This is a genomic window from Pseudomonas sp. NBRC 111132 (assembly GCF_001320565.1).
Taxonomy (GTDB): Bacteria; Pseudomonadota; Gammaproteobacteria; order Pseudomonadales; family Pseudomonadaceae; genus Aquipseudomonas; species Aquipseudomonas putida_P.
In genome coordinates this window covers 1-56,706 of record NZ_BCBI01000033.1, presented here as the reverse complement: position 1 = coordinate 56,706, position 56,706 = coordinate 1, and the positions used below count along the sequence as shown (strand labels likewise).

The 56,706-nt window shown below is 63.2% G+C and carries 50 protein-coding genes and 1 pseudogene (1 of these 51 only partly in view); 25 read left to right on the top strand and 26 right to left on the bottom strand.

What is annotated here, in order from left to right; genetic code table 11:
• The 4 genes from APH35_RS16815 to APH35_RS16800 form a co-directional block, all read right to left on the bottom strand.
• Positions 1-107 carry the start of a RidA family protein gene (locus APH35_RS16815; RefSeq protein WP_012274833.1) on the bottom strand. Its footprint begins 274 nt before the window's first position, so 107 of the gene's 381 nt are visible here — the first part of the coding sequence; the start codon lies at positions 105-107; the stop codon falls past the left edge of the window.
• Positions 108-130: 23 nt separating this feature from the next.
• Positions 131-2,239, bottom strand: coding sequence for a bifunctional GTP diphosphokinase/guanosine-3',5'-bis pyrophosphate 3'-pyrophosphohydrolase (spoT, locus tag APH35_RS16810; RefSeq protein WP_012274832.1), 2,109 nt, complete (start codon positions 2,237-2,239; stop codon positions 131-133).
• 59 nt (positions 2,240-2,298) lie between these two features.
• The gene (gene rpoZ, locus APH35_RS16805) at positions 2,299-2,562 is read right to left on the bottom strand and encodes a DNA-directed RNA polymerase subunit omega (RefSeq protein ID WP_003253383.1); all 264 of its coding nucleotides are present in this window, start codon (positions 2,560-2,562) and stop codon (positions 2,299-2,301) included.
• Between the two features lie 240 nt (positions 2,563-2,802).
• Entirely contained in the window at positions 2,803-3,675 is an 873-nt protein-coding gene (locus APH35_RS16800; protein WP_012274831.1) for a LysR family transcriptional regulator, read from the bottom strand.
• A gap of 205 nt (positions 3,676-3,880) precedes the next feature.
• Between APH35_RS16800 and APH35_RS16795 the strand changes: the two genes are divergently transcribed.
• From APH35_RS16795 to APH35_RS16785, 3 genes are all read left to right on the top strand, one after another.
• Complete coding sequence (locus APH35_RS16795; protein WP_012274830.1) at positions 3,881-5,263, top strand: glutamine synthetase family protein; 1,383 nt, start codon at positions 3,881-3,883, stop codon at positions 5,261-5,263.
• Between the two features lie 4 nt (positions 5,264-5,267).
• Entirely contained in the window at positions 5,268-6,035 is a 768-nt protein-coding gene (locus APH35_RS16790) for a gamma-glutamyl-gamma-aminobutyrate hydrolase family protein (protein WP_012274829.1), read from the top strand.
• A gap of 119 nt (positions 6,036-6,154) precedes the next feature.
• Complete coding sequence (locus APH35_RS16785) at positions 6,155-7,696, top strand: APC family permease (protein WP_060515127.1); 1,542 nt, start codon at positions 6,155-6,157, stop codon at positions 7,694-7,696.
• A 115-nt stretch (positions 7,697-7,811) separates the two neighbouring features.
• Here the strand turns inward: APH35_RS16785 and gmk are convergent, their stop codons facing one another.
• Positions 7,812-8,432 carry a guanylate kinase gene (gene gmk / locus APH35_RS16780; RefSeq protein ID WP_012274827.1) on the bottom strand — a complete coding sequence of 207 codons (621 nt, stop codon included), beginning with the start codon at positions 8,430-8,432 and terminating at the stop codon, positions 7,812-7,814.
• A gap of 13 nt (positions 8,433-8,445) precedes the next feature.
• Positions 8,446-9,309, bottom strand: a complete 864-nt coding sequence (locus APH35_RS16775) for a YicC/YloC family endoribonuclease (RefSeq protein WP_012274826.1) — start codon at positions 9,307-9,309, stop codon at positions 8,446-8,448.
• Positions 9,310-9,537: 228 nt separating this feature from the next.
• Between APH35_RS16775 and rph the strand changes: the two genes are divergently transcribed.
• A complete protein-coding gene (gene rph, locus APH35_RS16770) occupies positions 9,538-10,260 on the top strand; it encodes a ribonuclease PH (RefSeq protein ID WP_012274825.1) in 723 nt (240 codons plus the stop codon).
• A gap of 61 nt (positions 10,261-10,321) precedes the next feature.
• Here rph and APH35_RS16765 read toward each other — a convergent pair whose 3' ends face one another.
• Entirely contained in the window at positions 10,322-11,101 is a 780-nt protein-coding gene (locus tag APH35_RS16765) for an exodeoxyribonuclease III (RefSeq protein WP_003253401.1), read from the bottom strand.
• A gap of 80 nt (positions 11,102-11,181) precedes the next feature.
• Between APH35_RS16765 and pyrE the strand changes: the two genes are divergently transcribed.
• The gene (gene pyrE, locus APH35_RS16760) at positions 11,182-11,823 is read left to right on the top strand and encodes an orotate phosphoribosyltransferase (RefSeq protein ID WP_003253405.1); all 642 of its coding nucleotides are present in this window, start codon (positions 11,182-11,184) and stop codon (positions 11,821-11,823) included.
• Positions 11,824-11,902: 79 nt separating this feature from the next.
• Here pyrE and argB read toward each other — a convergent pair whose 3' ends face one another.
• From argB to coaBC, 4 genes and pseudogenes are all read right to left on the bottom strand, one after another.
• Positions 11,903-12,808, bottom strand: coding sequence for an acetylglutamate kinase (argB, locus tag APH35_RS16755; protein WP_004575216.1), 906 nt, complete (start codon positions 12,806-12,808; stop codon positions 11,903-11,905).
• 30 nt (positions 12,809-12,838) lie between these two features.
• A pseudogene (locus tag APH35_RS16750) lies at positions 12,839-14,206 on the bottom strand (phosphomannomutase/phosphoglucomutase); the annotation flags it as partial.
• Between the two features lie 144 nt (positions 14,207-14,350).
• Positions 14,351-14,806, bottom strand: coding sequence for a dUTP diphosphatase (dut, locus tag APH35_RS16745; protein ID WP_016712700.1), 456 nt, complete (start codon positions 14,804-14,806; stop codon positions 14,351-14,353).
• A gap of 5 nt (positions 14,807-14,811) precedes the next feature.
• The gene (gene coaBC / locus APH35_RS16740; protein WP_060515126.1) at positions 14,812-16,023 is read right to left on the bottom strand and encodes a bifunctional phosphopantothenoylcysteine decarboxylase/phosphopantothenate--cysteine ligase CoaBC; all 1,212 of its coding nucleotides are present in this window, start codon (positions 16,021-16,023) and stop codon (positions 14,812-14,814) included.
• Between the two features lie 128 nt (positions 16,024-16,151).
• Here coaBC and radC point away from each other — a divergent pair, with 128 nt between their 5' ends.
• A complete protein-coding gene (radC, locus tag APH35_RS16735; RefSeq protein WP_060494037.1) occupies positions 16,152-16,832 on the top strand; it encodes a RadC family protein in 681 nt (226 codons plus the stop codon).
• Between the two features lie 61 nt (positions 16,833-16,893).
• On the opposite strand, the gene APH35_RS16730 is transcribed toward radC, so the two are convergent.
• A complete protein-coding gene (locus APH35_RS16730) occupies positions 16,894-18,501 on the bottom strand; it encodes an ABC transporter substrate-binding protein (protein WP_060515125.1) in 1,608 nt (535 codons plus the stop codon).
• A 361-nt stretch (positions 18,502-18,862) separates the two neighbouring features.
• Between APH35_RS16730 and rpmB the strand changes: the two genes are divergently transcribed.
• Both rpmB and rpmG read left to right on the top strand, forming a co-directional pair.
• The gene (gene rpmB, locus APH35_RS16725; RefSeq protein ID WP_003253504.1) at positions 18,863-19,099 is read left to right on the top strand and encodes a 50S ribosomal protein L28; all 237 of its coding nucleotides are present in this window, start codon (positions 18,863-18,865) and stop codon (positions 19,097-19,099) included.
• 11 nt (positions 19,100-19,110) lie between these two features.
• Positions 19,111-19,266: a 50S ribosomal protein L33 gene (gene rpmG, locus APH35_RS16720; protein ID WP_003253507.1), complete on the top strand. Its 156-nt coding sequence runs from the start codon at positions 19,111-19,113 to the stop codon at positions 19,264-19,266.
• Positions 19,267-19,336: 70 nt separating this feature from the next.
• On the opposite strand, the gene APH35_RS16715 is transcribed toward rpmG, so the two are convergent.
• On the bottom strand, positions 19,337-19,696 hold the full coding sequence (locus APH35_RS16715) for a cupin domain-containing protein (protein ID WP_060494039.1): 360 nt from the start codon (positions 19,694-19,696) through the stop codon (positions 19,337-19,339).
• A 196-nt stretch (positions 19,697-19,892) separates the two neighbouring features.
• On the opposite strand from APH35_RS16715, the gene APH35_RS16710 reads away from it, so the two are divergent.
• Together APH35_RS16710 and APH35_RS16705 are read left to right on the top strand one after the other, a co-directional pair.
• Complete coding sequence (locus tag APH35_RS16710) at positions 19,893-21,386, top strand: aldehyde dehydrogenase (RefSeq protein ID WP_012274817.1); 1,494 nt, start codon at positions 19,893-19,895, stop codon at positions 21,384-21,386.
• A gap of 104 nt (positions 21,387-21,490) precedes the next feature.
• Positions 21,491-22,630: an MFS transporter gene (locus APH35_RS16705; RefSeq protein ID WP_012274816.1), complete on the top strand. Its 1,140-nt coding sequence runs from the start codon at positions 21,491-21,493 to the stop codon at positions 22,628-22,630.
• Between the two features lie 39 nt (positions 22,631-22,669).
• Here APH35_RS16705 and APH35_RS16700 read toward each other — a convergent pair whose 3' ends face one another.
• Positions 22,670-24,223: a phospholipase D family protein gene (locus tag APH35_RS16700; RefSeq protein ID WP_060515124.1), complete on the bottom strand. Its 1,554-nt coding sequence runs from the start codon at positions 24,221-24,223 to the stop codon at positions 22,670-22,672.
• A 60-nt stretch (positions 24,224-24,283) separates the two neighbouring features.
• A complete protein-coding gene (locus APH35_RS16695) occupies positions 24,284-25,714 on the bottom strand; it encodes an aminotransferase-like domain-containing protein (protein ID WP_171577243.1) in 1,431 nt (476 codons plus the stop codon).
• 178 nt (positions 25,715-25,892) lie between these two features.
• On the opposite strand from APH35_RS16695, the gene APH35_RS16690 reads away from it, so the two are divergent.
• Positions 25,893-26,123, top strand: coding sequence for a DUF1127 domain-containing protein (locus APH35_RS16690; RefSeq protein WP_060515123.1), 231 nt, complete (start codon positions 25,893-25,895; stop codon positions 26,121-26,123).
• A gap of 156 nt (positions 26,124-26,279) precedes the next feature.
• On the opposite strand, the gene APH35_RS16685 is transcribed toward APH35_RS16690, so the two are convergent.
• A complete protein-coding gene (locus APH35_RS16685) occupies positions 26,280-27,572 on the bottom strand; it encodes an NAD(P)/FAD-dependent oxidoreductase (protein ID WP_060515122.1) in 1,293 nt (430 codons plus the stop codon).
• Positions 27,573-27,702: 130 nt separating this feature from the next.
• On the opposite strand from APH35_RS16685, the gene APH35_RS16680 reads away from it, so the two are divergent.
• The gene (locus APH35_RS16680; RefSeq protein WP_060494042.1) at positions 27,703-28,056 is read left to right on the top strand and encodes a YkgJ family cysteine cluster protein; all 354 of its coding nucleotides are present in this window, start codon (positions 27,703-27,705) and stop codon (positions 28,054-28,056) included.
• 2 nt (positions 28,057-28,058) lie between these two features.
• Here the strand turns inward: APH35_RS16680 and dadR are convergent, their stop codons facing one another.
• The gene (dadR, locus tag APH35_RS16675; protein WP_003258963.1) at positions 28,059-28,547 is read right to left on the bottom strand and encodes a transcriptional regulator DadR; all 489 of its coding nucleotides are present in this window, start codon (positions 28,545-28,547) and stop codon (positions 28,059-28,061) included.
• Between the two features lie 156 nt (positions 28,548-28,703).
• Here dadR and dadA point away from each other — a divergent pair, with 156 nt between their 5' ends.
• The 5 genes from dadA to APH35_RS16650 all read left to right on the top strand — a co-directional run bounded on the left by dadA (position 28,704) and on the right by APH35_RS16650 (position 34,467).
• A complete protein-coding gene (dadA, locus tag APH35_RS16670) occupies positions 28,704-30,008 on the top strand; it encodes a D-amino acid dehydrogenase (RefSeq protein WP_012274810.1) in 1,305 nt (434 codons plus the stop codon).
• 146 nt (positions 30,009-30,154) lie between these two features.
• Complete coding sequence (gene alr / locus APH35_RS16665; protein WP_060515121.1) at positions 30,155-31,228, top strand: alanine racemase; 1,074 nt, start codon at positions 30,155-30,157, stop codon at positions 31,226-31,228.
• A gap of 109 nt (positions 31,229-31,337) precedes the next feature.
• On the top strand, positions 31,338-31,886 hold the full coding sequence (locus tag APH35_RS16660; RefSeq protein ID WP_012274808.1) for a cupin domain-containing protein: 549 nt from the start codon (positions 31,338-31,340) through the stop codon (positions 31,884-31,886).
• 154 nt (positions 31,887-32,040) lie between these two features.
• Entirely contained in the window at positions 32,041-32,445 is a 405-nt protein-coding gene (locus APH35_RS16655) for a c-type cytochrome (RefSeq protein ID WP_033693936.1), read from the top strand.
• A 165-nt stretch (positions 32,446-32,610) separates the two neighbouring features.
• Positions 32,611-34,467 (top strand): acetyl-CoA hydrolase/transferase C-terminal domain-containing protein, encoded by a 1,857-nt coding sequence (locus tag APH35_RS16650; protein ID WP_012274806.1) that lies wholly within the window; start codon positions 32,611-32,613, stop codon positions 34,465-34,467.
• Between the two features lie 122 nt (positions 34,468-34,589).
• Here APH35_RS16650 and APH35_RS16645 read toward each other — a convergent pair whose 3' ends face one another.
• Together APH35_RS16645 and rep are read right to left on the bottom strand one after the other, a co-directional pair.
• Positions 34,590-35,162: a xanthine phosphoribosyltransferase gene (locus APH35_RS16645; RefSeq protein ID WP_003253535.1), complete on the bottom strand. Its 573-nt coding sequence runs from the start codon at positions 35,160-35,162 to the stop codon at positions 34,590-34,592.
• Positions 35,163-35,226: 64 nt separating this feature from the next.
• Positions 35,227-37,236, bottom strand: coding sequence for a DNA helicase Rep (gene rep, locus APH35_RS16640; protein WP_012274805.1), 2,010 nt, complete (start codon positions 37,234-37,236; stop codon positions 35,227-35,229).
• A gap of 293 nt (positions 37,237-37,529) precedes the next feature.
• On the opposite strand from rep, the gene APH35_RS16635 reads away from it, so the two are divergent.
• Positions 37,530-39,194, top strand: a complete 1,665-nt coding sequence (locus APH35_RS16635; RefSeq protein WP_012274804.1) for a putative bifunctional diguanylate cyclase/phosphodiesterase — start codon at positions 37,530-37,532, stop codon at positions 39,192-39,194.
• A gap of 71 nt (positions 39,195-39,265) precedes the next feature.
• On the opposite strand, the gene APH35_RS16630 is transcribed toward APH35_RS16635, so the two are convergent.
• The gene (locus APH35_RS16630; protein WP_012274803.1) at positions 39,266-40,654 is read right to left on the bottom strand and encodes a NorM family multidrug efflux MATE transporter; all 1,389 of its coding nucleotides are present in this window, start codon (positions 40,652-40,654) and stop codon (positions 39,266-39,268) included.
• Positions 40,655-40,811: 157 nt separating this feature from the next.
• On the opposite strand from APH35_RS16630, the gene APH35_RS16625 reads away from it, so the two are divergent.
• Entirely contained in the window at positions 40,812-41,738 is a 927-nt protein-coding gene (locus tag APH35_RS16625; protein ID WP_012274802.1) for a LysR substrate-binding domain-containing protein, read from the top strand.
• Positions 41,739-41,789: 51 nt separating this feature from the next.
• Here APH35_RS16625 and hglS read toward each other — a convergent pair whose 3' ends face one another.
• Together hglS and APH35_RS16615 are read right to left on the bottom strand one after the other, a co-directional pair.
• Positions 41,790-43,184 carry a 2-oxoadipate dioxygenase/decarboxylase HglS gene (gene hglS / locus APH35_RS16620; RefSeq protein ID WP_060515120.1) on the bottom strand — a complete coding sequence of 465 codons (1,395 nt, stop codon included), beginning with the start codon at positions 43,182-43,184 and terminating at the stop codon, positions 41,790-41,792.
• Positions 43,185-43,324: 140 nt separating this feature from the next.
• Positions 43,325-44,215 carry a LysR family transcriptional regulator gene (locus tag APH35_RS16615; RefSeq protein ID WP_060515119.1) on the bottom strand — a complete coding sequence of 297 codons (891 nt, stop codon included), beginning with the start codon at positions 44,213-44,215 and terminating at the stop codon, positions 43,325-43,327.
• 136 nt (positions 44,216-44,351) lie between these two features.
• Between APH35_RS16615 and amaB the strand changes: the two genes are divergently transcribed.
• Both amaB and amaA read left to right on the top strand, forming a co-directional pair.
• Positions 44,352-45,842 carry an L-piperidine-6-carboxylate dehydrogenase gene (gene amaB, locus APH35_RS16610; protein ID WP_012274799.1) on the top strand — a complete coding sequence of 497 codons (1,491 nt, stop codon included), beginning with the start codon at positions 44,352-44,354 and terminating at the stop codon, positions 45,840-45,842.
• 187 nt (positions 45,843-46,029) lie between these two features.
• Complete coding sequence (gene amaA, locus APH35_RS16605) at positions 46,030-47,316, top strand: L-pipecolate oxidase (protein ID WP_060515118.1); 1,287 nt, start codon at positions 46,030-46,032, stop codon at positions 47,314-47,316.
• 46 nt (positions 47,317-47,362) lie between these two features.
• On the opposite strand, the gene APH35_RS16600 is transcribed toward amaA, so the two are convergent.
• Positions 47,363-48,790 (bottom strand): mechanosensitive ion channel family protein, encoded by a 1,428-nt coding sequence (locus tag APH35_RS16600; protein ID WP_041166807.1) that lies wholly within the window; start codon positions 48,788-48,790, stop codon positions 47,363-47,365.
• 232 nt (positions 48,791-49,022) lie between these two features.
• On the opposite strand from APH35_RS16600, the gene ycaC (APH35_RS16595) reads away from it, so the two are divergent.
• The 3 genes from ycaC (APH35_RS16595) (at position 49,023) to APH35_RS16585 (ending at position 52,226) form a co-directional block, all read left to right on the top strand.
• A complete protein-coding gene (ycaC, locus tag APH35_RS16595; protein WP_060515117.1) occupies positions 49,023-49,652 on the top strand; it encodes an isochorismate family cysteine hydrolase YcaC in 630 nt (209 codons plus the stop codon).
• Between the two features lie 116 nt (positions 49,653-49,768).
• Entirely contained in the window at positions 49,769-50,077 is a 309-nt protein-coding gene (locus tag APH35_RS16590) for a hypothetical protein (protein WP_012274795.1), read from the top strand.
• A gap of 166 nt (positions 50,078-50,243) precedes the next feature.
• Positions 50,244-52,226 (top strand): amidohydrolase, encoded by a 1,983-nt coding sequence (locus tag APH35_RS16585; protein ID WP_012274794.1) that lies wholly within the window; start codon positions 50,244-50,246, stop codon positions 52,224-52,226.
• Positions 52,227-52,302: 76 nt separating this feature from the next.
• Here APH35_RS16585 and APH35_RS16580 read toward each other — a convergent pair whose 3' ends face one another.
• Positions 52,303-53,214, bottom strand: coding sequence for a LysR substrate-binding domain-containing protein (locus APH35_RS16580; protein WP_012274793.1), 912 nt, complete (start codon positions 53,212-53,214; stop codon positions 52,303-52,305).
• A gap of 135 nt (positions 53,215-53,349) precedes the next feature.
• On the opposite strand from APH35_RS16580, the gene ycaC (APH35_RS16575) reads away from it, so the two are divergent.
• Positions 53,350-53,979, top strand: a complete 630-nt coding sequence (gene ycaC, locus APH35_RS16575) for an isochorismate family cysteine hydrolase YcaC (protein ID WP_012274792.1) — start codon at positions 53,350-53,352, stop codon at positions 53,977-53,979.
• 176 nt (positions 53,980-54,155) lie between these two features.
• On the opposite strand, the gene APH35_RS16570 is transcribed toward ycaC (APH35_RS16575), so the two are convergent.
• Both APH35_RS16570 and APH35_RS16565 read right to left on the bottom strand, forming a co-directional pair.
• Positions 54,156-54,449, bottom strand: a complete 294-nt coding sequence (locus tag APH35_RS16570) for a hypothetical protein (protein WP_012274791.1) — start codon at positions 54,447-54,449, stop codon at positions 54,156-54,158.
• Between the two features lie 391 nt (positions 54,450-54,840).
• Positions 54,841-56,628, bottom strand: coding sequence for a monovalent cation:proton antiporter-2 (CPA2) family protein (locus APH35_RS16565; protein WP_012274790.1), 1,788 nt, complete (start codon positions 56,626-56,628; stop codon positions 54,841-54,843).
• Between the last annotated feature and the right edge of the window lie 78 nt (positions 56,629-56,706).

The window sequence follows — 56,706 nt, the reverse complement described above, 5'->3', positions numbered from 1 at the left end:
AGCGGGATCTGGCCCGACATGTACACGGTGTTGCCGGCCTTGATCGCTTGCGAGTAGGTACCGATGGCGGCTGGGGCCTTGTCGCTGGTGATGACGGTCTTGCTCATGATGACTCCTTGCGGTTGGCGGACTACGTACGCATGCGGGTGATGCGGACCACACCGGTCAGGGTACGCAGCTTCTTGATCACACGCGCCAGGTGCACGCGGTCGTGCACGCTGACCACCAGTTGGACCACGCTGATACGGCCGTCGCGTTCGTCCATGCTGATTTTCTCGATGTTGCCGTCGGCGGCGTTGACACTGCTGGCCAGCAGGGCGATCAGGCCGCGCTGGTGTTCCAGTTCGACACGCAGTTCGACATTGAACTCGCCGGTGATGTCCTTGGCCCAGGAGAGCTGTACGCACTTTTCCGGGTTATGGCGGATTTCACTGATGTTGCGGCAGTTTTCCAGGTGCACGACCATGCCCTTGCCTGCCGACAGGTGGCCGACGATCGGGTCACCTGGGATCGGTGTGCAGCACTTGGCGTAGCTCAGCACCAGGCCTTCGGTACCGCGGATCGCCAGCGGGCCTTCCGGCGCCGGCAGCTGTTCGCCTTCGGCCGACAGCAGGCGACGGGCGACCACGTAGGCCATGCGGTTGCCCAGGCCGATGTCCTCGAGCAGGTCTTCGATCAGCTCCAGGCGGTACTCGGCCAGAATCGCTTGAATGCGCTCCGGGGGGATTTTTTCCAGGCTGCTGTCGAAGCCGGTGAGGACCTTGTTCAGCAGGCGCTCGCCCAGGCTGATGGACTCGGAGCGGCGCTGCTGCTTGAGCGCGTGGCGGATGTGCGTGCGCGCCTTGCCGGTGACCACGAAGTTGAGCCAGGCCGGGTTCGGTCGGGCGCCCGGGGCACTGACGATTTCCACTGTCGAGCCGCTTTGCAGCGGTTCGGACAGCGGCGCCAGGCGACGGTTGATGCGGCAGGCGATGCAGCTGTTGCCGACGTCGGTGTGCACCGCGTAGGCGAAGTCGACGGCCGTGGAGCCTTTGGGCAGCTCCATGATGCGGCCCTTGGGCGTGAACACGTAGACCTCGTCCGGGAACAGGTCGATCTTCACGCTCTCGATGAATTCCAGCGAGTTGCCGGCACGTTGCTGCAGCTCGAGGATGCCTTTGACCCACTGACGCGCGCGGGCGTGGCTGCCCTTGGGCTGTTCGTCGTCGTTGGACTTGTATAGCCAGTGCGCGGCGATGCCGTTGTTGGCCATCTCTTCCATCTCGCGGGTGCGGATCTGGATTTCGATGGGCACGCCGTGCATGCCGAACAGCGTGGTGTGCAACGACTGGTAGCCGTTGGCCTTGGGGATCGCGATGTAATCCTTGAAGCGACCGGGCAGCGGCTTGTACAAGTTGTGCACGGCGCCAAGCACGCGGTAGCAGGTATCGACCTTGTCGACGATGATGCGGAAGGCATACACGTCCATGATCTCGTTGAAGGCACGGCGCTTGCCGCGCATCTTCTTGTAGATGCCATAGAGGTGTTTCTGCCGGCCGCTGACCTCGCCCTCGATACCATCGGCGGCCAGGCAGTTGGCCAGCGAGTGCTCGATCTTGGCGACGATCTCTTTACGGTTGCCGCGTGCGCTTTTCACCGCTCGGTGAATCAGCGACGAGCGCATCGGGTGCATGGCCTTGAAACCGAGGTCTTCGAACTCCACGCGCACGGTGTGCATCCCCAGGCGATTGGCGATGGGGGCGTAGATTTCGAGGGTTTCCTTGGCGATGCGCCGGCGCTTTTCGCCGGACAGCACTTCCAGGGTGCGCATGTTATGCAGGCGGTCGGCCAGCTTGACCAGGATCACGCGGATATCGCGAGCCATGGCCATGGCCATCTTCTGGAAGTTCTCGGCCTGCGCCTCGGCCTTGGTCTCGAAGTTCATCTGGGTCAGCTTGCTGACCCCATCGACCAGCTCGGCCACGGTCTCGCCAAACTGCTGGCTGAGGGCTTCCTTGGCGATGCCGGTGTCTTCGATCACATCGTGCAGCATGGCTGCCATCAGGCTCTGATGGTCCATGTGCATGTCGGCGAGAATGCTGGCCACGGCCAGCGGGTGCGTCACGTAGGGCTCGCCACTGCGGCGGCGCTGCCCATCGTGGGCCTGTTCGGCATAGAAATAGGCGCGCCGGACCAGGTTGACCTGTTCGGGGCCAAGATAGGTCGACAGCCGTTCGGCCAAGGCTTCTATACCCGGCATGGGTTCACCTCCTGCCGAGGAAGAGGGCCTTGCGCCGTGCGACGTCGACCTGGCATCAATCAGACAGCCTCGTTGTTCTCGTCCTCGAACGCGGCGAACACCGGATCCTCGGTGACGATCTCTTCAGCGGCGATGAATTCGTTGGTGACGATGCCTTCGGCGATTTCGCGCAGGGCAACAACGGTCGGCTTGTCGTTTTCCCACGCAACGCGTGGCTCTTTGCCGCCGGTCGCCAGCTGGCGAGCGCGCTTGGTCGAGAGCATGACCAGCTCGAAGCGGTTATCCACGTGTTCCAGGCAGTCTTCAACAGTTACGCGGGCCATGGTCTTCCTCAGTAGCAATTGCGGTGGGCGTGCAGCCCAATAATGGGCAGGCGGACTCGATAGTATAAAAATTCACCAGCCAATAGGGAAGCGCTGTTTTGCCGGGCGGTCACCTAGAAGCCCTGTGTTTGCTTCTTTGTGGCCAACCCGCTCGCTCAGGCATCGCCTGCCCCGTGGAAGTGGGTTGGCCCGCGAAAGAGCCGGAACAGACAGCCGCGATACTTGAGCCTGACGATAACCTCAGAGCATCGCGTCACGCAACCGCGGGGTCAGTTCCTCGAACAGGGTCTGAACCGAGCGCAATGCACGGCAATCCGGCCGGGTCAGCAGCCACAGCTGGGTGTCGCAGCCGGGCAGCGGGCCGCTCAGTGCATCCACCCCAGGCAGCGCGTGCACCATGTAGTCCGGCAATGCTGCCACGCCCAGGCCTGCGGTGACCAACTGGGCGATGGTCGACATGCTGCTGCACTGGTAGCGTGGGCTCAGCCCTGGGTGCTGCTGGTTGCGCCAGACCACCGTGGGGTGGTCCTGCATCGAGTCGTCAGGGGCGATCCACGGCACGCTGCCGGGCGACTCGGTCAGGCGTTCGCGCCACTGCGGCTGGCCGCAGACGACATAAGAAGTAGAGCCCAGGTTGCGGCCCACCAGGTGCTCTGGTGGCGTGTTGGTCAGGCGCAAGGCGATGTCGGCGTCGCGCCGGCTGAGGTTGGCGAAGGTGTTGGAGGTGCCCATCTCCAGCGACAAGGCCGGGTAGTTGGGCATGAACTCGGCCAGTGCCGGCAGCAGCAGGCTGTGCATCACCGCCTCGGTACAGGTCACGCGCACCGTGCCGCTGACCACTTGCTCGCCACTGGTCATGGCAATGCGCGCCGCCTCCAGCGCCTGCTCGGCGCGCTCGGCCTGCTCGGCCAGGGCCTGGGCGGTGTCGGTCGGCAAGTAGCCCTTGCGGCTCTTGACGAACAAGGCTGTGCCCAGCGCCGACTCCAGCCGGCGGATCGAGCGGAACACCGTCGAAACGTCGACTTTGAGTAGCTCGGCGGCTTTGGCCAGCGAGCGGCCACGTTCCAGTGCCAGGACCAGAGAGAGGTCGGCGTGGGTAATCTGATATTGCATTGGTGCACGCTCTGCTTGCCGAATTGCCAATGTCTGTTGCGTCGGAGCCATTTTATAGTGAAACGGCCCCCCGGAATCAATGCGCCCGGTCGGGTAACCAATCCCCACGATGGGAAAGTGAAAAGAACAACAGCTGCAACCATCGTCGCCCGTGAGGCGCCAGCCGTATCCCCACATCGCCGCAGCACATCAAAGGATGTACACCATGACGTCGGTAACCCCGTGCGCCAGTTCTTCCAGCGAGATGAATGACTTCCTCCAGGCCCATCCGGACACGCAGTATGTAGACCTGCTGATCTCCGACATGAATGGCGTGGTACGTGGCAAGCGCATCGAGCGGGCCAGCCTGCACAAGGTGTACGAGAAGGGCATCAACCTGCCGGCTTCGCTGTTCGCCCTGGACATCAACGGCTCCACGGTCGAGAGCACCGGCCTTGGCCTGGACATCGGCGATGCCGACCGCATCTGCTTCCCGATCCCCGGCACGCTGTCGGACGAACCCTGGCAGAAGCGCCCCACCGCGCAGCTGCTGATGACCATGCACGAACTGGATGGCCAGCCGTTCTTCGCCGACCCGCGTGAAGTGCTGCGCCAGGTGGTGAGCAAGTTCGACGACCTGGGCCTGGATATCTGCGCGGCGTTCGAGCTGGAGTTCTACCTGATCGACCAGGACAACCTCAACGGTCGCCCACAGCCGCCGCGCTCACCGATTTCCGGCAAGCGCCCGCAGTCAACCCAGGTGTACCTGATCGACGACCTCGACGAATACGCCGACTGCCTGCAGGACATGCTCGAAGCAGCCAAGGAACAAGGCCTGCCCGCCGACGCCATCGTCAAGGAAAGCGCCCCGGCGCAGTTCGAGGTCAACCTGCACCATGTGGCTGATCCGCTGAAGGCGTGCGACTACGCGATTCTGCTCAAGCGCCTGATCAAGAACGTGGCCTACGACCATGAAATGGACACCACCTTCATGGCCAAGCCCTACCCAGGTCAGGCAGGCAATGGTCTGCACGTGCACATTTCGCTGCTGGACAAGAAAACCGGCAAGAACATCTTCGCCAGTGACGACCCGCTGCAAAGCGACACGCTGCGCCACGCCATTGGCGGCGTGCTGGAAACCATGCCGGCGTCGATGGCCTTCCTGTGCCCGAACATCAACTCCTACCGCCGCTTCGGTGCGCAGTTCTACGTGCCCAATGCGCCGAGCTGGGGCCTGGACAACCGCACCGTGGCAGTACGCGTGCCCACCGACAGCAGCGACAACGTGCGCCTGGAGCACCGTGTGGCTGGCGCCGACGCCAACCCGTACCTGATGCTCGCCGCGATCCTTGCCGGTGTTCACCACGGCCTGACCAACAAGGTCGAGCCCCAGGCGCCGATCGAAGGCAACTCCTACGAACAGCTGGAGCAAAGCCTGCCGAACAACCTGCGCGACGCTCTGCGCGCGCTGGATGACAGCGAAGTTCTCAACCAATACATCAGCCCGGACTACATCGATATCTTCGTGGCCTGCAAGGAAAGCGAACTGGCCGAGTTCGAAGTGTCGATTTCCGACCTCGAGTACAATTGGTACCTGCACACGGTGTAAGCCCATGAGCGCAACTGCGGTCCCCTTGATCGGTGTCAGCGCCTGCCGTCAGCAGGTGGGGAAGAACTCGTCGCACACGGTGGGCGACAAGTATGTCGAGGCGGCCGGCTTTGCCGGCTTACCGCTGATCTTGCCGGCCCGTGATGGCGGCAGCGACACGCATGCGCTGCTGGCTCGCCTGCACGGCATTGTTTTTACCGGCTCGCCTTCAAATATCGAACCGCATCATTACAATGGCGCCCCCAGTGTGGCAGGTACCCGGCATGACCTGGCGCGTGATCGCCTGACCCTGCCGCTGCTGCAGGCGGCCATTGCCGCCGGTGTGCCGGTGTTCTGCATTTGCCGTGGCTACCAGGAACTGAACGTGGCCCTTGGCGGCAGCCTGCACCAGCGCGTGCAGGAACTGCCTGGATACCTGGATCACCGCGAACCTGAGGATGCCCCCCTGGAGGTGCAGTACGGCCCTCGTCACCCGGTCGGCATCGAGCCTGGCGGGTTGTTCGAGCGCTTGGGCCTGGCGGCGCAGTTCGAGGTCAACTCGCTGCACAGTCAGGGCATCGACCGCCTGGCTCCAGGCCTGCGCGTCGAGGCACGGGCCCCGGATGGCCTGATCGAAGCAGTGTCCATGCCCGACGCGCCGGGCTTTGTGCTTGGCGTGCAGTGGCACCCGGAGTGGCGCTTCAACGAAAACCCGGTCTCGCTGCGCCTGTTTCAGGCGTTTCGCGAGGCCTGCATAGCCTATGCAGCACGGGAGGGTGCACGGCAGGAATGATTCTGACGTCAGCCGAAGGTCTCGGATGACTTGTCCCCGGCAGCAAGCTTTCAATGAGTGAAAGCGGGCCTTGTACGCAAGGCCTGTGAAAACAATTCCAAAATTTACGGCAAATACTCATGAGCAATTATACAGAAGCCGGCCGCCCACCCGATGTGGCGGCCGACGCGGGCAACACTCAACGCAGCAAAGGCCTGGCCAAAGGCCGTTTGGGCTTGTTGGCCAGCGTGGTGCTGGGCATTTCCACCATCGCCCCGGTCTACACCCTGACCGGCGCCCTTGGCCCGACCGTGCGTGAGGTCGGTGCCCACCTGCCTGCCGTGTTCATCGTCGGCTTCCTGCCGATGTTGCTAGTGGCCCTGGGCTACCGCGAACTGAACTCGGCAGAGCCGGACAGCGGCACTTCGTTTACCTGGTCGGCGCGTGCATTCGGCCCGATGATCGGCTGGATCGGCGGCTGGGGACTGGTGGTTGCCACGACTATCGTGCTGTCGAACCTGGCGGGGGTGGCAGTCGACTTCTTCTACCTGTTCCTGGGCCAGATCACCGGCAAGCATGAGCTGGCGGCATTGGCTGACAGCCTGCTGATCAACATCACCACCTGTTGCGTGTTCATCGCCCTGGCGGTGTGGATCTGCTGCCGCGGTATAGCCACCACCATGACCGTGCAATACGGCCTGGTGGCCTTGCAGTTGGTGGTGTTGATCGGCTTTGCCGTTGCCGCCTTCGGCGGTACCACGGCGCCGCCACCGCTGGAGTTCGACTTCGCCTGGTTCAACCCGTTCGGCGTCGAGTCGTTCTCGGCCTTTGCCGCCGGGCTGTCGTTGTCGATCTTCATCTTCTGGGGCTGGGACACCTGCCTGACCGTCAGTGAAGAATCGGTGGGCAGCGAAGAGGTGCCGGGCAAGGCCGCCACCTGGACCGTGATGCTGATTCTTGGCCTGTATCTGTTCACCGCCATCGCCACCCTGCAGTTCGCGGGTATCAGCGAAACGGGCCTGGGCCTGAACAACCCGCGTATCCAGGAGAACGTGTTCGCTCACCTGGCCGGCCCGGTCATGGGGCCGCTGGCGATCCTGATGTCCATCGCAGTGCTGGCCAGCACCGCGGCGTCGCTGCAGTCCACTTTCGTGGCACCGGCGCGCACCCTGTTGGCCATGGGTTACTACGGTGCGGTACCGCCGAAGTTCGCCAGCGTCTGCCCGCGTTCGCAAACCCCGCGCTACGCCACCATCTGCGCTGGCCTGGCGGCAGGGCTGTTCTACGTGACCATGCGTACCCTCAGCGAGAACGTGCTGGCGGATACCATCACCGCGCTGGGCATGATGATCTGCTTCTACTATTCGCTGACCGCGTTCGCCTGCGTCTGGTATTTCCGCGACAGCCTGTTCGACAGCCTGCGCCACTTCATCATGCGCGGCCTGTGCCCGCTGGTGGGTGGGGTGATCTTGTCGGTGATCTTCGCGCGTACCGCCATCGACAGCGCCTCGCCGGACTTCGGCAGTGGCTCGCATGTGGGCGGGCTGGGGCTGGTGTTCGTGATTGCCGCGATCATCTCGGTGCTGGGCATCGGGCTGATGATGCTGTCGCGCATGCGCGCGCCGGCATACTTCCTGGGGGCTACCCTGCGTCAGCAGGCTACCCTGCCGCTGCAGGAATAAAGCGGGGGGCGCTTTGCGCCCCTGGCGCGACACAAGGCCGCTCTCACAAGGAACTCAATCTCCTGTGGGAGCGGCCTTGTGTCGCGAAAGGGCCTCGAAGAGGCCCCATCAATCTTCAGCCGATCATTTGCTTCAGCAGCGCCGCATGACGCTGTTGCTGTTTCTTCAACAGCAGGCGATTGGAGCGGAACACCGCTTTTAAGTCTTCCAGCGCCACGTCGAAATCATCATTGATGATCACGTAGTCATACTCGTCGTAGTGCACCATCTCGCTGACCGCTTCCTTCATACGCCCGGCGATGATTTCTTCGCTGTCCTGCCCGCGGCCGTCCAGGCGCTGACGAAGCGCTTCCTGGCTTGGCGGCAAAATGAACACAGACAATGCCTGGGGCATCAGCTTGCGCACCTGCTGGGCGCCTTGCCAGTCGATTTCCAGGATCAGGTCATAGCCCTGGTCCAGGGTCTGCTGCAGCGCACTGCGCGAGGTGCCGTAGAAGTTGCCGAACACTTCGGCATGCTCCAGGAAGTCGCCTTGCTGGATCAGCGCCTTGAATTCTTCGTGGACCACGAAGTGGTAGTTCACCCCGTGTTCCTCGCCCGGGCGCATGGCGCGGGTGGTGTGCGAGACCGAGACGCGGATTTGCTGGTCGTCCTTGGTCAGGGCCGTTACCAGGCTGGTCTTGCCGGCGCCCGAAGGGGCCGAAACGATGTAGAGGGTGCCGCTGCTGTGGTTCATGGTCGGGGTGGCCTTACTCGATGTTCTGTACTTGTTCACGCATCTGTTCGATCAATACCTTCAGGTTGACCGCCGCTTGCGTGCTGCGTGGGTCGAAGGCCTTGGAGCCGAGGGTGTTGGCTTCGCGGTTGAGTTCCTGCATCAGGAAATCCAGGCGTCGGCCGGCGGCGCCGCCACCCTTGAGTACCCGGCGCACTTCGGTAACGTGAGTGCTGAGGCGGTCGAGTTCTTCGGCCACGTCGCTCTTCTGGGCCAGCAGCACCATCTCCTGCTCCAGGCGCTGCGGGTCCAGCTCGGCCTGCATATCGCCGAAGCGGTCGAGAATCTTTTGCCGCTGTGCTGCCAGCATCTGCGGGACCAAGGCGCGCAGGGTGGTGACTTCGCTGGCCATGTTGTCCAGGCGCTCGTTGATCAGCCGGGCCAGTTCCTGGCCTTCGCGCTGGCGCCCGGCCTTGAGCTCGGCCAGTGCTTCGTCGAACAGCGCCATGGCTTCAGCGTTCAGGGCCTGCGGGTCGCTGGTGTCAGCCACCAGCACGCCTGGCCACGACAGCACTTCCAGGGGGTTCAAGGGCGCTGGCTGCTTGATCAGGCTGGCGACTTCCTCGGCCGCGGCAACCAGTTGCGCGGCGCGCGCGTGGTCCACCTTCAGCGGTTTGCCGTTGCTGTCTTCGTTGAGGCGCAAGGTGCACTCCACCTTGCCTCGCGAAAGGCCCTGGCGCAGGCCTTCACGTACACCGCCTTCGAGGTCGCGCAGGGCCTCGGGCAGACGCAGGTGCGGCTCCAGGTAGCGGTGGTTGACCGAGCGCAGCTCCCAGACCAGGGTGCCTTGGCTGCCGGCGCGCTCGACACGAGCAAAAGCGGTCATGCTGTGCACCATGGGGAGTACCTCGCGTAGATGAATGAACGGTGGCAGCCTCTTGGCTGCAAGGCGCAGGATTGTAGCGCAGTGGGGCCGTGGCGCCCAATCCACCTATGTTACCGACGGGTGGCCGCGCAAGTAGGAAAAGGCGACGGGCTGTGCCGGGCGCGACAATAGGCATGTCTTCCCCAGGCTGCGGGCTCTATAATGCTCGGCAGATTCAAAGTCCCAGTACAGGTATCCCAGATGAAACGTCCAAGTGGTCGCGCCGCCGATCAGCTTCGCTCGATCCGCATCACCCGCAACTACACCAAGCACGCCGAAGGGTCGGTACTGGTTGAGTTCGGTGACACCAAGGTCATTTGCACGGTCAGCGTGGAAAACGGTGTACCGCGCTTCCTCAAAGGCCAGGGCCAAGGCTGGCTGACCGCCGAATATGGCATGTTGCCGCGCTCCACCGGCGAACGTAACCAGCGCGAAGCCAGCCGTGGCAAGCAGGGTGGCCGCACCCTGGAAATCCAGCGCCTGATCGGCCGTTCGCTGCGTGCGGCGCTCGACATGAGCAAGCTCGGTGACATCACCCTGTACGTTGACTGCGACGTGATCCAGGCCGATGGCGGTACCCGTACCGCGTCCATCACTGGCGCCATGGTCGCACTGTGCGATGCCCTGGCGGTGATCAAGAAGCGCGGTGGCCTCAAGGCCGGCAACCCGCTCAAGCACATGATCGCTGCCGTGTCGGTGGGCATGTACCAGGGCGAAGCCGTACTCGACCTGGACTACCCGGAAGACTCCGCTGCCGAAACCGACCTGAACGTGGTCATGACCAGTGCCGGCGGCTTCATCGAAGTGCAGGGTACTGCCGAAGGCGCACCGTTCCAGCCGGAAGACTTCAACGCCATGCTCGCCCTGGCGCAGAAGGGCATGAACGAGATCTTCGAACTGCAGCAGGCCGCACTGGCTGACTGACTGTTCCTGTAGATACGAAAAAGCCGACATCAATGTCGGCTTTTTCGTATCTGAACAGCACTCAGATGGTCAACGTCCAGTCATAGTCCACGATCAGCGGCGCATGCTGGGAGAAGCGCGGCTGACGCGGCAGGCGAGCATTGCGCACGAAGCGGCGCAGGCCCGGCGTGAGGATCTGGTAGTCGAACCGGTAGCCCAGGTTGAGCATCTCGGCCTGCTCGTTGTCTGGCCACCAGCTGTACTGGTCGCCTTCACGGCTGACTTCGCGCAGGGCATCGACGTAGCCCATCTCGCCAGTGATCGCATCCATCCAGGCGCGTTCCGGCGCCAGGAAACCCGGCGACTGCTGGCTGTCACGCCAGTTCTTGATGTCGAGCTTCTGCTGCGCCACGTAGAACGAGCCGCAGTAGATGTATTCGCGACGCTTGCGACGCTGTTTGTCCAGGTACTTGGCGAAGTCGTCCATCAACTTGAACTTCTGGTTCAAGTCTTCGTCGCCGTTCATGCCCGAAGGCAACAGCAGGCTGGCAATACTGACTTTGTCGAAATCTGCTTGCAGGTAACGCCCGTAGCGGTCGGCTGTCTCGAAGCCCAGGCCGGTGATGACTGCCTTGGGCTGCATGCGCGAATAAAGGGCCACACCACCTTGGGCGGGCACCTCCGCGTCGCAGGCATAAAGGAAATAGCCATCGAGCTGGAAAGCTGGGTCGTCGAGTTCAAAGGCCGAGGCGCGGGTATCCTGAAGGCAGATGACGTCGGCATTCTGGGCTTGCAACCAGCTGAGCAATCCACGCTCGGCTGCAGCCTGAATGCCATTAACGTTCACACTGATGATCCGCATAAATGGCCCCAAAAATCTCGTGCGTGTATGATACCCGAGCTCAACCCATTTAGCTAAATCCGTGGTATCCGGGACTATCCATGCAGCCGTATCAGCGCGACTTTATCCGTTTTGCCATCGATCGCGGGGTACTGCGTTTCGGTGAATTCACCCTGAAATCGGGGCGTACCAGCCCGTATTTCTTCAATGCCGGCCTGTTCAACACCGGTTCCGCATTGGCGGAGCTGGGGCGTTGCTATGCCGCCGCCATCGTCGACAGCAAGATCCCGTTCGACGTGCTGTTCGGCCCGGCCTACAAGGGTATCCCTTTGGCGGCGACCACCGCCGTGGCCCTTGCCGACCAGCATCAGCTCGACGTGCCTTGGTGCTTCAACCGCAAGGAAGCCAAGGACCATGGCGAAGGCGGCAGCCTGGTCGGCGCGCCGCTGGCCGGTGACGTGCTGATCATCGACGACGTGATCACTGCCGGTACCGCTATCCGTGAGGTCATGCAGATCATCAACGCCCAGCAGGCCAAGGCCGCTGGCGTGCTGATCGCGCTGAACCGCGAAGAGCGTGGCAATGGCGAACTGTCGGCGATCCAGGAAGTGGAGCGTGACTTCGGTATCCCGGTGGTCAGCATCGTTTCGCTGACCCAGGTGCTGGAGTTCCTGGCGGACGATCCGCAGCTCAAGCAGCATCTCCCGGCTGTAGAGGCGTACCGGGCGCAGTACGGGATCTGATCCCGGCCTGGTAACGAAAAAGGCGACCTTCGCAAGAGGGTCGCCTTTTTTGTATCACCTGTACCGGCTAATCGATCACTCAGCGCGGCTTGCGGTTGGTGATAAGGGTACCCACGCCGCTGTCGGTGAAGATTTCCAGCAGCACAGCGTTCGGCACGCGGCCATCGATGATGTGCGAGCTGTTCACGCCGCCCTGCACCGCATCCAGCGCACACTTGATCTTCGGCAGCATGCCGCCATAGATGGTGCCGTCGGCGATCAGTTCGTTGACCTGCTCGGTGGTCAGGCCGGTCAGTACCTGGCCCTGCTTGTCCATCAGGCCGGCGATGTTGGTCAGCAGCATCAGCTTCTCGGCCTTCAGCGCCTCGGCTACCTTGCCTGCCACCAGGTCGGCGTTGATGTTGTACGACTCACCGTTGGCGCCCACGCCGATTGGCGCGATCACCGGGATGAAGTCGCCTTTCACCAGCATGTTCAGCAGGTCGGTGTTCACGCTCACCACTTCGCCCACGTGGCCGATGTCGATGATTTCCGGGGTGGTCATCTCGGGCGTCTGGCGGCTGACGGTCAGCTTGCGGGCGCGGATCAGCTCCGCATCCTTGCCGGTCAGGCCGATCGCGCTGCCGCCGTGGCGGTTGATCAGGTTGACGATGTCCTTGTTCACCTGGCCACCCAGCACCATCTCCACCACATCCATGGTCGCCGAGTCGGTGACGCGCATGCCATCGATGAAGTGGCTTTCGATCGACAGACGCTTGAGCAGGTCGCCGATCTGCGGGCCGCCACCGTGGACTACCACGGGGTTGATGCCCACAGCCTTCATCAGCACGATGTCGCGGGCGAAGCCGGTCTTGAGCTCCTCGCTTTCCATCGCGTTGCCGCCGTACTTGATCACCAGGGTCTTGCCGACAAAGCGGCGGATGTAAGGCAGTGCTTCGGACAAAACCTCGGCTACATGGGAAGCGGCATCGCGATCGAGGGTCATGCAGGGCTCCTGTAAGGAACAGATAGTCGGTCAGAACGGCAGTTGCAGCTCAGGCTCAACCCGCAGCAACTGGGTACGGAATACATCCTTGATACGTTGCAATTCGGCGTCGCTGTCGGCCTCGAAGCGCAGCACCAGCACCGGGGTGGTGTTGGAGGCGCGAACCAGGCCCCAGCCGTGGGTGTAGTCCACCCGCACACCGTCGATGGTAGTCAGGCTGGCTTCGCCCCAGTCGGCGTCGCGTTGCAGTGCATCAATGATGCTGAATTTACCCTCGTCGGTCACATCAATATTGATTTCCGGCGTGGAAATATCGTTCGGGAAGGCGGCAAACAGGTTTTCGGCGCTCTGCCCGGCCTTGCTGAGGATCTCCAGCAGGCGCGCGGCGCTGTAGATGCCGTCGTCAAAACCGTACCAGCGTTCCTTGATGAAGATGTGACCGCTCATTTCGCCGGCCAGCAGCGAACCGGTCTGTTTCATCTTCTTCTTGATCAACGAATGGCCGGTCTTCCACATCAGCGCGCGGCCGCCGTGTTGCTCGATCAGCGGGGTCAGGCGACGGGTGCATTTGACGTCGAAGATAATCTCGGCACCGGGGTTGCGCGCCAGTACATCCTGGGCAAACAGCATCAGCAGGCGGTCGGGGTAGACGATGCTGCCCGTGTTGGTCACCACGCCGACGCGGTCGCCGTCACCGTCGAAGGCCAGGCCGATGTCAGCGCCGGTTTCCTTGACCTTGGCGATCAGGTCTTCGAGGTTTTCCGGCTTGCCTGGGTCTGGGTGGTGGTTGGGGAAGTTGCCGTCGACCTCGCAGAACAGCGGGATCACTTCGCAGCCCAGGGCTTCGATCAGCTGCGGTGCGATCACGCCGGCGGCGCCGTTGCCGCAGTCCACCACCACCTTGAGCTTTTTCGCCAGCTTTACGTCGCCGACGATCTGCTGGAAGTAGCGGTCAAGGATCTCGACCTTTTCCACGCGGCCTTGGGCCAGGGTCAGGTCGTTGGTTTTCAGGCGGGTCAGCAGGGCCTGGATCTGCTCGTTGGCCAGGGTGTCGCCGGCAATGACGATCTTGAAACCGTTGTAGTCCGACGGGTTGTGGCTGCCGGTCAGCATCACGCCGGACTTGCCTGCCAGCACATTGGCCGCGTAGTACAGCGCCGGGGTGGGTACCAGGCCAACGTCGCTGACCTGGCAACCGGCATCGACCAGGCCTTTGATCAGCTGTTCGACCAGCATCGGGCCCGACAGGCGGCCATCGCGGCCTACCGAAACCTGTGGCTCGCCTTGTGCCAGGCTCTGTGCACCGATGGCGCGGCCGATCCAGTAGGCGGTATCGGCATGAAGGGTTTTGCCGACCACGCCGCGAATGTCATACGCGCGGAAAATGCTGTCTGGTAGTGCGGCGGGGACCAGGTGGGCCATGTCGTTCATCTCTGGAAGCTCCAATAATCAAAGGCTTTCTGGGCAGGCGCAAACTGAACGCTTGGACGGTGCTTTCGCCAGAGAGTTCGCCATCCTTGGCCTGAACGGTCATTTGCCGGCTCAGTGGCTGCCGGAATGACCAAAGCCGCCAGCGCCACGCTGGCTTTCATCGAATGCTTCGACGATGTCGAAATGGGCCTGCACCACCGGTACCAGCACCAGCTGGGCGATACGTTCGCCAACTGCGATGGTGAACGGCGTGTTGCCGCGGTTCCAGCACGAAACCATCAGCTCGCCCTGGTAGTCCGAGTCGATCAGGCCGACCAGGTTGCCCAGCACGATGCCGTGCTTATGGCCCAGGCCCGAGCGCGGCAGGATGACTGCCGCCAGGCCTGGGTCGCCGATATAGATCGACAGGCCGGTCGGAATCAGCAGGGTCTGGCCTGGCTCGAGGACGGTGTCTTCCTTGAGCAGGGCGCGCAGGTCCAGGCCGGCGGAGCCGGGGGTTGCGTAAGTCGGCAGCGGGAATTCGCTGCCCAGGCGTGGGTCGAGGATCTTGGCTTGAAGAGCGTGCATGTAACTTATTGAACCTGGTTGAGCCGTTCGGCGATGAAGGCGACCAGTTGCCGGGCGATCTTGCCCTTGCTGGTCTGCGCGAAGAGAGTCTGGTGCTGCTGGCGGTCGATCACGGTCAAGGCGTTTTCTTCGCTGTTGAAGCCGATGCTGGGGTTGGCCACATCATTGGCGACGATCAGGTCGAGGTTCTTGTCCTTGAGCTTGCGCGTGGCGTAATCGAGCAAGTGCTCGGTTTCGGCGGCGAAGCCGACACTGAACGGGCGGTCGGCGCGGCCAGCAAGGGTGGCAAGGATATCGGGATTGCGCACCATCTGCAGCAGCATGCCGTCGCCGGTCGTAGGATCTTTCTTGAGTTTCTGTGTGGCAACCACTTCAGGACGGTAGTCCGCGACCGCCGCCGAGGCGATGAACAGGTCGCACGGTATGGCCGCTTCACAGGCCGCGAGCATGTCCCGCGCGCTGACCACGTCGATGCGGCTGACCCGGTCGGGGGTTGGCAGGTGCACAGGGCCGGTGACGAGGGTAACCCGAGCCCCGGCTTCGGCAGCCGCTTCGGCCAGGGCGAAGCCCATCTTGCCGGAGCTATGATTGGTGATGTAGCGCACCGGGTCGATGTTTTCCTGGGTCGGGCCGGCGGTGATCAGCACGTGCTTGCCCGTCAGTGCCTGGCGCTTGAAGCTTTCTGCGGCGCACCAGGCAAGGTCGGTGGCTTCGAGCATGCGGCCAAGCCCCACGTCACCACACGCCTGGCTGCCGGAGGCCGGGCCGAACACCTTGATGCCACGGTTCTTGAGCAGCTCAAGGTTGGCTTGTGTAGCCGGGTCGCGCCACATGGCCTGGTTCATGGCCGGGGCGACGGCGACGGTGGCGTCGGTGGCCAGCACCAGGGTGGTCAGCAGGTCGTCAGCCATGCCTTGGGCCATGCGCGCCATGAGGTCGGCCGTGGCCGGGGCGATCAGCACCAGGTCGGCCCACTTGGCCAGTTCGATATGGCCCATGGCCGCTTCGGCGGCCGGGTCCAGCAGGTCCATGTGCACCGGGTGGCCCGACAGCGCCTGCAGGGTCAGCGGGGTGATGAACTCGGCCCCACCACGGGTCATGACGACGCGCACTTGCGCGCCGTGCTCCAGGAGACGGCGAATCAGCTCGGCGCTTTTGTAGGCGGCAATGCCGCCACCCACGCCGAGAACGATGCGCTTGCGATACAGCCGCTGCATAGGCTTGCCTTTTTCCAGTGAGAGCGGGCGGCGACGTTTGAAATTGCCTGCGGCAGTACGTCGCATGTACGAGGCGAAATAGATTAACACAGGGTCGAAATGGGCCGCAGCAAGGGCAGGGGGCGGGGATGAATATCAGGGAGTGGCCGGCGGAAGAACGGCCTAGGGAGAAGTTGTTGCAGCGAGGGGCGGTGGTGTTGACGGACGCCGAATTGCTTGCCGTGTTGCTGGGCTCTGGCGTTGCCGGGCGCAATGTGCTGGATCTTGCGCGGGCATTGCTGGTGCGTTTTGGCGGGCTCAGGCCGTTTCTGGAGGCTGATCGCGAAGCGGTGCTGCGCGAGCCGGGCATTGGGACCGTGAAGTATGCACAGCTACAGGCACTTCTTGAGATTGGTCGGCGTTATCTGGGTGAAAACATCAAGCGGGCAGAGGCTCTGGATGGTCCATCGGCTGTGCGGCGTTATCTCAAGGCCATGCTGCGACATGAGGCCAGCGAAGTGTTCGGATGCCTGTTCCTGGACACCAAGCACCGGCCATTGGCTTTTGAAATTCTGTTCAGGGGCACGATAGACCGGGCGAGTGTATACCCGCGAGAGGTGGTGCGACGGGCACTGCTGCATAACGCGGCAGCGTTGATCCTGTGCCATAACCACCCCTCCGGCAACAGTCAGCCGAGCCAGGACGATGTGCATTTGACCCTGTCGTTGAAGCGCGGGCTGGCGTTGATCGATGTGCGGGTGCTGGATCACATCATCATCGGTGATGGGGAGCCGTTGTCGATGGTCGAGCAGGGGTGGATCGTGGCTTAGGCCTTTGTGCTGCCTATGCCTGCCTCTTCGCGGGCTTGCCCGCGAAGAGGCCCTAACAGGCTTATTTTGTGACTGACACCTTGCTGAAATCCAGCCGCCCGAACGGGCTCACCTGGTAGCCCTCGACCTCTTGGCGCAGCAAGGTCGCTGCCGTCGGGTGCGCCAACGGCACCCACAGCGCCTGCTGCTGAATCAGCGTCTGCGCCTGCTGGTAAAGCCGGCTGCGCACACTCTGGTCGTTGGTGGTGCGCCCGGCGCTGATCAGCTGGTCCAGGCGGTTGTCGCAGAAACGGGCAAAGTTGGTGCCCGACTCGACCGCCGCACAGGAAAACTGCGGGCTGAGGAAGTTGTCCGGGTCGCCGTTGTCGCCTGCCCAGCCCATGAACAGCAAGTCATGCTCGCCCGCCTTGGCACGGCGGATCAGTTCACCCCATTCGATCACGCGGATCTCGGCCTTGATGCCGATCTTGGCCAGGTCGGCCTGCAGCATCTGTGCACCAAGGCTGGGGTTGGGGTTGAGCAGGCTACCCGACGGGCGGGTCCAGATGGTGGTGCTGAAGCCTTCGGCCAAGCCGGCCTTGGCCAGCAGCGCCTTGGCTTTCTTCAGGTCCAGCGGGTAGCCGGGCAGGTCCTTGGCGTAGCTCCAGGTGTTGGGCGGGTAGGGGCCGTTGGCGGCCACTGCGGAGTCTTCGAACACCGCCTTGAGGTAAGCCTGCTTGTCGAAGGCCAGGTTGATGGCCTGGCGCACTTCCGGCTTGTCCAGCGGCGGGTGCTGGCTGTTGATGGCGACGAAGGCGGTCATGAACGCCGGGGTAGTGGCTACCTTGAGGTTGCCGTCCTTGCCTGCTTCGGCAATGTCCAGCGGCTTGGGCGACAAGGCAACCTGGCACTCGCCCCGCTTGAGCTTCTGCAGGCGCACATTGGCATCGGTGGTAATGGCGAAGATCAGCGGGTCGACCGCCGGCTTGCCGGCGAAGTAGTCCGGGTTGGCGCGGTAGCGCACCACGGCGTCCTTCTGGAAGCGCTGGAATACGAACGGCCCGGTGCCGATCGGCTGGCTGTTGAGCTTCTCGGGCGTACCGGCCTTGAGCAGCTTGTCGGCATACTCGGCGGAGTAGATCGAGGCGAAGCCCATGCTCAGGGTGGCCAGGAAGGTAGCGTCCGGGTGGCTGAGGGTGAAGCGCACGGCGTTCGGTGCAGGTGCCTCGATCGCCTTGATCAGGCTGCCCAACTGCAGCGACTGAGCATGCGGGTAGCCGCCCGGTGCCGTCTTGTGCCACGCATGTGCCGGGTAGAGCATGCGCTGGAAGCTGAACAACACATCGTCGGCGTTCAGCTCGCGGCTTGGCTTGAAGTAGGCGGTGCTGTGGAACTTCACGCCGTCGCGCAGGGTGAAGTCATACACCAGGCCGTCGGCCGATACTGTCCAACTGGCCGCCAGGCTTGGCACCACCTTGCCTTGCGCCGCGTCGAACTCCACCAGGCGGTTCATCAGCACGTCAGCCGTGGCGTTGGTCGTGGTCAGCGAGTTGTACTGCACCACGTCGAAGCCTTCGGGGCTGGCTTCGCTGCAAACGCTCAGCGGCGCGGCCTGAGCTGCGCCGGCAGCGAACAGAGCGCCGGCGGCGAACAGAGAGTTGAACAATAAGGAAAGGGCGGCAGCACGCATGGTGGCTCCTTGGCTGTCGGTGGCCCATCTGCCAGTGCAGTCTGGAAAAGGCTTACCCTAGTGCGCCTGCCGGCAAATGACCACACCCTTTTTTACAAATCTGGCGACGAGTGGTCGACGGCTGGCGGGGCCTGCCGCTATGCTGGCCCGGCGCGTTCTGGCGTGCGGCAATGTGCATCTCCTGTTGTTGCAGCCAAGTCTTTCTGGTATAAAGCAGCGCTCTTTTCTAGGGGCTCGGCCTGTCGCATAAGCGGATCCGGTCGATAAGACCTCCAGAATCACGGCGCCCAGGCGCCAAAGACTGAGAGATTAAGCGGCCAACCCATGCCGGGTTGGGCATGTGGTTTTAGAGGGCTGAGTCATGTCGAGAGTCTGTCAAGTTACTGGTAAGGGTCCAGTAACCGGGAACAACATTTCCCACGCAAACAACAAAACCCGTCGTCGTTTCCTGCCGAACCTGCAGCACCACCGTTTCTGGGTTGAATCCGAGAAGCGTTTCGTGCGTCTGCGCGTTTCCGCCAAGGGCATGCGTATCATCGACAAGCGCGGCATCGACGCCGTTCTGGTTGACATCCGTAAAGCTGGCGCCAAGGTTTAAGGGAGAACATCATGCGTGAATTGATCCGTCTGGTTTCGAGTGCCGGCACCGGCCACTTCTACACCACCGACAAGAACAAGCGCACCACTCCGGACAAAATCGAGATCAAGAAATATGATCCGGTTGTTCGCAAGCACGTGGTGTACAAGGAAGCCAAGATCAAGTAATTGATCGGCAACCTGAAAAAACCCGCATCCGAAAGGACGCGGGTTTTTTTATGCCTGCGTTGGCCTCAGGTCATTTCTGCTCGAACATCACATAGATCTTGCGGCACGGCTCAAGCACCTCCCAGGTGCCCTTGAACCCGGCGGGGATGACAAACCGATCGCCGGCACGCAGGGTTTTCGCTCCGCCCTCCTGGTCGCGCAGCACCGAAACGCCCTGGACGATCTCGCAGTATTCATGCTCGGTGTAGTTCACCGTCCACTGGCCCACCTCACCCTCCCACACGCCAGCGGCAAACTGCCCGCACGGGCTGGAATAGTGGTTGTAGACCGCCTGGTCTGGCTCACCCTTGAGGATTTTTTCCGCCGCTGGGCGGTAGCGTTCGGCCTCTGTGATGACCTGGGCGAAGTCGATGATGCTGTCTATGCGCATGGTGCGGCTCCTGTTGTTGTTTAATAAAATGAACATCAGTAGGCATTTGGGCCTTCCGTGTCAAATATATTGATAGTTTACACCGGCTGGTTTAGGGTATCGCTAGCCAGTGTGCGCTCGTCGCCCGGCCAGAATTCTGACAACGCCTGTGAGTCCTCAGTGCGGCGTTGCACCTAAACAAGAGGAGGAGTTTCGTATGACCACCCTGACCCGTGCGGACTGGGAACAACGTGCCCAGCAACTGAAGATCGAAGGCCGTGCCTTCATCAACGGCGAATACACCGATGCCGCATCCGGTGAAACCTTCGAGTGCCTGAGCCCGGTCGACGGACGCTTCCTGGCCAAGGTTGCCAGCTGCGACCTGGCCGATGCCAATCGCGCTGTGGAAAACGCCCGTGCCACCTTCAACTCCGGCGTCTGGTCGCAACTGGCCCCGGCCAAGCGCAAGGCCAAGCTGATTCGCTTCGCCGACCTGCTGCGCAAGAACGTCGAAGAGCTGGCGCTGCTGGAAACCCTGGACATGGGCAAGCCGATCGGCGACTCCTCCAGCATCGACATCCCAGGTGCGGCCCAAGCCATCCACTGGACTGCCGAAGCCATCGACAAGGTCTACGACGAAGTCGCCCCGACCCCGCACGACCAGCTTGGCCTGGTTACCCGCGAACCGGTGGGCGTGGTGGGTGCCATCGTGCCGTGGAACTTCCCGCTGCTGATGGCTTGCTGGAAACTCGGCCCTGCGCTGGCCACCGGTAACTCGGTGGTGCTCAAGCCGTCCGAAAAATCGCCGCTGACGGCCATTCGCATCGCCCAGCTGGCCATCGAAGCCGGCATCCCGGCTGGTGTGCTGAACGTGCTGCCAGGTTACGGCCACACCGTGGGCAAGGCTTTGGCCCTGCACATGGACGTCGACACCCTGGTGTTCACCGGTTCCACCAAGATCGCCAAGCAGTTGATGGTTTACGCGGGTGAATCGAACATGAAGCGCATCTGGCTGGAAGCCGGCGGCAAGAGCCCGAACATCGTCTTCGCCGATGCGCCGGACCTGCAAGCTGCCGCTGAGGCCGCTGCCAGCGCCATCGCCTTCAACCAGGGCGAAGTGTGCACCGCAGGCTCGCGTCTGCTGGTCGAGCGTTCGATCAAGGACAAATTCCTGCCGATGGTGGTCGAGGCCCTCAAAGGCTGGAAGCCAGGCAACCCGCTGGACCCACAGACCACGGTCGGTGCCCTGGTCGACACCCAGCAGATGAACACCGTGCTGTCGTACATCGAGGCTGGCCACCAGGACGGCGCCAAGCTGCTGGCCGGCGGCAAGCGCACCCTGGAAGAGACTGGCGGCACCTACGTCGAGCCGACCATCTTCGACGGCGTGACCAACGCCATGCGCATTGCCCAGGAAGAAATCTTTGGCCCTGTGCTGTCGGTGATCGCCTTCGACACCGCCGAAGAAGCCATCGCCATTGCCAACGACACGCCGTATGGCCTGGCGGCTGGTATCTGGACCTCGGACATTTCCAAGGCCCACAAGACCGCCCGTGCCGTGCGCGCTGGCAGCGTCTGGGTCAACCAGTACGACGGCGGCGACATGACCGCGCCGTTTGGTGGCTTCAAACAGTCGGGCAACGGTCGTGACAAGTCGCTGCATGCGCTGGAGAAATACACCGAGCTGAAGGCGACCTGGATCAAGCTGTAATCCAGTGAAGGGGGCTGCACAGCAGCCCCAGCCATAGCCGGGTCGGCTTACGCTGCCCCGGCTTCGTCGTTTTTGCTGTTCAAGAATTCTGCTGGGAGGCTGCAATGCGTTGGGGTACCTATTTCGCCGTACTGGCATCGGTGCTCAGCGTCGGGCTGGCGCTCGGCGTGAGCATGCCGCTGGTGTCCCTGCGCCTGGAGGCCTGGGGCTACGGCAGCTTTGCCATCGGCGTGATGGCGGCGATGCCGGCGCTGGGGGTATTGGCAGGTGCCAGCCTGGCCAGCCGCCTGGCAGGCTGGGTGGGCGTGCCTTCGGCGATGCGCCTGTGCCTGTGGGGTGGGGCGCTGTCGATCGGCCTGCTCGCACTGTTGCCCAGTTACCCGCTGTGGCTGCTGCTGCGGCTGATGATCGGCATGTCCCTGACCGTGGTGTTCATCCTCGGCGAAAGCTGGATCAACCAATTGGTGGTCGAGCAGTGGCGTGGCCGGTTGGTGGCGCTGTATGGCAGCAGCTACGCCCTGAGCCAGCTGGCCGGGCCGTTGGTGCTGGGCTTTCTCGGCTCTGATGACGACTTCGGTTTCTGGGCCGCGACCGGCCTGTTGCTGGCCGCGCCGCTGGTGCTGCTGGGGCGTGGCGGTGCGCCGAGCACCGAAGCCTGCAGTGTCACCTTCCGCGACCTGTTCGCCTTCTGCCGGCGTTTGCCGGTAATCGCCTGGGCCATTGCCCTGTTCGCTTCGTTCGAGGCGATGATCCTCACCTTGCTGCCGGTGTATTGCCTGCAGCAGGGCTTCAGCACCGAAATCGCCCTGTTCATGGTCAGTACCGTGGTGGTGGGGGATGCAGTGTTGCAGTTGCCTATTGGCGCGCTGGCTGACCATATGTCGCGCCGTACGCTGTTTACAGGCTGTGCAGTGACGTTGCTGGTTTCTAGCCTGGCGATTCCGCTGCTGTTGCATACGCCGGTGATCTGGCCATTGTGGGTGTTGTTCGGCGCCAGTGCTGGTGGCCTGTTTACCCTGTCGCTGGTGCTGATTGGCGAGCGCTACCGGGATGATGAACTGGTGCGGGCGAATGCCCATGTTGCGCAGTTGTGGGGTATTGGCTGCTTGCTCGGGCCTTTGCTGGCGGGGGCGGGGAGCCAGTGGGTCAGCGGGCATGCGTTGTTGTTCCTGATGGCAGCAGGGGCTGCCGGGCTGGTGGTGTTGACCCAGCGGCGCGGGGCTTTCGAGGCAGTGTCTGCCTGATGGATTTTGGGGCCGCAAGGCGGCCCCCCGCATTTGCGGCTACAGCATCTTCTCCAAGCCAACCGCCTTGCTGACCCAGGCATTGAACCGCCGCCAGATCCCCCCTGGCTCAGAGGTCAGCATATGCCGCTGGCCATGGTCCTCGGTTGCCCACACCAGCTTGTCGCCTACCAGCTTCACCTGGTAGCTCAACGCAGGCGCCATACCCTGTTGGGCCAGCTCGCGGGTGTATTCAGCCAGCTCCGGGCTGTCCACCAGTACCCCAACTTCAGTGTTCCACAGCACTGAACGTGGGTCGAAGTTGAACGAGCCGATGAACGTCTTGCGCCGGTCGAACACGATTGCCTTGGTGTGCAAGCTTGAATCTGAACTGCCACGCAAGCTCAGCCGTCTCGCGCTGGGGTCGCCCGGCTGGCGGCGCAGTTCGAACAGTTGCACGCCATGCTCGAGCAAGGCACGGCGATAGGGCGCATAACCGCCATGCACCGCCGGCACATCGGTTGCCTCCAGCGAATTGGTCAGCAGCTTCACCGAGGCGCCGGCGTCGGCGCGGCCGGTCAGGTACAGCAGGCCCGGTTCGCCCGGTACGAAGTAGGCCGACATCAGGATCAGCTCGCGGTGCACGCTGGCCAGGTCCGGCGCCAGTTGCTGGCTCAGCAGCAGTTGCGGGTCTGGTTCGTCGTCGGCCAGCACCTTGCTTGGCGCATCCCATAGCGCCTGGGCGTGGGCCCAGATGAGCTCATTGCGCCAGACGTCCAGGCGCGGCTGCGACTGGTAGGCCATCAAGCGATCGTACAGGGCCTTGCGCCGGGTTCTGGCTTCGGCCAGCGACACTTCCAAGCGGTGGCGGCTGGCACGCAGGTCGTTGGCATCCGGGTCATACCAGAGGAAGTCGGTGATCGGCCGGCTAAGGGCGCTGTTCCAGTACTGGTCGAAGCTGTGCCCCAGCTGCTCGGCCACCGGGCCCACACCTAGCAAGTCGATGTCGGTGAAGTTGAGGTTGGGCTCGGCATCGAAATACTCGTCGCCCAGGTTGCGCCCGCCGACGATGGCCATGCTGTTGTCCACCAGGAACAGCTTGTTGTGCATGCGCCGGTGCTGGCGCGACAGGTTGAACAGCCGGCCGGCAGCGCGCGTAAAACCGGTGCTGCGGCCCAGGTGCAGCGGGTTGAACACACGAATCTGGATGTTCGGGTGGGCATCGAGGGTGCCCATGATGGTGTCCAGGCCATCGCTGGTGGTGTCGTCCAGCAGGATGCGCACGCGCACGCCACGGTCGGCGGCGCGCAGCAGCTCATGCACCAGGGCGCGGGTGCTGAGGCCGTCGTGGACAATGTAGTACTGCAGGTCGATGCTCGCCTGGGCGTTGCGGATCAGCTCGGCACGGGCGCGGAATGCCTCGTTGCTGTTGGGCAGCAGGCGAAAGCCCGAGCGGCCGCCGTATGGCGCGGCCTGGCGCAGCACCGAACGGCCGAATGCCGAGTCGTTGGCGGGCAGCGCCTGGCTGGTTTCGCGGGGCGCACTGACGCTGGCGCAGCCGGCAAGGCCGAGCGACAGCACCAGCAGCAGAGGCAAGGCTCGCTGGAGTCTCAAGGGTGGATCGTCCTGTGCAGCAAGGGCTTTAGGGGTTGGACCGTGGCGGGCGGCGCAAAGTTACGCGTCAGCGCTTTCTTCATCCAGTAGACGAAGGGCGGTTTCACCTACCTTGCGCACGGCGGCTTCGATCTGCGGCGTCGGCCGCGCGGCGAAGTTCATGCGCAGGCAGTGGCGGAACTTGCCCGAGGCCGAGAAGATGCTGCCTACGGCAACCTGCACGCCCTGCTCCAGTAAAGCGCGGTTTAGCCGCAGCGTATCGAAATGTTCGGGTAATTCCACCCACAGCATGAAGCCGCCCTGGGGCCGGCTGACCCGGGTGCCTGGCGGGAAGTAACGGGTTACCCAGTCGCTCATCAGGTCGCGGCCACGCTGGTACTGGCTGCGCATGCGCCGCACGTGGGGCTGGTAGTGCCCGCCGGCGATGAAGTCGGCGATGGCCAGTTGCGGCTGGCTGGCGCTGCTGCCAGTGCTGATGTACTTCATGTGCAGCACGCGCTCCAGGTAGCGCCCGGGCGCCACCCAGCCGACCCGCAGGCCGGGGGCGAGGGTCTTGGAGAACGAGCTGCAGAGCAGCACGCGGCCATCGTCGTCGAACGACTTGAGGGTGCGCGGGCGCGGGTAGGTGTAGGCCAGGTCGCCGTACACATCGTCTTCCAGAATCGCCACGTCATAGCGTTGAGCCAGGCTCAGCAGGGCCTTCTTGCGCGCCTCGGGCATGATGTAACCCAGCGGGTTGTTGCAGCTGGGGGTGATCTGGATGAGTTTGATCGGCCACTGCTCCAGAGCTAGCTCCAGCGCTTCCAGGCTGATGCCGGTGACCGGGTCAGTGGGGATTTCCAGCGCTTTCATGCCCAGGCCCTTGAGGGTTTGCATGGCGCCGTGGAAGCTCGGCGAGTCGACCGCAACGATGTCGCCAGGCTCGCAAACCGCTCGGATGCTGCAGGACAACGCCTCATGGCAGCCGGTGGTGATCACCAGGTCGGCAGCACCCAGGCGGCAGCCGGAGTCGAGCACCAGCCGGGCCACCTGTTCGCGCAGGGCCAGGTTGCCATGGATGTTGTCGTAGTACAGGCCAGGCATGTCCTGGCGCCGGCTCAGCTGGGCGAGGCTGCGCAGCAGCGGCTTCAGGGTGGGGCTGTCGATGTCGGGCATGCCACGACCAAGCTGGATCACGTCCTTGCGCGGGGTGCTGCGTATCAGCTCCAGCACCTGCTCCCACTGTGAAATATCCACCGGGCGCTGGGCCGGGCGGCTGACGGCAGGCAGGGCCGGCAGGTGGCGGTGGTCACTGACGAAGTAGCCGGACTTGGGCCGTGGCGAGACCATGCCGCTGTCTTCGAGCATGCGATAGGCCTGCTGCACGGTGCTTAGGCTGACCCCATGCTCCACGCTCAGGGCTCGTACCGACGGCAGGCGCTGGCCGGGGCGGTACAGGCCCTGCTCGATGCGGGCGCCGAGTAGTTCGGCGAGGTTCAGGTAAAGGGTCACGGCATACTCCTGCGCTGCATTGGCATAGCGACCGGTACAGTTGGGGTGAAAATACAGCATTCAGTCGGCCAATGGCCAATTCTGTATGGGAATAATAAGGCTGTATTGGATCTGTATTGTCGATGGTGCCGACGCGCATGCTTTCTCCACGGTATGAACTGATCGGGAGGGTGCGGTGATGGGTGGCATGAGCGATGTGCGCTTGCAACTGTTGGCCAAGGAACTGGAAACCGGGCAGCAGGCCAAGGTGTTCAACGCGCCGCAAGGACTCGGGCGTTTGGGGCTGATGCTGCATCGCTGGCATACCCGCAGGGCGCTGCTGCAACTGACCGATGACGAGTTGCGCGATGTCGGGCTGAGCTGGGAGCAGGCCCGTACAGAAGGGCGCAAACCCTTCTGGAAGGACTGACCAATGTGACGCTGCGCGGTCCCTGTAGGAGCGGCCTTGCGTCGCGAAAGGGCCGCAAAGCGGCCCCAGCGATATCTGTGGCGAAGCTGGAAACCTGGGGGCGCTTCGCACCCCTTTCGCGACGCAAGGCCGCTCCTACACTGACCGCGCCAGCTGTCAGGCCAGCTCTTTGAGCCTGTGCCACAGCATCCCCAACGCCAGCAGCGGCGAGCGCAGGTGCTTGCCGCCAGGGAAGGTGATATGTGGCACCTTGGCGAACAGGTCGAAGCGCCCGCTTTGCTGGCCACTGATGGCCTCGCCCAACAGGCGCGCGGCCAGGTGGGTGGCGTTGAGGCCATGGCCCGAGTAGGCCTGGGCGTAATACACGTTCGGCTGGCTGGTCAGGCGACCGACCTGCGGCAAGCGGTTGGCGCCAATGCCGATCATGCCGCCCCACTGGTAGTCGATGCGCACGTCGGCCAACTGCGGGAACACTTTGAGCATCTTCGGCCGCATGTAGGCGGCGATGTCTTTCGGGTCGCGCCCTGAATAGTGGCAGGCACCGCCGAACAGCAGGCGATGGTCGGCGGACAGGCGGTAGTAGTCCAGCGCCACGCGCTGGTCGCACACCGCCATGTTCTGCGGCAGCAATGTGCGGGCGCGTTCTTCGCCCAGTGGCTCGGTGGCGATGATGTAGCTACCGGCCGGGAGCACCTTGCCGCCCAGCTCGCGGTTGAGGCCGTTGAGGTAGGCGTTGCAGCACAGTACCAGGGTCTTGGCGCGCACCCGGCCCTGGGCGGTATGCACCTGCACTTCGGGGCCGTAGTCGATGCGGGTGACTTCGGACTGCTCGAACAGCTTCACGCCCAGGCGGCTGGCCACGGCCGCTTCGCCCAGGGCCAGGTTTAGCGGGTGCAGATGGCCGGAACCCATGTCGATCAGCCCGCCCACATAGCAGTCGGCACCGACCACGCTGTGGATATCGTCCTTGCCGACCAGCCGTAGCTCATGCGCATAGCCCAGGCTGCGCAGCTCCTCGGCGTCTTCGGCAAAGCCCAGCAGTTCGGCGGGTTTGTTGGCCAGGTCGCAGTAGCCCCACGTCAGGTCGCAGGCGATGGCATGCTTCTCGACGCGCTCGCGGACGATCTGCACGGCTTCCAGGCCCATCAGCTTCATGCTGCGCACGCCGTCCTCGCCAATCACCGGGAGGAACTGCTCCAGGCCGTGGCCGACGCCACGGATCAGTTGCCCGCCATTTCGCCCACTGGCACCCCAGCCAAGTTTGCGTGCCTCCAGCAGGATCACCGATAAGCCGCGTTCGGCCAGCTCGATGGCAGTGTTGAGGCCCGAGTAGCCGCCGCCGACGATACATACATCGGCGCTGTGCTCGCCTTGCAGGAAGGAGTAGTCAGGGTGTGGCGCGCTGCTGGCGGCGTAATAGGATGCGGCGTGCTGCGCGCTGTGGATCATTGGGCTCGGTCCTGGGGCTGGTGGGCTAGGGGAGGAGGATAAGCCGGGGTAGGGTGGCGGGCAACAAGACGAGGGCTGCGCCCGCGAATGGGCCTATAATCCGGTCAAGATCCTTGCTTTGTATTCCGCCATGTCCTGCAACCGCCACAAGATCCACTTCCTGCGCGAACTCATCCCCTCATTCGAGTGCGAGCCCGGCTGCCACGACTGCTGCGGCCCGGTCACTACGTCGGCGGAAGAAATGGCCCGCCTGCCGCGCAAGTCCCAGGAAGAGCAGAGCGCCGCGCTGGAGCGTCTGGACTGCGTGCACCTGGGCCCCAATGGCTGCACGGTGTATGAAGAGCGGCCGATGATCTGCCGCCTGTTCGGCACCACGCCGCGCATGGCCTGCCCGCGTGGCCGTGGCCCTGAGCCGATGATCGACCCCGCCGCCGAGCAGCTGGTCCACCAGTTCATAGCCACCACCCGCCAGGTGCTGGTCTAGCCTCAGTCCGGGATCGGTAGGCAGAGGCTCTCCTTAACCTCTTCCATCACGATGTAGCTCTTCGATTCGCGCACGTGCGGCAGCTTCAGCAGGATGTCGCCGAGCAGCTTGCGGTACGAGGCCATCTCCGAAATGCGCGCTTTCACCAGGTAGTCGAAGTCACCGGAAACCAGGTGGCACTCCAGTACGTGCGGCAGCTTCAGCACCGCACGGCGGAACTCTTCGAAGGTGTCGCCCGACTTGTAGTCCAGGCTGATTTCCACGAACACCAGCAGGCTGCCCTTGAGGTGCTGCGGGTTCAGGCGGGCGTTGTAGCCCATGATGATGCCCTCGCGCTCCAGGCGGCGAACCCGCTCGGTGCAAGGGGTGGTGGACAGCCCAACTTTCTCGCCCAGTTCGGTGAAGGAAATACGGCCGTCATTCTGCAGGATCCGCAAGATGTTGCGGTCGATCTTGTCCAGTTCACGCTTGCTCTGGTGCTGGGTTCTCATAGGGGATGCCCCTCCGTGAAAGGCGATTTTGCCGAGAATTCTCGCCAATAATAGGCTTTTATATAGTGAATTGCACTGGTCTCAAATTCCTATACTGCGCGCATTCATGCCATTTCAATAAAAGTCTGCGGCGTGCCGCGTGTGAGGGATAGAACGATGCGAGTTTTGGTACTTGGTAGCGGTGTAATCGGAACCGCCAGTGCCTATTACCTGGCCCGGCAAGGTTTTGAAGTGACGGTGGTCGACCGCCAGCCGGCGGTGGCCATGGAAACCAGCTTTGCCAACGCCGGTCAGATCTCGCCCGGCTATGCCTCGCCCTGGGCTGCCCCGGGTGTGCCACTGAAAGCCATCAAGTGGCTGCTCGAGCGCCACGCGCCCCTGGCCATCAAGCTCACCGGCGACGTCGATCAGTACCTGTGGATGGCGCAGATGCTGCGCAACTGCACCGCCAGCCGTTACGCGGTGAACAAGGAGCGCATGGTGCGTCTGTCCGAGTACAGCCGTGACTGCCTCGATGAACTGCGCGCCGAAACCGGCATCAACTACGAAAACCGCAGCCTGGGTACCACCCAGCTGTTCCGCACCCAGGCCCAGGTGGATGCCGCGGCCAAGGACATTGCCGTGCTCGAGCAGTCCGGCGTGCCTTACGAGCTGCTCGACCGCGACGGCATTGCCCGCGTCGAACCTGCCCTGGCCGGCGTCAAAGACATCCTGGCCGGTGCCCTGCGCCTGCCAAATGATCAGACGGGCGACTGCCAGCTGTTCACCACCAAACTGGCCGACATGGCGCTGAAACTGGGCGTGGAGTTCCGCTTCGGCCAGGACATCCAGCGCCTGGACTTCGCAGGCGACCGCATCAATGGTGTGTGGATCGACGGCAAGCTGGAAACTGCCGACCGCTATGTGCTGGCGTTGGGCAGCTACTCGCCGCAGATGCTCAAGCCGCTGGGCATCAAAGCCCCGGTGTACCCGCTGAAAGGCTACTCGCTGACCGTGCCGATCACCAACGGCGACATGGCGCCGACGTCGACCATCCTCGACGAAACCTACAAAGTCGCCATCACCCGTTTCGACAACCGCATCCGTGTCGGCGGCATGGCTGAAATCGCCGGTTTTGACCTGTCGCTGAACCCGCGTCGGCGCGAAACGCTGGAGATGATCGTCAACGACCTTTATCCTCGCGGCGGTGACCTGAGCCAGGCCAGCTTCTGGACCGGCCTGCGCCCGGCGACCCCGGACGGCACGCCAATCGTTGGCGCCACAGCGTTCCGCAACCTGTTCCTGAACACCGGTCACGGTACCTTGGGCTGGACCATGGCGTGTGGCTCCGGTCGCCTGCTGGCCGACCTGATCGCGCGCAAGAAGCCGCAGATCAGTGCCGAAGGCCTGGACATTTCCCGTTATGGCAACAGCCGGGAAGTGGCCAAGCACGGGCAGACCGCGCCGGCTCACCAGCAGTAATAGCCTGCACCGGCCTCTTCGCGGCTAAAGCCGCTCCCACACGGACCGCATGTTCATGGACATTGAGGGGTCCTCTGTGGGAGCGGCTTTAGCCGCGAAGAACCCAACACCGTTTTCAACCTGTGAACCACCATAAGGCAGCCGCCATGCGTCCCGCCCGCGCCCTGATCGACCTCCAGGCCCTGCGCCACAACTACCGTCTGGCCCGTGAACTGACCGGTGCCAAAGCCCTCGCCGTGATCAAGGCCGATGCCTATGGCCACGGTGCCGTGCGCTGCGCCCTGGCCCTGGAGGCCGAAGCCGACGGCTTCGCCGTGGCCTGCATCGAAGAGGCGCTGGAGCTGCGCGCCGCCGGTATCAAGGCCCCGGTGCTGTTGCTGGAAGGCTTTTTCGAAGCCAGCGAGCTGGCGCTGATTGCCGAGCACGACCTGTGGTGCGTGGTGCACTCGCTGTGGCAGCTCGAAGCCATCGAGAAAACCCAGCTGCACAAGCCGCTCACCGTTTGGCTGAAGCTAGACAGCGGCATGCACCGTGTTGGCCTGCACCCCAAGGACTACCACGACGCCTATCAGCGCCTGTTGGCCTGCGGCAAGGTTTCGCGCATCGTGCTGATGAGCCACTTCGCACGTGCCGACGAGTTGGACGCTGACGCTACCGCCCAGCAGATCGCCGTGTTCGAGGCCGCCCGCCAGGGCCTGGCCGCCGAATGCAGCCTGCGCAACTCGCCCGGTGTGCTGGGCTGGCCGCAAGCGCCCAGCGACTGGGTACGCCCTGGTTTGATGCTGTACGGCGCCACACCGTTCGAAGTGCCCCAGGCAGAAGCTACGCGGTTGCAGCCGGTGATGACCCTGCAGTCGCGGGTGATCAGCGTGCGCGAGTTGCCTGCCGGCGAGCCGGTAGGCTATGGCGCCAAGTTCGTCAGCCCACGGCCAACCCGCGTTGGCGTGGTCGCCATGGGCTATGCCGATGGTTACCCACGCCAGGCGCCCAACGGCACCCCGGTGCTGGTGGCCGGCCAGCGCACCCAGGTGATTGGCCGGGTGTCGATGGACATGCTCAACATCGACCTGACCGACGTGCCTCAAGCCACCGTCGGTAGCTCGGTCGAACTGTGGGGCAAGCAGGTGCTGGCCAGCGAAGTGGCCGCACAGGCGGGCACCATTCCGTACCAGATCTTCTGCAACTTGAAGCGGGTGCCGCGGGACTACATCGGCGAATGACACGCTGAAGCGGACAGGTTGAAGGGCGGTGTGTTGTAAATACTGAACGGCATTGCCATGATATCGTTCACATTCACCCCCCTTCCCACCGTTTCAGGAGGCTCCAGCTTTGGACGTCGGCGAACGACTGCAAGCCATCCGCAAGCTCAAGGGCCTGTCCCAGCGCGAACTCGCCAAGCGTGCCGGCGTGACCAACAGCACCATCTCGATGATCGAGAAGAACAGCGTAAGCCCCTCCATCAGCTCGCTGCGCAAGGTGTTGAGTGGGATTCCCATGTCCATGGTCGAGTTCTTTTCGGTCGAGCTGGAACCTGAAAGCCCCACGCAGATCGTCTACAAGGCCCATGAGCTGATCGATATCTCGGACGGTGCGGTGACCATGAAGCTGGTCGGCAAGTCGCACCCCAATCGTGCCATCGCCTTTCTCACCGAGGTGTACCCGCCAGGTGCCGACACCGGTGCCGAGATGCTCACCCACGACGGCGAGGAAACCGGCATCCTGCTTGAGGGGCGCCTGGAACTGGTGGTCGGCAACGAGATCTTCATCCTCGAAGAAGGCGATAGCTACTACTTTGAAAGCACCCGCCCGCATCGCTTTCGCAACCCGTTCGACCAGCCGGCGCGGTTGATCAGTGCGGCGACGCCTTCAAACTTTTGATCCAGCGCAGTGCATTGATTCGGCAATACCCCTTTTCCGTGTGGGGTCGTTTCACGGCCTCTGGGTTCCCGCTATACTTTTCAACGCTCGCCGATCCGTGGCCGCGAGCGTGATTAGCCACCATGAGGGTGTTCGCGTGAACCAAATCAAGAAGATGCTGGCCGTACCAGCAGCCGTATTCGCCCTCTGGGCAATGAGCGCAACCGCTGCGACCAATGACGACATCGCCAAACGCCTGGAGCCGGTTGGCCAGGTGTGCGTCCAGGGCCAGGAATGCAAGGGCATGGAAGTGGCTGCAGCAGCGGGGGGCGGGGGCGCCAAGACGCCAGATGACATCATCGCCAAGCACTGCAATGCCTGTCATGGCACTGGCCTGCTGGGGGCACCGAAAATTGGCGATACCGCCGCGTGGAAAGAGCGCGCCGATCACCAGGGCGGCCTCGACGGCATCCTGGCCAAGGCCATTACCGGTATCAACGCCATGCCGCCCAAAGGCACCTGCGCGGACTGCTCGGATGACGACCTGAAAGGGGCGATCAAGAAAATGTCCGGGCTGTAAGACACAGCTGAATCGCACGAGGCCCGCCATTGATGGCGGGCTTTGTTTTTGGGGTGCCGGCACTCTCCCTGTCGCGGGTTCGCCCGTGAAGGGGCCGGTACAGGCAACCAATCACGCCCGGACTGTGTCCAACCCCTGAACCCATGGATGTCTCAGGAGGCCCCGATGCACCTCTGCTCCATCGACCTGGCTGTCGAGCAAGTCCTGTCGCGCCTGCCTGCTCATATCCACATGGGCCTGCCGTTGGGCTTGGGGAAACCCAATGCATTCGTCAACGCGCTCTACGCCCGAGTGCGCGAGTTGCCCGAGCGACGGCTGACCATCTACACCGCGTTGTCCCTCGGCCGCCCGCCATTGGGTGACGGCCTGCAACGGCGCTTTCTCGAACCCTTCGTCGAGCGCGTCTTCGCCGACTACGAAGAGCTCACCTACCTCGCCGACTTGCGCAACGACAGCCTGCCACCAAACATTCGCGTAGAGCAGTTCTTCATGCAGCCCGGCAGCCTGCTGCACAGCGAATCGGCCCAGCAGGACTACATCAGCAGCAATTACAGCCACGCCGCCCGCGACATCAACGCCAAAGGTTTGAACCTGATTGCGCAAATGGTGGCCGCCACACCTGAAAAGCCTGTTCACTTGAGCCTGGCCTGCAACCCCGACATCACCCTCGACCTGCTGCCGATGATCGCCAAGCGCCGTGCGGCCGGCGAAACCATCCTCATGCTCGGCCAGGTGCACGCCGAGCTGCCTTACATGCCGGGCGATGCGGAACTGCCCATCGATGCCTTCGACCTGTTGATCGACGAAGCCGAGCAGCGCCGGCTGTTCTCCACGCCGAACATGCCGGTCGGCACCCAGGACCACTGCATCGGCTTGCACGCCAGCAGCCTGGTGCGTGACGGCGGCACTTTGCAAATCGGCATCGGTGCCATGGGTGATGCAGTCGCCGCCGCGCTGCTGGCGCGCCAGGGTGACAACGCAGGCTACCGTGCCTTGCTGGAAGAATTGGATGTTGGCCCTTGGCAGTCACTGATCGAGCGGGAAGGGGGGCTGGATACGTTTGCCCAAGGCCTGTACGGCTGCAGCGAAATGTTCGTCAACGGCCTGCTGGTGCTGGCCGAAGCAGGCCTGCTGCGGCGCCCGGCGGATGAGCAGGGGCCCGTGGTGCATGGCGGTTTTTTCCTTGGCCCGCAGGCGTTCTACCAACGGTTGAGGGAAATGCCACTGGAACAGCGCGCGCGGTTTGCCATGACCCGCATCAGCTTCATCAACGAGCTGTACGGGCAGGAGGAACTGAAGCGCCGTCAGCGACGCGATGCGCGTTTTATCAACACGGCGTTCGGCATGACCTTGCTCGGCGCCGGGGTGGCCGATCAACTGGAGGACGGCCGCGTGCTCAGCGGCGTGGGCGGGCAGTACAACTTCGTCGCCCAAGGCCATGCGCTGGAGGGCGGACGTTCGATCCTGTTGCTGCGCAGTTGGCGCGAGGCGGGTGGGGAGGTGAGCTCGAACCTGTTCTGGACCTATGGCCACTGCACCATCCCCCGGCACCTGCGCGATATCGTGGTGACCGAATATGGCATTGCCGATTTGCGTGGGCAGACCGACAGCGAAGTGATTGCGCGGTTGCTGGCGGTGTGTGATTCACGGTTCCAGCAGGGGCTCATCGAGCAGGCCAAAGCGGCCGGCAAGCTGCCCAAGGGCTTTCAGCTGGACGCTCGCTTTACCGACAATACGCCACAGCGGCTGGAGGCGATCAAGGCGCGGCATGCGCGGTTGTTCCCGGAGTACCCGATGGGGACGGACTTTACGGCTGAAGAGCGGGACTTGTTGCGGGCGCTGAACTGGTTGAAGAGCAAGTTCAAGCTGAGCGAGGTGCTGGAGCTGGGCAAGGCAGCGTTGGATGCGCCGGGGCCGGAGGGGTATGAGGGGCACCTGAAGCGGATGCAGCTTGATAGGCCGCATGGGCTGAAGGAAGAGCTTTATCAGCGGTTGCTACTGGCGGGGTTGGCGGCGTCCTGATGAATAGCTGGGGCTGCTTTGCAGCCCATCGCGACACAAGGCCGCTCCTACAAGGGTTATGCGTATTCCTGTAGGAGCGGCCTTGTGCCGCGAAAGGGCCGCAAAGCGGCCCCCAATGGTGCTTATTCGATGAAGCTGACCACACCACCTTCCAGCGACTTCACCCGGGCCAGCGATTCAACGCGGTAGCCTTGGCTGTCCAGCTCGGCACGGCCGCCCTGGAACGACTTCTCGATCACGATGCCCAGGCCGGCCACGGTGGCGCCGGCTTGCTTGATGATCGAAATCAGCGCCTGCGAAGCCTTGCCGTTGGCCAGGAAGTCGTCGATCACCAGCACGCGGTCGCTGCTGTTGAGGTGGCGTGGCGAGATGGCCACGGTGTTCTCGGTCTGCTTGGTGAAGGAATACACCGAGGCAGTCAGCAGGTTTTCGGTCAGGGTCAGCGACTGATGCTTGCGCGCGAAGATCACCGGCACGCCCAGCTTCAGGCCAGTCATCACCGCCGGGGCAATGCCCGAGGCTTCGATGGTGACGATCTTGGTCACGCCGGCGTCGGCGAACAGGCGGGCGAACTCGTCACCGATCAGCTGCATCAGCGCCGGATCGATCTGGTGGTTGAGAAACGCGTCGACTTTGAGAACCTGATCGGAAAGCACGATGCCTTCTTCGCGAATCTTCTGATGCAGTGCTTCCACTTTGTTTTCCTCGATGTAGCAAAGGTGGCCGCAAATAGCGGCAAAGTTAAAGAGTAATGGTTGATCAGCGTTTGAGCATTGCCCGGATATCGGCCAGGGCGTTGTTGCCGCGTGCGGCCTTCACCTCGACCGGTGCATCGTCCAGGCCCTCCCAGGCCAGGTCGTCCGGAGGCAGTTCGTCGAGGAACCGGCTTGGCGTGCAGTCGATGATTTCACCGTACTGCTTGCGCTTGGCAGCGAAGGTGAAGGCCAGGGTTTGGCGCGCGCGGGTAATGCCCACGTAGGCCAGGCGGCGTTCCTCTTCGATGGTGTCGGCCTCGATGCTGGAGCGGTGCGGGAGGATTTCCTCTTCCATGCCCATGATGAATACGTAAGGGAACTCCAGGCCCTTGGAGGCGTGCAGGGTCATCATCTGCACACCTTCGGCGTTTTCTTCCTCTTCCTGCTGGCGCTCGAGCATGTCGCGCAGCACCAGCTTGCCGATGGCGTCCTCGATGGTCATGTCACCCTCTTCATCCTTCTCGAGGGTGTTTTTCAGCGCTTCGACCAGGAACCAGACGTTGCTGATACGGAAGTCCGCAGCCTTGTCGCTGGCGGTCTGCTGGCGGATCCAGTTCTCGTAGTCGATGTCGCGGATCATCTCGTGCAGTGCGGCAATCGGGTCTTCCAGGGCGACCTTGTGACGCACCCCGTCCAGCCAGTGCTTGAAGCGCTGCAAACGTTCGGTGTAGCGGGCGTCCAGGTGCTCGCCCAAGCCCAACTCCTCGCTGGCGGCGTACATCGAAATGCCGCGTTCGGTGGAGTAGTTGCCGAGCTTTTCCAGGGTGGTGGAGCCGATTTCCCGGCGCGGTACGTTGATCACCCGCAAGTAGGCGTTGTCATCGTCCGGGTTCACCAGCAGGCGCAGGTAGGCCATCAGGTCCTTGACCTCCTGGCGGCCGAAGAAGCTGTTGCCGCCCGACAGGCGATACGGCACCTGGTGGTGCTGCAGCTTCAGCTCGATCAGCTTGGCCTGGTAGTTGCCACGGTAAAGGATGGCAAAGTCGCTGTACGGGCGGTTGGTGCGCAGGTGCAAGGTGAGGATTTCCATGGCCACGCGCTCGGCCTCGGCTTCCTCGTTTTTGCAGCGGATCACGCGGATCTCGTCGCCTACGCCCATCTCGCTCCACAGCTGCTTTTCGAACGCGTGCGGGTTGTTGGCAATCAGCACGTTGGCGCAGCGCAGGATGCGGCTGGTGGAGCGGTAGTTCTGTTCGAGCATGACGATCTTCAGGGAGGGGTAGTCCTCCTTGAGCAGCATCAGGTTTTCCGGGCGGGCACCTCGCCAGGCGTAGATCGACTGGTCGTCGTCGCCCACCACGGTGAACTGGTTGCGCATGCCGATCAGCATCTTCACCAGCAGGTACTGGCTGGCGTTGGTGTCCTGGTATTCGTCCACCAGCAGGTAGCGCACGCGGTTCTGCCAGCGCTCCAGCACTTCGGGGTGTTCCTGGAACAACTTGACCGGTTGCAGGATCAGGTCGTCGAAGTCCACCGCGTTGAACGCCTTGAGCGTGCGCTGGTAGTGGGTGTAGACGATGGCGGCGGTCTGCTCGCGCGGGTTGCGCGCTTTTTCCAGGGCCTCTGGCGGCAGGATAAGGTCGTTCTTCCAGGCACCGATCATGTTCTTGATCTCGTCGATGCCGTCGTCGCCGGAGTATTCCTTCTGCATGATGTCCGACAGCAACGCCTTGATGTCGGACTCGTCGAAGATCGAGAAGCCCGGCTTGTAGCCGAGGCGCTCGTGCTCCTTGCGGATGATGTTCAGGCCCAGGTTGTGGAACGTACACACCGTAAGCCCTCGGCCTTCCCCCGGGCGCAACAAGGTGCCGACACGCTCCTTCATCTCGCGCGCGGCCTTGTTGGTAAAGGTCATCGCCACGATGTACTGGGCACGGATGCCGCAGTTCTGGATGAGGTGGGCAATCTTGCGCGTGATCACGCTGGTCTTGCCCGAGCCTGCACCGGCGAGCACCAAAAGAGGGCCGCCGACATAGTCACGGGCTTCCTGCTGCCGGGGATTGAGTCGGGACATGCTAGAAACCGGGGGTCGCCAGAAAATAGCCGCGCATTCTAACAGGCATGGAGCGGTTGTGGCGCGACCGTCTGACGTCTGAGTCAGACTTTTGTCCGCCTAACTATTAGTACCACTAATGCTAGTAGCTGAAAAAATCATATTTGCCGGTTTGTTTCGTTTCGCGCAGGATGCACGACAAAATACGTCGGGCTGCTACCCCAGAAACATGTATAAAAGTGAAAATCATTTTCATTAAATACAGTAGCATACCCGCCAGATCTCGTTGCACCGTCAAGCCCTAAGGAGCCCGCTTGTCCACGCCTGTCGAACCTTTGCGTTTGCTGCTGTTGGCCGATGAGCCGGAATGGGCCGCCGTGTTGCGCGCGTGCATGCCTGCACTGGGCGGCAGCGCCGTACTGTTGACCGCGCCGAACTGGGAGGCGATCGACAGCCTGTTCAGCCATGATCGCCATGCCGTCGTGTTGGCGACGCCAGCCTTGCAGCCCGCTCCCGGGCGTTGCGAGCTGCCGACCATCCTGCTGCTCGACCATGAGCCCGAGGCACCGCCCAGCGCCGTCAGCGACTGGCTGGTGCGCGACCAGCTCAATGCCGATGGCCTGCGCCGCTCACTGCGCCATGTGCGTGAGCGCAGCGTGCTGGTGGCCACCTTGCAGCGCCTGGCCGAGCAGGACCCGCTGACCGGCATCGCCAACCGCCAGGGCTTCCAGGCTTTGCTCAACGCACGCCTGGCCGAAAACGAAGGCCGTGGCGTTGCGCTTGGCCACCTGGACCTGGACAACTTCCGCCACGTCAATGACGCCCTTGGTCACCAGAGTGGTGACCGCCTGATCCTGCAGGTAGTGGCACGGCTGAAACATCAGCTGGAGGCGGGTGACCAGCTGGCACGTCTGGGTAGCGACGAGTTCGCCTTGTTGATCGACACACGCCGCGACGCCAATCGCGCCGAATGGATTGCCGAACGCATCGTCGAGGCCTTGGCCGAACCCTACTGGATCGACGGCGAAAGCCTGCTGCTGGGCTGCAGCCTGGGCCTGGCCCATGCTCGCGCGCAGAGCGGCGCCGATCCGCTGATGTGGCACGCGCATATCGCCATGCGTCAGGCCAAGGGCAGCCAGGGCTGCACCTTCCATGTGTTCAACGAACGTATCAACCGCAACGCCCGCAGCCTTGCCGACCTGGAAAGCGAACTGCGCCGTGCCCTGCGCCGCGACGAGCTGGAGCTGCACTATCAGCCGCGGATGAACCTGGCAGACGGGCGCATCGTCGGCCTGGAAGCGCTGGTGCGCTGGCGCCATGCCGAGCGCGGGCTGCTGCCACCCAGCGAGTTCGTGCCACTGGCCGAGCAGAGCGGCCTGATCGTGCCCTTGGGTTACTGGGTGATTTCCCGCGCCCTGCGCGATATGCAGGCCCTGTGCGAGCGCGGCCTGGAGCCGTTGCACATGGCGGTAAACCTGAGTTTCCGCCAGTTCCAGGACAGCCAGTTGTTGGCCACCTTGAGCCGGTTGATCCTTGAGCACGGTGTGGATGCCCGCTGGCTGGAGTTCGAACTGACCGAAACGGCGGTGATGCGTCGTAACGAGCTGGTGCGCCAGACCATGGACGCGCTGGGGCGCCTGGGTGTGCGCTTTTCGCTCGATGATTTCGGCACCGGGTTTTCTTCGTTCGTGCACCTCAACAGTCTGCCGATTACCTTGCTCAAGGTGGACCGCAGCTTCGTTGCGGAAATGGAAATGCGTGAAGAGAACCGCAAGCTGGTGCACGCCATGATCAACCTGGCGCACAACCTCAACCTCGAGGTGGTGGCCGAGGGGGTGGAGCGTGAAGAGCAGTTGGCGCTGTTGCGCGGGTTTGGGTGTGACCAGGTGCAGGGCTTCTTGGTCAGCAAGCCATTGCCGGTCGGGGAGTTGATCGAGTTCTTGCTGGATTGCAGCAGGCCGAAGCTGGTTAGCCTGTGAGGTCGTAGGGGAGGGCTTTGCCCTCCATCGCGGCCTTGTGTCGCGATAGGGCTGCAAGGCAGCCCCTGCAATCAAACAGACACCGCAGTCCCACCAGACAAATCAGCCTTTCTCAACAGCCGCTTCATCCGCCACTCAAAGCCAAAGGTCAGCGCCACCGCCGCACACGCCAACCCCAGCGCCAGCCCCCACCAGATACCCACTGCTCCCCCGCCCAGGGTGAAGGTGAACAACCAGGCGCTCGGCGCCCCCACCAGCCAGTAGCACACCAGACCGATCAAGAAGGTGGTCTTGGCGTCCTTGAGCCCACGGATCGAGCCCATGGCAATTGTCTGCATGCCGTCGAACAGCTCGAACCACGCTGCCACCATCAACAACTGCACGGCCACTTGGAAAATCGCGGCGAAGGCTGGGTCATTGCGGTCGATGAACAGCCCCACCAGCGCCTCGGGCAGCAGCAGGAACAACGCGGCAAAGGCAAACATGATCATTGCCCCGAAGCCAATGCCCACACGCCCGGCGCTGCGTGCTGCCAGCAGGTTGCCAGCGCCGTAGTACAGGCCCACGCGCATGGTGACCGCATACGACAAGCCAGTCGGTACCATGAACGCCGTGGACACGATCTGCAGGGCGATCTGGTGCGCCGCCAGTTCGGTGCTGCCCAGCACGCCCATGCACAGCGCGGCGAAGGCGAACAGGCCCACTTCCACCATATAAGTGCCGCCAATCGGCAGGCCCAGCCGCCACAGCTCGCGCAGTGCCGGCAGCGATGGGCGCGACAGGCCCTTGCGCAGTGGGTAGGCGGCGTAGGCCGAGTGCCAGCGGATATACAATGCCAAGGCAATGGCCATGCCCATCGACACCACGGCGGTGACCAGGCCGATGCCCATCAGGCCCAGCTTGGGCAGGCCGAACATGCCTTCGATCAACGCCACGTTGAACAGGTAGTTGAGCACGGTGCCGACCAGGCTGATGACCATCACCGGGGTCGAGCGGCCCAGTGCGCTGGTGAAGCCGCGCAAGGCCATGAAGGTCAGGTAGCCGGGCAGGGCCAGCGGCAGCAGGGTGAGGAATTCTGCGGCCGAGGCCACGTTTTCGGGCTGTTGCCCGAACAGCAGCAGAACCGGCTGAAGGTTCCACAGCACCAGCGCGGCGAACAGCGCCAGGCCCCAGGCCAGCCACAAACCGTTCTGCGCCAGGCGGGTGGCACCCTCGATGTCATTGGCGCCCTTGCGAATCGCAACCAGGGTGCCGACTGCGGCGATCACGCCCAGGCAGAAAATCGACACGAACGAGTAGCTGGCCGCCCCCAGGCCACCACCGGCCAAGGCCTGGGGGCTGATGCGGGCCATCATCAGGGTGTCGGTCAGCACCATCAGCATGTGCGCCAACTGCGAGGCAATCAGCGGCCCGGCCAGGCGCAGCAAAGCCTTGAGTTCTGTGGTGGGCGCGACGTGCATGGGGGCGATCCTTCATTCTGGGGTGATCAACGAACGGCGATTCTGAGGCTTCGGTCAACTTTGCACAAAAGGATAAATCCGATAGTTGGCATGAGTTGAACTCATGCATATATGCTCCTCGGTGATTCACGTCATACGCCCATATTGCAGGTACCACATGTCACGCCAGCTACCACCGCTGTATGCCCTGCGCGCATTCGAAGCTGCCGCGCGGCTAAGCTCCTTCACCCGTGCTGGCGAGGAGCTTTCGATCACCCAAAGCGCCATCAGCCGGCATATCCGCACACTCGAGGAGCATTTTGCCTGCCGCCTGTTCGTGCGCAGTGGCCGCAGCCTGCAACTGACCGAAGCGGGGCGGGTGTTGCTGCCGGGTGTACGTGAAGGTTTCGCGGCGTTTGAGCGGGCTTGCGAAACCTTGTGTGGCGAAGACGATATTCTGCGCATGAAAGCCCCATCGACCCTGACCATGCGCTGGCTGCTGGCGTGCCTGAGCCGTTTTCGCCACCTGCAACCGGGTAACGAGGTGCAACTGACCAGCGCATGGATGGACGTCGACCATGTGGACTTCAACCAGGAGCCGTTCGATTGCGCGGTGTTGCTCAGTGATGGGGTGTTCCCCGCAGACTGGGAGGTGCGCAAGCTGTTCCCGGAGCTGCTGATCCCGGTCGGTGCGCCTGACCTGCTCGACGAACAACCCTGGGACGTGTGCCGGCTGGCTAGCATCGAGTTGCTGCACCCCACGGTGGACAAGCGCGATTGGCGGGAGTGGCTGGAGCGCATGGGGCTTGGCGACAAGGTGTCGCTCAAGGGTGGCCAGGTGTTCGACACACTGGAGCTGGGCATGATTGCCGCCGCGCGGGGCTACGGGATTTCAATGGGCGATTTACTGATGGTGGCCGAGGACGTGGCGCAAAAGCGCTTGAGCCTGCCTTGGCCGACGGCCGTGCCCAGCGGGATGGATTACTACCTTGTGTGGCCGCGAACCCGGCGAGGCGGCGAGCGGTTGCGGCGCTTGAGTGTGTTTCTGGAGCAGGAGGTGGCGGCGATGGATTTGCCCGATGTGGAAATCCTGCCGCCTCTCTGATCGCCTGTGCCGTCCCTTTCGCGGGCGAGCCCGCGAAAGGGACGGAAGCCCTTACATCGAACCCAGGTTCAATGCTTGTGCGCAGGCTTGCAGCGAGCGGCGTTCGCTTTGTGCATACAACGCCAGCTCATCCTGCACCTGCAGCCCCAACGCCGCTTCGAAGGCATCGCGGTTGGCGTTGCTGCCGTACTCGGCCTGCGCGTCGTCGCCCAGGTTGGACTGGAAGATCCCCGCCGCGCTCACCGGCAGGAAGTCCTCGTACACCAGCGCTTCGAAGTGCACATGGCCAGCGTCGATCAGCCCTTGCAGGGTAGTCGGGCGGCCTTCCTGGTCACGCGCGGCCAGGCCTTTCTCAGTCGCGAAATAGCGGAAATACGCCAGGCCTTGCTCGCGCATCTGCGCCAGGTCGTCCGGGAATTCGGCAAAGGTTGCCTTCAGCAGCGCCATGTAGCGCTCGGCATTGGCCTCGGCCGGTGCGCCACCCAACGCGGCGCGGGTAGCGTCGAGCAGTTTGTCGTACAGCTGGCGGCCTTTCGGCGTCAGCGCCGCGCCGCGTTGCTCAATCTCGCCAAAGCGCGCGGTGTGGCTGCCTTCGCTACCTTGCTGGTCGCTGAACGCGACCCTTTCCTGCAGGGCCTTGAAGCTGGTCTGGCGCAGCAGGATCGGGTGGCGACGAGTGGGCGGGCCTTCGACCACGGCCTTTGGCGGGATGCCCTTGGCCGGCATGCCGACCTGGATTGCATCGATGTCCAGGGTACGCGGCGTCAGGTGGTTGATGTGCGGGCCCTTGAAGGCCACCACATCGGCGATCAGGCGATGCTGGTCGTGCAACTGCTGGTATTGCTCGGCTGTGACGGTGGCGTCATGGTGCCAGCGGAAGGTGTGCAGGGCTTCTTGCACGAAGGCTTCGGCATCCGCTGCGTTAAGGCCGCCATCACGTTCGCACTGGGCGATCAGCTCGAGGGCGCGGGCGGTGAAGATCTGGCGTTTGGCCAGAATGCTCTGGGCCAACTCGCGCAGCTGCGGGTTGTCGATCAGCTCCAGGCGCAGCAGCGAGGTGAATACACGGAACGGGCTGACGTGCAGCGCCTGCTCGTGCACCGCACGGAAGGCAGTGGAGTGCACCGGCACGCCGGCAGAGCTGAGGTCGTAGTAGCCGACCGGCTGCATGCCCATGACCGCAAACAGGCGCGCGATGGTGGCCAGTTCTTCAGCGGTGCCCACACGGATGGCGCCGTGGCGCTCCTGGTCCAGGCGTTCGATTTCGCCGGTCCAGCGCAGGGCCTCGGCCACTTCGGGTTGCTGGGCCATGACCTGCTGGTTGATTTCGCTCACCAGCTCCAGCAGCGTGCCGTACAGCGGCACTTCCTGTTTGTACATGAGCGACATGGCGGCAGAGAACTGCGCGCGAATGCTGTCTGGGCTGACGAAATCGTGGGCGGGCATCGCTAGCTTCCTGGTTGGGTTCGGACGCTTACATGAAAGCTGGGAATGCACTTGGCTCACAAGCGAAAAAAAGTGAGTGTGTCATTCCTTTTTTGATCGACCTTCAGGGCGCTTTCGCAGGTAACTCCGCGAAGAAGCCCTCAAGCCTGAAGTTGCTCACGAATCCATTCCACCAATGCCCTTACCTTGGGCACCTCCGCCGCATGCTCGGCATACGCCAGGTAATGTGCCCCGGCACTGCGCATCGCATGGTTCCACGGCACCATCAGGCTACCCTCGGCCAACTCCTTTGCCGCCAGGTAGCGCGGTACCAGCGCCACGCCGCACCCGGCCTGCGCCGCGCTCAACGCCATATAGAACGTATCGAAGCGTGGCCCGTGATAGGCGTTGACGCTCTGCAGGTCTTGCTCCAGGAACCACTCATGCCAGGCCTCCGGTCGCGACGTGCTCTGCAACAGCACCAGGTCGGCCAGCTCTGCGGCATCGCCCAGCGTGCGCCCGGCCAGCAGCTCCGGCGCGCACACCGGTACCACCTCTTCGCGGAACAGCTCCACGCAGGTAGCCCCCGGCCAAGTGCCCTGGCCATAGAAGAACACCACGTCAGCCGAACCCTGTAGCAAGGCGAACGGCTCCATCTCGTTGCGGATGTCCAGGTGGATATTGCTGTGCCGTTTGCCAAAGCCCTTCAGGTGCGGGATCAACCAGCGCACGCCAAAACTCGGTTGCGTGGCTACCTTCAATATCTCGGTCTGCTCGCCATAAGTGAGCACGTAGCGGCTGGACATATCCACCTGGGTGAGGATCTTGTTGACCTCGGCCAGGTACAGGCTTCCGGCCGGGGTCAGCTGCAGGCGCCGGCGGATGCGCAGGAACAGGTGGTGGCGCAGCATGTCTTCAAGCTGCGCCACCTGCTTGCTGACCGCGCTCTGGGTCAGGTGCAGCTCTTCGGCGGCACGGGTAAAGCTCAAGTGGCGGGCTGCAGCTTCAAAGCACTGCAGGGCGGTCATGGAAGGCACCAGGCGTTTGGACATAGCGGTCTCTGCGGCTCGAATCATTACCTGGTGGAATGATATGCGGAATAAAGGTCGTTTGTTGTACCTATGTGATCGGATTAATACTGATCCCCATCAATTTTCCACCCCATCACCCGATGTAGGAGAAGCACTAATGGTTGCTGGATTGCTCGAGCGCCTTGGCGTTGCCGCCGAGGCTTACACCCAGGGCGACTACCCTGTTCACACGCCGATCGACGGCAGCCAGATCGCCTCGGTGAAACTGCTCGGCAAGGCCGAGACCATCGCCCGCATCGATCAGGCCCAAAGCGCCTTCGACGCCTGGCGCACTGTGCCGGCCCCGCGCCGTGGCGAATTGGTACGCCTGTTCGGCGAAGTGCTGCGCGAGCACAAGGCCGACCTGGGCGAGCTGGTTTCGATCGAAGCCGGCAAGATCACTCAGGAAGGCCTGGGTGAAGTGCAGGAAATGATCGACATCTGCGACTTCGCCGTGGGCCTGTCGCGCCAGCTGTACGGCCTGACCATCGCCTCCGAGCGCCCAGGCCACCACATGCGTGAAACCTGGCACCCGCTGGGCGTGGTCGGTGTGATCAGCGCCTTCAACTTCCCGGTCGCGGTGTGGGCCTGGAACACCGCGCTGGCCCTGGTGGCCGGTAACTCGGTAGTGTGGAAGCCGTCCGAGAAGACCCCGCTGACCGCCCTGGCCTGCCAGGCGCTGTTCGAAAAAGCCCTGAAAGCCTTTGGCGACGCCCCGGCTGGCCTGGCGCAACTGGTGATCGGCGGCCGTGAAGCCGGCGAAGCCATGGTCGATGACCCGCGCGTACCGCTGGTCAGCGCCACCGGCAGCACCCGCATGGGGCGCGAAGTCGGCCCACGTGTGGCCGCCCGCTTTGGCCGCAGCATCCTGGAACTGGGCGGCAACAACGCCATGATCCTGGCCCCGAGCGCGGACCTGGACCTGGCCGTGCGCGGCATCCTGTTCTCCGCTGTCGGCACCGCCGGCCAGCGTTGCACCACGCTGCGTCGCCTGATCGTGCACCGCTCGATCAAGGACGAAGTGGTTGCCCGCGTCAAAGCCGCCTACGGCAAAGTGCGCATTGGCGACCCGCGCAAGGACAACCTGGTGGGCCCGCTGATCGACAAGCTGTCGTTCGACGCCATGCAAGGTGCGCTGGCCAAGGCCCGCGACGAGGGTGGCCAGGTATTTGGTGGCGAGCGTCAGCTGGCCGACCAGTACCCGAACGCCTACTACGTGTCGCCTGCCATTGCCGAAATGCCGGCGCAAAGCGATGTGGTGCGCCACGAAACCTTCGCCCCGATCCTGTACGTGCTGGCTTATGACGACTTCGAAGAGGCCCTGCGCCTGAACAACGAAGTGCCACAAGGCCTGTCGTCGTGCATCTTCACCACCGACATTCGCGAAGCCGAGCGCTTCCAGAGTGCTTCGGGCAGCGACTGCGGCATCGCCAACGTCAACATCGGCACCAGCGGCGCCGAGATCGGCGGTGCGTTCGGTGGCGAGAAGGAAACCGGTGGTGGCCGTGAGTCGGGTTCGGATGCCTGGAAGGGCTACATGCGTCGTCAGACCAACACCGTGAACTATTCGCGTGAGCTGCCGCTGGCACAGGGTATCGTGTTCGACTGATGGTTTGATGCTGCATGGCCGGGGGCTATGCCCCCGGTTCGCGGGTGAACCCGCTCCCACAGGGACAACACAGCTTTCGGAACCTGTGATGTCCCTGTGGGAGCGGGTTCACCCGCGAATGGGCCGCAAAGCGGCCCCAATAAACCAGATGCACCTGCAATAAGAACAACACTGCTGGAGCCGGGCCATGTCCGAACTGCGTCAAGAATGCTTGTGGGAATTCGTCAGCAAACCGAGCGTTGCCGCCCAGGCCCTGGCCGGTGAGCACAAGGCCGATGTCTGCGTGATCGGCGGCGGTATCACCGGTCTGTCGGCAGCCATCCATCTGCTCGAACAGGGCAAGTCGGTGATCTTGCTGGAAGCGTGGAAGATCGGCCACGGTGGTTCCGGGCGCAACGTCGGCCTGGTCAACGCTGGCACCTGGATCCGCCCCGACGACGTCGAGGCCACCCTCGGCCAGAAGCAAGGCAGCCGCCTGAACAAGGTGCTTGGCGAAGCCCCGGCTGAAGTGTTCGCCATGATCGAACGCCTTGGCATCGACTGCCAGGCCCAGCACAAAGGCACGCTGCACATGGCGCATAACGCCACGGGCATCGCCGACCTCGAAGCCCGCCACGAACAATGGCGCCGCCGTGGTGCCGACGTCGAGCTGCTGACCGGCGCCCAATGCCAGGAATACTGCGGCACCAACAAGATCTCTGCCGCGCTGCTCGACCGCCGCGCCGGCACCATCAACCCGATGGGCTACACCCAGGGCCTGGCCGCCGCCGTGGCCCGCCTGGGCGGCAAGCTGTTCCAGCAGTCTTCGGTCGAAGGCCTGGAGCGTGACGGCGATGCCTGGCGGGTGAAGACTGCGCGGGGTTCGGTGCGCGCCGACAAGGTGGTGATTTCCACTGGTGCCTACACCGAAGGCGACTGGAGCACCCTGCAGAAGCAGTTTTTCCGCGGTTACTACTACCAGGTGGCTTCCAAGCCTTTGCAATGCGCAGCCGCCGACAAGGTGCTGCCGCATGGCCAGGGCTCGTGGGACACCCGCACCGTGCTCAGCAGCATCCGCCGCGACGACCAGGGCCGCCTGCTGCTCGGCAGCCTGGGCCGGGTCGACAACAAGCCAGCGTGGTTCGTGCGCAGCTGGGCGGACCGGATCCAGAGCCACTACTACCCGGAACTGGGCAAGGTCGAGTGGGAAATGCACTGGACCGGTTGCATCGACTTCACCCCCGACCACCTGATGCGCCTGTTCGAGCCGGCGCCGGGGCTGGTGGCGGTGACGGGGTACAACGGGCGGGGCAATACCACGGGCACCGTGATCGGTCGGGCATTTGCCGAGTTTTTGCTGAAAGGGGAAGCGGACAGCCTGCCGATTCCGTTTTCGCCCATGAGCGGGGTGAGTGCGCCTTCATTGCGCACCGCGTTCTATGAGTCCGGCTTCTCGCTGTACCACGCGGGGCAATGCTTGAGAGTTGTGCTGTAAGCACTGGCCTCTTCGCGGGTGAACCCGCGAAGAGGCCAGTGCCGGCTTACTTGTGTAACCAGCTGAGGAAGCCGCCTTTCTTGATCAGGGCCGGCTTCTGCAGCAACAACGACTCGCGGTTCTGCCGCCGAAACCGCTGCAACTTGCTCAACGCCGTCTGCACTTCGCCACGCTGCTGCAGGCAGCTCTTCACCTGTTCCTTGTCGATGCGGTACAGCACGCAGCTGGTCAGCGTGCGGAACTCGGCCAGCGAATCGTCTTCGTCGATGATGCCCTCGATCCCCAGCACTTCACCCGGCCCCATGCGCCCGGCTTCCAGCAGTTTGTCGCCATCGCGCACCGACGCCGATACCACCCCGCTGCCAATCACCAGCAAATGATCTGAATGCTCGCCAACCCCCAGGATCACCTGGTCCGGCAGGTACTCCACTGCGGTCATGCGCTGGCTCAAGGCGTCTCGCTCTTCATCGCTCAGCGAGCGGAACACGCGGACCTCGTCCAGCACTTCGCGCTGGCGGCTGCGCGGCGGCACGGCCAGGTCGACGTTCCACATCACTCCGCTGGCTTCCAGATGCCGGTGCGCCAGGTCGAACAGCTGGTTGCGCGCGTCACCCTTGGCGCCCATATCGGCCACGAAGCCACTGGCCTCGTACTCCACTGACTCCAGCGTCGAGGCCTTCACCGTTACTTTCGGTTTTGGGGTGGCAAGAATGGCACTGACGCCTTGCAAGGCCTTTTCCAGCGCGTCGAACACCCGCTTGGGGCGCACCTTGGCCGGCACCACCACGCTGATCGTGACCCCATGCACATCGGCCGGGCGGCTGTGGTTGAGCAGCCGTGCCTTGGCCGCCACCGAGTTGGGGATTACCGCCAAACTGCCGCTGCCGGTGAGCAAGCGGGTGGCGCGCCAGTCGATGTCCAGCACCTTGCCTTCGGTGCCGTCGATAGAGATGGAATCGCCGATCTGGTAGGGCCGCGTGGTGTTCAGCACGATGCCGCTGAACACGTCGGCCAGGGTGCTCTGCAGCGCCAGGCCAATGACGATGGCCATCACCCCGGAGGTGGCCAGCAGGCCCTTCACCGGCAGCTGCATCACATAGCCTGCGGCAGCCACCACGGCGGCGAGGAAGATCAACGCCCCCAGCACATCCTGCAGCAACCGCCCGCCATGGCTGCCACGGGCTACCAGCAACAGGCCGAACACCACGGTTACCGTGCGTGCGCCAAACAGCCACCAGCCGATCGCCAGCACCGTGGCCATCAGGTTGCGCGAGACATCGTCGGGCCAGGGCGGTGGTTGCAACGGGCTCATGCCGGCGGCCACCAGCACTGAGCTGAACAGCAGGAATATCACCAGCCGCGTGCCGATGCGCCAGGCTCGGCGCTGCATGGGGATGGCTTGCCAGAGCACGAGGTCGAGCAGGATCAGGGCGGTACCGAGCAACAACGGGGATGACTGGATGAACGCCAGCATGGTGGTCTCGGGGTGAGGGGAGGGCTGTGGGTAGTAATAGAGCAGGTTTGCAGGGCAGGCAATGGCAGCCCGCGAAGAGGCCAGCAAAACCAACGCCAATCTATCGTTCCTAAAACAGAACGCTAAAGCCAAAAACCACCATCTACCGCTCCAAAGGTCCTGGTTTTAATCTTCAAACATCAACGCGAAACACCCTACTTGCTGAAATTCAAAACCATCAGGAGCTGCCACCATGACCCACTTCAAATACAACCGCCTGAACAAAGACGACGCCGCCGTACTGCTGGTCGACCACCAGGCAGGCCTGCTGTCCCTGGTCCGCGATATCGAACCCGACGCATTCAAGAACAACGTGCTGGCCCTGGCTGACCTGGCCAAGTTCTTCAACCTGCCGACCATCCTCACCACCAGCTTCGAGCAAGGCCCCAACGGCCCGCTTGTGCCAGAACTGAAAGCCCTGTTCCCGGACGCCCCGTACATCGCCCGCCCAGGCCAGATCAACGCCTGGGACAACGAAGACTTCGTCAAGGCCGTGAAGGCCACCGGCAAGAAGCAGCTGATCATCGCCGGCGTCGTGACCGAAGTGTGTGTTGCCTTCCCGGCCCTGGCGGCACTGGAGGAAGAGTTCGAAGTGTTCGTGGTGACCGATGCCTCCGGGACCTTCAACGCCATGACCCGTGACGCCGCCCATGACCGCATGAGCCGGGCCGGTGCGCAGCTGATGACCTGGTTCGGCGTGGCCTGTGAGCTGCACCGCGACTGGCGCAACGACATCGAAGGCCTGGCCGCGCTGTGCTCCAACCACATCCCGGACTACCGCAACCTGATGACTAGCTACAACGCCTTCAACGCCGGCAAGTAAGCCAACCTTTCCGGGCACCCCCAGACGGTGCCCGGCCAGGGCTGCATACCCATCCAATCCACCGCCCGTCCGCCGTTGCACAGTGGATGCGGGCAAGCTCATCCCAAGGAACGCCGATGAACACCGCACTCCAAGACAACCGCGAAGTGGTGACCGTATGCCTGCAACACAAGGTGCTCGGTAGCCCAACGGGCGCCACGGTAGCGCAACCGCCGCGCTGGAAGCAGGCGCTGCTGACCTACCTGGTGATCTGCCCGATGACCATGGTCATTCCGCAACTGCTGGCGCCGCTGTTCGCACGCTTCCCGCAGTTGGGCGGCCCGATCACCGGCAACCTGGTCGTGAACCTGTTCGTCATCCTGCCCGTGGTGTTCTACATCATGCCTTGGGTAACCCGCCGCTGCGCCAATTGGCTGCGTGGGTGAGCCGCGCCGTATCGGGCTTGACCTCGAATGGGCAGCCTTGGCGGCACAAAATTTGATCAGGGCTAACCTTCTACAACCCATCGCACAGCCATCCAGGCCCTGACCCAGCACCAACCGGCATGCTCCACAGTTGCGCCTGCCACCGCACCCAGAGACGGAGAACATCATGTCCCAGGACCGCAACGACAAGACCCGTCGCCAGTTCCTCGCCACCAGCACCGTGCTCGGTGCCGCCGGCGCGCTCTGGTCCGCATTGCCCTTCACCGGCCAAGCCGGTTCAGCTCACGCATCCAGCCAAGGAGGTTCCATGTCCGCCGACCTGATTCTGTTCAACGGCAAACTACACACCGTTGACCGTGAAAAACCTACCGCGACTGCTGTCGCCATCAAGGATGGCCGCTTCGTCGCCGTGGGCAACGATGCCGAGGCCATGGCCCACAAGGGGGCAGCCACGCAAATCATCGACCTCAAACAGCGCACGGTGATCCCAGGCCTGAACGACTCGCACCTGCACTTGATCCGCGGCGGCCTGAACTACAACCTGGAGTTGCGCTGGGAAGGCGTGCCGTCGGTGGCTGATGCCTTGCGCATGCTCAAGGACCAGGCCGCACGCACGCCTACGCCGCAGTGGGTGCGTGTGGTCGGTGGCTGGAACGAATTCCAGTTCGCCGAGAAACGCATGCCGACCCTGGAAGAGATCAACCAGGCCGCGCCCGACACCCCGGTGTTCCTGCTGCACCTGTACGACCGCGCACTGCTCAACCGCGCGGCACTCAAGGCTGTTGGCTACTCCAAGGACACGCCGAACCCGCCGGGTGGTGAAATCCAGCGGGACAAGTTCGGCAACCCGACCGGCATGCTGATCGCCCGCCCCAACGCAATGATCCTCTACGCCACGCTGGCCAAGGGGCCGAAGCTGCCACTGGAGTACCAGGTCAACTCCACCCGCCAGTTCATGCGCGAACTCAACCGCCTGGGCCTGACCAGTGCCATCGACGCCGGTGGCGGCTACCAGAACTTCCCCGACGACTACTCGGTGATCCAGGAGCTGGCCGACAACAACCAGCTGACCGTGCGCATTGCCTACAACCTGTTCACCCAGAAGCCCAAGGAAGAACTGGACGACTTCAAGAAGTGGACCGCCAGCGTCAAGCTGCACAGCGGCACCGACTTCCTGCGCCATAACGGCGCCGGTGAAATGCTGGTGTTCTCGGCCGCCGACTTCGAAGACTTCCTCGAGCCGCGCCCGGACCTGCCACAGACCATGGAGGAAGAGCTGGAGCCGGTGGTGCGCCACCTGGTCGAGCAACGCTGGCCATTCCGCTTGCACGCCACCTACAACGAATCGATCACGCGGATGCTCGACGTGTTCGAGAAGGTCAACCGCGACATCCCGTTCAACGGCCTGCCGTGGTTCTTCGACCACGCCGAAACCATCACCCCGCAGAACATCGAGCGCGTGCGCGCCTTGGGCGGTGGTATCGCCGTCCAGGACCGCATGGCCTTCCAGGGTGAATACTTCGTCGACCGCTACGGCGCCAAGGCGGCCGAGCAGACCCCGCCAATCAAGCGCATGCTCGACATGGGCGTACCGGTGGGCGCCGGTACCGACGCCACCCGTGTGTCTAGCTACAACCCGTGGACCTCGCTGTACTGGCTGGTCAGCGGCAAGACCGTTGGCGGCATGGCGCTGTACCCGGAAGGCCTGAGCCGCGATACCGCGCTGCAGCTGTTTACCCAGGGCAGTGCCTGGTTCTCCAGCGAACAGGGCAAGAAGGGCCAGATCAAAGTGGGCCAGTTGGCCGACCTGGCGGCGTTGTCGCTGGACTTCTTCAGCGTCGATGAAGAGGCGATCAAGGGCATCGAGTCGGTGCTGACGATCGTCGATGGCAAGGTGGTGTACGGCGCAGGTGAGTTCGACAAACTGGGCCCGCCGCAGGTGCCTGTGTTGCCGGAATGGTCGCCGGTGGTCAAGGTGCCGGGGCACTGGCGCGTCGGTACGCCATCGTTGGCCGCCGCCGTGCACCAGTGCAGCGGGCCATGCGGGGTGCATGCGCACAGCCATGAGAAAGCGCGGCATTCGAGCGTACCGGTGAATGACTTCCAGGGCTTCTGGGGTGCGCTGGGTTGTTCATGCTTTGCTTTCTAAGCTGAACTGATGTGAAAAAGGGGGCCAGTTTTGGCCCCCTTTTCTGTTCTTTCACTGCTGGCGCTTTCGCCGGTGCTCAAGCCATGTCGCTGATGGCAAATTCCTCAGCCAGATGATCGATCAACGCTCGCACCGACGGCAGCAACCCGCGCCGCGACGGGAAGATCGCATGCACGATCCCGCAACGCGGGTGCCACTCAGGCAGCAGCTCTACCAGCCGCCCTGCCGCCAGGTCTTCACGCACCGCCACTCGCGGCAAGTGGGCAATCCCCACGCCTGCCACCACGAAGTGGCGCAACGCGAACAGATCGTCAGTCACCATGCGCGGCTTATGCGGGATGACGATGCTGCGGCTGTTGCCCTCACCCTGAAACAGCTCCCACTGGTACTCACGCTGGGCACTGCCCCAGTGCACGCTCGGTAGCGTGCCGAGCAGCTGTGGGTCGAAACCTTTGGGCAATTGCTCCAGGTATTGCGGCTGGCCGACCAGGCACTGGGTGCTGTTGCTCAGCACCTTCATCACCATGTCGGTGTTCTCCAGCGGCGGAAAGCGCACCCGCAGGGCAATGTCGAAGCCCTCGTGCAACAGGTCGACACGGCGGTTGGTACTTTCGATGAACAACTCCACCTGCGGGTACTTGAGCATGTAGCGGGTCAGCATCGGCCCAACCCAGGAATTGAGCAGGGTAGTCGGGCAACTGATGCGCACCAGCCCGCGTGGTTCGCTGCGGTTGCGCTCGATGATCTCTGCCGCGCCCTCGGCCTCTACGCGCATGGCCAGGCAGCGGTTGTAGTAGGCCTGGCCGATCTCGGTCAGTGAGCAGTGCCGGCTGGTGCGGTGCAGCAAGCGCACGCCCAGGCGGTCTTCAAGGTCGGCGATGCGCCGGCTGAGCTTTGACTTGGGCATGTCCAGCGCCCGGCCGGCTGGGGCGAAGCCACCGTGCTCAACGACTTGGGTGAAGTAGTAGAGGGAGTTGAGGTCTTCCAATGATCGTTCTCCAAATGGAACGCTAAAGGCATTTTTCGCAGTCTACCGCCGTGAAGGTGATGATTTTAATCTGTGCCCATCAACGCGAAACACCCCGAATTGCTGAAAAATTCATAACCCTTAGGAGCACAGACCATGAGCAAATTCACCTACAACCGCCTGAACAAAGACGACGCCGCCGTGCTGCTGGTGGACCACCAGGCTGGCCTGCTGTCCCTGGTGCGCGACATCGAGCCGGACAAGTTCAAGAACAATGTGCTGGCCCTGGCTGACCTGGCCAAGTTCTTCAACCTGCCGACCATCCTCACCACCAGCTTCGAGCAAGGCCCCAACGGCCCGCTGGTGCCAGAACTGAAAGCCCTGTTCCCGGATGCCCCGTACATCGCCCGCCCAGGCCAGATCAACGCCTGGGACAACGAAGACTTCGTCAAGGCGGTGAAGGCTACCGGCAAGAAGCAGCTGATCATTGCCGGTGTGGTGACTGAGGTCTGCGTAGCCTTCCCGGCGCTGTCGGCGCTGGAAGAAGAGTTCGATGTGTTTGTGGTGACTGATGCTTCCGGTACTTTCAACGAAATGACCCGCGATGCTGCTCATGACCGCATGAGCCAGGCGGGCGCCCAGCTGATGACCTGGTTCGGCGTGGCCTGTGAGCTGCACCGCGACTGGCGCAACGATGTGGAAGGGCTGGCTGCGCTGTGCTCCAACCACATTCCGGATTATCGGAATTTGATGACCAGCTACAACGCGTTGACTGCGGGTAAGTAACCAACCCATAGCAGTGCGCGCAAAGGCCGGCTCTCTCTATAGGGGGCCGGCCTTTTTTGTTTGCTGTGCTGGCCTCTTCGCGGGTGAACCCGCTCCCACAGGTACTGCACAGTTTCAGAACCAGTGGTGATCCTGTGGGAGCGGGTTCACCCGCGAAAGGGCCGGTACAGGCGGCATCAATTCATTGGCTGTGACTCAATCCCATCCAGCAGTGCCTCAACCAGCCCTTCTGCCATTTCGAGTGAGTTTAGGTTGCTCCAGAACAGGCTTTTGCCTGTCTCATCCAGATGCTCCAGGGCTTTGTAGCCACAGTCGTAGGCACCGCGCAGGTACTGGGCGACATGTACCAGGGCGTCGTGGGCTGAGACGCCGGGGTTTACGGTGAACAATGGGGGATGGCCGGCATCGCAGCGGCTGAAAGGGCGTTGTGTGGTGTTGGGGAGGGGTGGATCGGGAACAATCTTTTTCATAGCCAAACTCCGATAGAGGTTGGCCGGCACCATCCGTTTCCACGCGAAGGGTGGCGGCTGCACGCGGGGTGGAAAGCCGGGCTATCGGAACCCCGGCAGGCCATACGGCCTCCCGCGTGCAACTGCCATGACGACAGCTGTTCCGATTACCTGCCGGGTTTCCACACCCGATCGCTGAACCGACAGCGACCCGGTCAGCCTAGAGAGCAGGCCTTCCCCGGACAATCAGACGGGCGTCGACACGGGGTGTAGGATAAATCCTCGGGATCGGCGGTGACGTAGGAAATGGTTGGTCGGGAAGTAGGATCTTGCTGAGAATCGGACGATTCCGTGATGGTTTCTTGGGTGCGCGTAATGGCGCCACAACCCTCAAGGCGTACGACAAAGGCCCTCAATCCGCATCCGAATCAAACAACCGCGCCAGCTCCACCCGCGCCTCCTTGGCCGTCTGCATCACCTTGGCCCGGTCATCGCGCACATGCCCCTGGGCCACCAGCACTTCTTCGTCATGTTGGGTAAACCGCGCAATACGGTCCGCCGCCTGTTCATCGCTCAAGCCCAACCCCACCAGCGCCCGGCGGGTCATTTCCAGGCTGGAGTAGAACGTCTCGCGAATCGGCTCGGCGCCTGCATCCACCAACTTGTGCACATGCTGGCGGTTACGTGCCCGGGCGAGCACTTTAAGGTGTGGGTACAGGCGTTTCACCCGTTCGGCGGTATGAATGGCAGCTTCAGGGTCATCGATGGTGATGATGAAGTACTCCGCTTCACCCACCTTGGCGGCGTGCAGCACCTCGGGGCGCAGGGGGTCGCCGTAGAACACCGGCACCTGTTCGAACATGCGGGTCATCTCGATGGTGTCCACCGAGGTTTCCAGGGCAATGAACGGGATCTTCTGCGCACGCAGGATGCGCGCGACGATCTGGCCCATGCGGCCCATGCCGACGATCACCACCCGCGGCGTATCCGTCTGGATCTGCTTGTACTGCTCGGGCACTTCACGCGCCGGTTGCGGGCGTTTGAGGGCGCGGGCGCAGCCCAGCATCAGCAGCGGGGTAATGGCCATCGACAGGGTGATGGTCATCAGCAGCAGGTCGTAGGTCTGGGTGTCGAACAGGCCCTGGTCCTTGCCCAGCTTGAACACCACGAAGGCGAACTCGCCACCCGCCGCCAGCACCATGCCCAGGCGCAGGGCGCTGGCGCTGTTCAGGCCACCAACCATTCGGCCGACGCCTATCAGCAGCACCAGCTTTACCGCCACTAGCAGCAGGGTCAGGCCCAGCACCACCAGCGGCATGTCCAGCAGCAGGCGAAGGTTGGCGCCCATGCCCACGCTGATGAAGAACAGCCCCAGCAGCAGGCCCTTGAACGGCTCGATCTGCGATTCCAGCTCGTGGCGATATTCCGAATCGGCCAGCAGCAGGCCGGCGAGGAAGGCGCCAAGGGCCATGGAAATGCCGGCTTCTTCCATCAGCCAGGCCGTGCCGATCACCACCAGCAGCGCGGTGGCGGTGGACACCTCCGGCAGGCCGGTGCGGGCTACGGTGCGGAACACCGGGCGCAGCAGGTAGCGGCCGCCGATGATCACCACGGCGATGCTGGCGAACACCTTGAGGCCGTGTTGCAGGCTGTCGCCGTGACTGGTGTCCGGGCCGCTGGCGGCCAGCAGCGGCACCAGGGCGATAAGCGGTATGGCGGCGATGTCCTGGAACAACAGGATGGCGAATGCCAGGCGGCCGTGCGGGGCGTTGAGTTGCTTGCTCTCGGCCAGGCTCTGCAGGCCAAGGGCGGTGGACGATAGCGCCAGGCCCAGGCCGAGCACGATAGCGGCCGGCAGTGTCTGGCTGAAGCCGAACAGGGCGATGGCACCGATCAGCGCGCCGGTCAGCAGCACCTGGGCAGTACCGACACCGAACACCGACTTGCGCATCAGCCACAAGCGCTTGGGCGACAGTTCCAGGCCGATGATGAACAGCAGCAGCACCACCCCCAGCTCGGAAATGTGCGCCACGCTTTCGGTGTCGCGGATCAAACCCAGCGCTTGCGGGCCGATGACCACGCCGGCCAGCAGGTAACCGAGCACGGCACCCAGTTGCAGGCGCTTGGCCAGCGGGACAGCGAGGACGGCGGCAAGCAGGAAAATCACCGCGGTTTGCAGAAGGCTGCCTTCGTGTGGCATTGGCTCGTACTCCATGAGCTGCCGGGGCAGCGTTTGAACAGTTTGGCCGACGATTCTGGGGCTTGGAGTGGGGGCAGA

Bases quoted from the DNA above. Each gene is read 5' to 3' on its own strand.
- APH35_RS16705 (WP_012274816.1), top strand. From the start codon at position 21,491: ATGCGTTGGGGTACCTATTTCGCCGTACTGGCATCGGTGCTCAGCGTC.
- rpoZ (WP_003253383.1), bottom strand. From the start codon at position 2,562: ATGGCCCGCGTAACTGTTGAAGACTGCCTGGAACACGTGGATAACCGC.
- APH35_RS16775 (WP_012274826.1), bottom strand. From the start codon at position 9,309: ATGGTGCACAGCATGACCGCTTTTGCTCGTGTCGAGCGCGCCGGCAGC.
- APH35_RS16650 (WP_012274806.1), top strand. From the start codon at position 32,611: ATGCACCTCTGCTCCATCGACCTGGCTGTCGAGCAAGTCCTGTCGCGC.
- rep (WP_012274805.1), bottom strand. From the start codon at position 37,236: ATGTCCCGACTCAATCCCCGGCAGCAGGAAGCCCGTGACTATGTCGGC.
- radC (WP_060494037.1), top strand. From the start codon at position 16,152: ATGAATATCAGGGAGTGGCCGGCGGAAGAACGGCCTAGGGAGAAGTTG.
- APH35_RS16690 (WP_060515123.1), top strand. From the start codon at position 25,893: ATGGGTGGCATGAGCGATGTGCGCTTGCAACTGTTGGCCAAGGAACTG.
- rph (WP_012274825.1), top strand. From the start codon at position 9,538: ATGAAACGTCCAAGTGGTCGCGCCGCCGATCAGCTTCGCTCGATCCGC.
- dadR (WP_003258963.1), bottom strand. From the start codon at position 28,547: ATGAGAACCCAGCACCAGAGCAAGCGTGAACTGGACAAGATCGACCGC.
- APH35_RS16615 (WP_060515119.1), bottom strand. From the start codon at position 44,215: ATGTCCAAACGCCTGGTGCCTTCCATGACCGCCCTGCAGTGCTTTGAA.
- APH35_RS16790 (WP_012274829.1), top strand. From the start codon at position 5,268: ATGAGCGCAACTGCGGTCCCCTTGATCGGTGTCAGCGCCTGCCGTCAG.
- APH35_RS16795 (WP_012274830.1), top strand. From the start codon at position 3,881: ATGACGTCGGTAACCCCGTGCGCCAGTTCTTCCAGCGAGATGAATGAC.
- APH35_RS16570 (WP_012274791.1), bottom strand. From the start codon at position 54,449: ATGAAAAAGATTGTTCCCGATCCACCCCTCCCCAACACCACACAACGC.
- ycaC (WP_012274792.1), top strand. From the start codon at position 53,350: ATGAGCAAATTCACCTACAACCGCCTGAACAAAGACGACGCCGCCGTG.
- APH35_RS16600 (WP_041166807.1), bottom strand. From the start codon at position 48,790: ATGCTGGCGTTCATCCAGTCATCCCCGTTGTTGCTCGGTACCGCCCTG.
- APH35_RS16685 (WP_060515122.1), bottom strand. From the start codon at position 27,572: ATGATCCACAGCGCGCAGCACGCCGCATCCTATTACGCCGCCAGCAGC.
- APH35_RS16785 (WP_060515127.1), top strand. From the start codon at position 6,155: ATGAGCAATTATACAGAAGCCGGCCGCCCACCCGATGTGGCGGCCGAC.
- APH35_RS16565 (WP_012274790.1), bottom strand. From the start codon at position 56,628: ATGCCACACGAAGGCAGCCTTCTGCAAACCGCGGTGATTTTCCTGCTT.
- APH35_RS16590 (WP_012274795.1), top strand. From the start codon at position 49,769: ATGAACACCGCACTCCAAGACAACCGCGAAGTGGTGACCGTATGCCTG.
- APH35_RS16715 (WP_060494039.1), bottom strand. From the start codon at position 19,696: ATGCGCATAGACAGCATCATCGACTTCGCCCAGGTCATCACAGAGGCC.
- APH35_RS16710 (WP_012274817.1), top strand. From the start codon at position 19,893: ATGACCACCCTGACCCGTGCGGACTGGGAACAACGTGCCCAGCAACTG.
- APH35_RS16655 (WP_033693936.1), top strand. From the start codon at position 32,041: ATGCTGGCCGTACCAGCAGCCGTATTCGCCCTCTGGGCAATGAGCGCA.
- ycaC (WP_060515117.1), top strand. From the start codon at position 49,023: ATGACCCACTTCAAATACAACCGCCTGAACAAAGACGACGCCGCCGTA.
- APH35_RS16730 (WP_060515125.1), bottom strand. From the start codon at position 18,501: ATGCGTGCTGCCGCCCTTTCCTTATTGTTCAACTCTCTGTTCGCCGCC.
- APH35_RS16765 (WP_003253401.1), bottom strand. From the start codon at position 11,101: ATGCGGATCATCAGTGTGAACGTTAATGGCATTCAGGCTGCAGCCGAG.
- rpmB (WP_003253504.1), top strand. From the start codon at position 18,863: ATGTCGAGAGTCTGTCAAGTTACTGGTAAGGGTCCAGTAACCGGGAAC.
- spoT (WP_012274832.1), bottom strand. From the start codon at position 2,239: ATGCCGGGTATAGAAGCCTTGGCCGAACGGCTGTCGACCTATCTTGGC.
- APH35_RS16680 (WP_060494042.1), top strand. From the start codon at position 27,703: ATGTCCTGCAACCGCCACAAGATCCACTTCCTGCGCGAACTCATCCCC.
- coaBC (WP_060515126.1), bottom strand. From the start codon at position 16,023: ATGCAGCGGCTGTATCGCAAGCGCATCGTTCTCGGCGTGGGTGGCGGC.
- APH35_RS16630 (WP_012274803.1), bottom strand. From the start codon at position 40,654: ATGCACGTCGCGCCCACCACAGAACTCAAGGCTTTGCTGCGCCTGGCC.
- APH35_RS16585 (WP_012274794.1), top strand. From the start codon at position 50,244: ATGTCCCAGGACCGCAACGACAAGACCCGTCGCCAGTTCCTCGCCACC.
- alr (WP_060515121.1), top strand. From the start codon at position 30,155: ATGCGTCCCGCCCGCGCCCTGATCGACCTCCAGGCCCTGCGCCACAAC.
- gmk (WP_012274827.1), bottom strand. From the start codon at position 8,432: ATGAACCACAGCAGCGGCACCCTCTACATCGTTTCGGCCCCTTCGGGC.
- APH35_RS16800 (WP_012274831.1), bottom strand. From the start codon at position 3,675: ATGCAATATCAGATTACCCACGCCGACCTCTCTCTGGTCCTGGCACTG.
- rpmG (WP_003253507.1), top strand. From the start codon at position 19,111: ATGCGTGAATTGATCCGTCTGGTTTCGAGTGCCGGCACCGGCCACTTC.
- hglS (WP_060515120.1), bottom strand. From the start codon at position 43,184: ATGCCCGCCCACGATTTCGTCAGCCCAGACAGCATTCGCGCGCAGTTC.
- amaA (WP_060515118.1), top strand. From the start codon at position 46,030: ATGTCCGAACTGCGTCAAGAATGCTTGTGGGAATTCGTCAGCAAACCG.
- dut (WP_016712700.1), bottom strand. From the start codon at position 14,806: ATGCACGCTCTTCAAGCCAAGATCCTCGACCCACGCCTGGGCAGCGAA.
- argB (WP_004575216.1), bottom strand. From the start codon at position 12,808: ATGACCCTCGATCGCGATGCCGCTTCCCATGTAGCCGAGGTTTTGTCC.
- dadA (WP_012274810.1), top strand. From the start codon at position 28,704: ATGCGAGTTTTGGTACTTGGTAGCGGTGTAATCGGAACCGCCAGTGCC.
- APH35_RS16625 (WP_012274802.1), top strand. From the start codon at position 40,812: ATGTCACGCCAGCTACCACCGCTGTATGCCCTGCGCGCATTCGAAGCT.
- amaB (WP_012274799.1), top strand. From the start codon at position 44,352: ATGGTTGCTGGATTGCTCGAGCGCCTTGGCGTTGCCGCCGAGGCTTAC.
- pyrE (WP_003253405.1), top strand. From the start codon at position 11,182: ATGCAGCCGTATCAGCGCGACTTTATCCGTTTTGCCATCGATCGCGGG.